Here is a 43,789-nt window from a genome sequence, read left to right as displayed (position 1 = left end):
TTGCATCCGTTTACAAACGGTCGTTTATTGGAGATATCTTAAATTGCAAACGGCCGGATTTCATGCCCCTGATTGGCTATGCGCGCGTATCGACAGAGGATCAGACACCCCTGCCCCAGTCTGAGGCCCTGCAAATCGCGGGATGCGTCGAAATCTTCGAAGAACACGCCTCAGGCGGCAATCGCGCGCGGCCAGTGCTTGCGCGCGTTCTCGAACGCGTTCAGATCGGCGACACGCTGGTCGTCGTGCGGATCGACCGGCTTGCGCGGTCCTTGTCGCATCTTCTCGAGGTGATCGAGAGTCTGGAGGCGAAGGGTGCCTTCTTCCGCTCCCTGCAAGACCCGATCGACACGTCCTCACCGCAGGGCAAGTTTACGCTGCAGGTTCTGGGCGCCGCAGCCGAGTTCGAACGCGCTCTGATCCGCGAACGCACAAAGGCCGGGCTTGCCTCTGCGCGCGCCAAGGGTCGCGTTGGTGGCAATCCTGGGCTAAGCGCCAAGGATCCCGTCGCGCTGCGCAAGGTGCGGCTGGCGCGACAGGACGGCTACATGGAGCGCCTGAACGAGACCGCGCAGGATTGGGTACCCCATGTGCGCCGCTTGCGCCCCGATATGGCTTGGGAAGACGTCTTGCAGATTATCAATGGCCCCCTGCCCCATGATCGACGCTGGACGCAAAGCCGCTTGCTTCGCGCCGTAAAGGCATATGTGCGCGACGGGTTTCTGCCCGATGAAGTGCTTGGCCGCGCCGGACGCCGCGAAACCGACGATCGCCTGCCTGCCATCGTGGCGGCCATCAAAGGTTCGGACCCCGATATCACGCTACAGGCGATCTGCGACCGATTGGAATCCATGCGTGAGCGGACACCACGGGGACGTACAAGCTGGCAACCGTCCTCCGTCAGGATGCTGTTGGAACGGGCGGAGCGACTTGGGTTGCTGATCAGGCAAATGGATTGACGACGCGCAGCCGATCTTCGACCAGCAATCCGTCGTGCATGTCCTCAGTCCATAACGTCGTGCACCCAGCGATCAGCGCGGCAGACACGATCATCGAGTCATAGACCGATAACTGGTACTTCGCTGCCAACGCGCGACCCACTTGATGGGTTTGAATCGTGAGGTCCTCGACAGGGCATAAGGACTTAATACCCTCAAGAAACGCTCCGGTATCTTCCCAACTGAGACCAGCTTTCCGTCGGCAATTTACCATCGCTTCGTTCAGGACCTGAACGCTGATCCGGGGTCCCTGCCCCAGAATTTCCTCCGCCCTCTCAGCCTTTGGACCATCGTCGAGCAGGTAGAGCACAACATTCGTGTCTGCGAATTCAGCGCTCATGCGCGGCGTCGCGGCTTAGACGCGCGTCCTTGGGCAGTTTTCCGCGAAACCGCCTTAGCCCTTGTAGAACTTCATCGGCGCGAGGTTGGCGTCTCACAAGAATGGTTCCATCGTCCTTTACCAGGTCGACCTGATCGCCTTCCTTTAAGCCGAGTTCTCTCACAAGATCCGCGGGTAGCCGGACGGCAAGGGAGTTTCCCCATTTGGCAACTTGCATCTTGTCCTCTCATGCATGGATAAACATCCAATAATGTATATCCAGAACTGCCAAAAGGCAAGCTCTGGTGCGCTCAAAGCCATGCTGGAGCCCTCCGACAAGAGTTCTCCCCTGTCCCTTTTCGTGAGATGCGGTGCGTTACACCATGCAGCAGGAAGCCTAACAGCCTTGTGTTCGGTGACGACCCGCCCACTAGATGTGGAAAAACCTTGCGCGAATCCGACTCTTGCGCCAATAGTCACGGAAACGAGGCAAAAAACGTCAATTTCCGTGAACACGCCAAAGACGCGATGTCTCGGAAGCGAGAGGGCAGATGGATAATACCTTTGTGCATGAGGATCTCAACGCGGTGATCCGCCAGCATTCGGAATGGCTGGCGAACCAGTTGCATTCGCAACGTGAGAGCCTGTTTCCACCCGATGCCGAGAAGACCATGCGCAAATTCACCTCTGGTGAGGCTGCGGCGCTGCTCGGCGTAAACGATTCCTATCTTCGCAAACTCAACTTGGATGGCAAAGGGCCTTCTCCCGAGCTGACCGCCGGCAACCGTCGTCTTTACTCGGCGCAGGATATCCAAGCGCTGCGTGTGCTCCTTGAAAAAACCGCTCGCAAGCCGGGCGATTACGTTCCCGGACGACGAGAGGGTGATCATCTTCAGGTCATCGGCGTGATGAATTTCAAGGGCGGGTCCGGAAAAACAACAACCTCTGCCCATCTCGCCCAACGGCTTGCCCTGCGCGGATATCGTGTGCTGGGCATTGATCTTGACCCACAAGCTTCCTTCACCGCGCTGCACGGCGTTCAGCCGGAATTGGACCTCGAAGATGGCGGCACTCTCTACGATGCGATCCGCTATGAGGACCCGGAGCCGATCCGGTCGGTCATCCGCAAGACCTATATCCCCAATTTGGACTTGATCCCCGGCAACCTCGAATTGATGGAGTTCGAGCACGACACCCCGCGCGCGCTGGCGCAGGGCAATGCCGGACTTTTCTTCTTCCGCGTGAAGGAGGCGCTGGCCCAGGTCGATGAGGACTACGACGTGGTCGTCATAGATTGCCCGCCGCAGCTTGGCTTTCTGACCATGTCCGCCCTGTCCGCGGCCACGGGCGTTCTGGTGACCATCCATCCAGAGATGCTCGATGTGATGTCCATGTCGCAATTCCTCCGCATGACAGCCGACCTCATGGACGTGATTGCCGAGAGCGGCGCTGACATGTCTCATGACTGGATGCGCTATGTTTTGACCCGCTACGAGCCGCAGGATGCGCCGCAGAACCGCATCGTGGCTTTCCTGCGAACAATGTACGGCGAAGCCGTGCTGAATTCGCCCATGTTGAAGTCTACAGCCATCTCAGATGCGGGCCTGACCAAGCAGACACTTTATGAAGTGGAACGCAGCGCGTTCACGCGTTCCACCTATGATCGCGCGATTGAGAGCCTGAATACGCTAAATGACGAGATCGCCGACCTAATCCAGAAAACCTGGGGGCGCACATGACCAGTGGCAAGAAGAAGCGCATGTCAATGCTGGACAGTCTCGCGGCAGCTGGGGCCCCCTCCCCTGCCCCTCAGACAGGTGCTGTGACACCGATGATGACCTCGAATCGCGCCCTTCGGTCCGCCCGCGACGCGGTCGATTCCCATCATGTTTGGGAACTGGACCCGGCGAGCATCGAAGACGGGCGTATGGCGGACCGGCTTGACCCGGCCGATGTAATGGATTTGCGCGATGCGATTGAGGCGAACGGTCAGACTGTTCCGATCCTCGTGCGACGTGCGCCGGGTGAAGATGATCGCTACCTTTTGGTCTATGGGCGACGCAGGCTGGAGGCGATCCGTCAGTCCGATAAGGTTACCAAGGTTCGCGCGTTAGTCACCAACCTGGATGACGACAGCGCTCTGCGTGCTCAGATTTCGGAGAACATGGGTCGGCGCGATTTGTCTTTTATTGAAAAGGCCCTGTTCGCAAAGGACCTTGTGTCGTCCGGCTTCGGAAATCAATCTCAGGTTGCAGAAATTCTTACCGTCACGAAGTCGTCCATATCTATGGCGATCGCGATCGCGGACATGGTCGGGCCGGATCTGGTACGCGCCATTGGCGCCGCCCATGGCATTGGCCGACCCCGATGGGAATCCCTTGGTCGGGCCATCGACGAGAATGGTCTGGACCGCGAGGACCTTATCGGGATCGCGAAAGAGGCACGTGAAAATGCCGAGACCTCCATGGTGGTGGATGACATTGCCTCTACCAATGACCCGTCCATCCAAACGTTCCTGGCCGTAGAAAAGGCTGTGACCAAGGCGATTAAACCGGCCAAGTCGCCCTCCCCTGCCCCACCTTCCAGCGTCCCGCTGAAGATCGGCGGCAAACGCGGCGGCACGGTCAAACGCACTGCCAAGGGCCTATCGATCGAGTTGGCGGATGGAGACTTCGCCGATTGGGTCGAGACGCAAGTGCATGACATGATTGAAGACCTTCACGAACGCTGGAAGCAGCGGTCGGAAGACTGAGGAAGAGCAGAAATCAAAGAAGGAGGCACGAAAAGGCAAAAGAAAAGGTCCCGCAAAGCGACCACTCCACGAGACCCTAACTTGTTTCTAGCACCTTCAAGGTAGTGTCCGGAGCTATTTTCCGCAAGTCCAAAGTGATTCGCGGACCGGGATATTTTTGTCTTCGTGAATGACAAAATGGACTACACGCCCGTAACGCCGTTCCGGCGAACGATAGATGCTGCCATCCTGAAACATCAGGCAGCGACCCAGGAAGACCTGCCCCCAGTCGGCGCCAACAAGTGGGAGGTCCTGAGGGAGCTCGCTGCCGCTCGAGTCGCGTTCGGCTTGTCCGATCGGGATTTGACGGTGCTTCAGGCGCTGGTCAGCTTTCACCAAGCGACAATTCTCGGAGGCAATGACAGCGAATTGATTGTACATCCGTCCAACAAGGCGATTTGCGAGCGCCTGAACGGCATGCCCTGCTCGACGATGCGGCGCCACCTCTCCAACCTTGTGCAGACTGGCTTTGTTGTCCGGCGCGATAGCCCCAATGGGAAGCGCTATGCCCGCCGCTACGGCGACGAAAAGGTTGCGTTTGGGTTCGACCTCTCTCCGCTCGTTCGACGCTTCCAGGAGGTTTGTGAGGCCGCTGAGACCGTCCGGGCCGCAGAAGAGCGGTACAAGCGCCTACGTGCCACTGTGAGCCTCATGCGGCGTGACCTCGCAGGGCTGGCCGAGTACGGGCGCTCACTTCGTCCGGATCAGGGCGTCTGGGACCAATTCTCTGATCTTGCGGTCCTAATGGCCCGAGATCTTCGCAGAAAACTCGAAATGGAAGACCTTAGGCGCATCGAAGACTCTTTGGGGTCAGCCTTAGATCACGCCAGAAACCTTCTGGATGGCTGTGAAACCGAAAATATGAGCACCAATGATGCTGTTTCTGAGCAGCACTATCAGAATTCAAATAAAGACTCTTATGATCTTGAACCTCGCTTAGAAAAAGCGCGGGGCGGAGGCGTTGCGCGCGATATTCCAGAAGTTGCCGATAGCCCTCTGTGTTCTGAAGATGAGGCGAACCCAACGGCAATTACTGACGATCAACTGATGCCGAATATACCGCTTGGTCTCGTCCTCGCCTCCTGTCAGGAATTCAAAGCTTATTCCGAGCAGCCTGTTCGCCACTGGCACGATCTGGTCCGTGTAGCTGATGTGGTCAGGCCCATGATGGGTATTTCCCCGTCCGCGTGGGACGAGGCGAAACGCTATATGGGTCCCGAAGAAGCGTCTGTTGTGATCGTTGCAATGCTTGAACGGTTTGCGGATATCCGATCACCTGGAGGCTACTTGAGAACCCTATCTTCAAAGGCAGCAATTGGGGAGTTCTCCTGCGGTCCGATGATCATGGCCTTGATGCGGCGGGATGCTGCATGATGAGTTCACAGCTGTGAACTCGGCTGACAAGTAGGATAGCTCGGGATAGTTCACAGCTGTGAACTTCTTTCCAACACGGTCAGAGGCAGCGCTCGCGGACTTGGCCAGAAACAGGGTGCTTCGGTTGCCAGTCACACGGGCATGTCACCGTCTCCAAAGAGGTTTGGAAAGAGCCGCTCTCGATAATCCAACGGAAACGCCAACCGAACCGGCGTCTTCGGCGAGACGGACGTCATGTATCCGGCGGCGGTCAGTTTACTCAGCGTGTTGCGAGCAGTACGCTCGGACGTCTTGAGCACAATCTGCGCATCGCCTCGTTCCAGTGCCCCATGACGAAGAACCGCCGAGATTAGTTCCGGCGCTCGCTTGTCATCGATGGTATCTGCAACAAGACGACGATACCGTTGGTCCAATCCGCCGAGATCGAACAATCTTGCTGAGAAGCTGATCTGGTCGAGCGTCACCTTTAGGAACCATTCACTAAACGTCTTCAGTGCCGCTTCTGACAGGTTCCCCCGTCCGTCGCGGTCTCCGCGGCGTGGACTGTCGGCCAGATCCATCATCCGTTTGTACTCGCCCCGATCGGTTAGCCCGCGGGCCAGCCCACGTGATACGGACCAGAGCCCTTGGCCACCAATCCCCGCTGTGAGGGCCATGGCATGAGACATCAGTCTGCTGACACGGCCGTTACCATCCGGGAAAGGGTGGATGTAGTTGAGCCGGTGATGCGCAGAGGCGATCGCAATGATCCGTCCGCTCGAAGACCGCGCCGCAATCTGAAATCGTTTGTCGAAGTGGTCCATGAATGCCGCGACACGCGACGATGAAGGAGGTAGGTGGCGCCCGACCACAACTTCCCGATCATCATCCTGGCGCATGCGTCCCGGAACGATGGGCTCTTGTGTGCCGTCGGGATGTTCGATGACCCGAAACTCATTCGGCATCTCGTCGTAGAAGCTCTTATGGACCCAAGTCAGGAATTCGACGGATGTGGGGCGGGGCAGGGTGCCCTTGCGATGCATCTCGTCGATGGCCCGTTGAACGATGACGTGCGCCCGGGCCTCAAGGGCGAGGGGACGGGTTTCTTCCTCAAGCTCGGCACCAGCCAGCGCCCTTTCGATATCGCGGGGGCGCGTGTTGTGTCCTTCGATCAGGTTGGAGTAATAGCAGTTCATCACACGGACGAGATCGGCAAGCTCAGCTGCGCTGTCAGGATGCAACCCTTGTCCCAGCCCGGTGGCTTCCCTCTGGATGTCGACCGAAAGGTCTGCCAGTTCTGTAGGAATATGCTCCTCGAAGAAGCAGGGTTCGATCCTGGCGGGTGTTTCCAGCATTTTGCCGATCTTCCATGTTTGCAAAGTATTTGAAAAATAAACACATTTCGTACTTTCAAGCAAGGTTTTGCCGATATGCGTTGCCGATCTTGCCTGCCGATCTGGAATTGCTGCATGAAATCAATGGCTTCGGCAGAAGGGCCGGGCTTTTCGGTTTTGTTGTGTGCCCAAAGGGGCCGGAAAAAGAGAAAGTGTTCTTCGGGTTTTGTGACTGACGGATGAGGGCCTTTGGGGTCCCTCAGATGGGTCCGGGCCGGGTTCCGGTCTGCCGTTCCGGATGAAGGGCATTCCTATGCAATCAGGTGTCTTGCGCGTGCTCCGCGCAACCGCCGCCTCCTGGTGGCGGCATAGAGAGCTGCGCCGAACTGGCCAGAGGGCGCTGGCACAGCGGCTCGAACGCCAGACCGTCCTGCGTGATCTCGGCTATCTGAAGCAGGCGGCGTCATTGCCAAACGCGCATGTGATCTGCGGGGAGGGTGGGACATTCCTCCATCTCGGTTGGACCACCGTGTCGACCTTCGCGCCGATCGAGCGCTTTCCCTTGGCCACTCTTGCGGTCGCACGTGGCACGCCGTTCATCGATATCCGACTCGTCACTGATGTCATCGCCTTCGCGAACCTGCCGCGGGTGACGCGGGACGGATCGGTCGACCCTGACTCTTCGGGTCCCGGCAAGTCCGTGTCGCTGACCACCTACATCGACATGGTCGAAGCCCTCGGTGGCAGGATCGCCAACGATCCGCGCCCCTGTCGGTCAACCTAGTCACCACTCCCTCTCACCAAAACTCGAAAAGGAGGCCAGCCATGGCCCGATCCCGTACGCCCAAATTCGATGCCTCAGAGGTCATCACAAACGAAATCATCCGCATCATCGAGCGCGGCGTCCTGCCATGGCGCAAGCCCTGGACCGCAGGCGGCAGCTCACGCCCCCTGCGCGTGGGCGGTGAGCCCTACCAGGGGGTGAACAACTTCCTGCTGACCATGCGGACCGTGATGGCGGGCCACAGCTCTCCCTTCTGGATGACGCTGCCGCAGGCCAATGCCTTGGACGCAAAGGTTCGCAAGGGCGAGAAGTCCTCTGTCGTCGTCTATTACGGCCAAAGCCAGAAAGGCGCCGACGGCGAGAACGACGGCAGCGACGGGGATGTTCGCTCCGAGCAAGCCCGCATCTTCCGCTTTCAGAAATCCTACCGCGTGTTCAATGCCTGCCAGATCGAGGGCTTGCCCGACAGCTTCTTCCCCGACCCGGAGCCCGTGCCCGAGCATCCGCCGTCCGAGCCCATCCCGCATATGCAGGCGTTTTTCGACGCCATCGACATCACGACCGTCTTTACCGGCAGGGAAGCCTACTACCTGCCGCCCGTGGACAAGGTCTACATGCCGTCCATCACGCGGTTTCAGGACCCGCGCAATTTCTACGGGGTCTGGGCCCATGAGCTGGCCCATGCCACAAAAGCCCCCCATCGGCTGAACCGCGATTTCGGGTTCTCGAAGTTTGGCAACACGTCCTATGCTCGCGAGGAGATCGTCGCGGAATTGACCTCGGTGTTCCTGGGTCAGACGCTGGGCTTTACCGCGCATACGCTCGAGATGAATGCCGCCTACCTCCACAACTGGTTGCGCGTTCTTCGGTCGGACAAGGGCGCAATCTTCCGGCACGCCGCGGACGCGCAGCGGGCCTGCGACTATCTGATCGCCAGATCGGAGGCGTGCAGGGCAGGGGAGGGCGCTGAGGCAGCATGACCTATGCTCTTCCGCAACGCAGAAAATGGCAGCTTCGAGCCCACTTTGACCGATGCTGCGTAAAGGATGTATCGCTGCTTTCGAGGGCGGTAGAAAACCTGCTTGATCGCAGCCGCGATGCGGAGGGAAAGCAGCGCCGAGTTGTCGGAACGCGTGAACCAAAAGGCGATCTAATCGAACGATTCAGCGCTTCACCCCGTCTGCGGCTGCCTCTCAAATACTGCGCGGTGCCCAGAGAATAATACCCGCACCGACAAGGCAAATGACCGCTCCAACTACATCCCATTGATCCGGGCGATGCCCTTCTACGCCCCATAGCCACAGCAGGGACGATACGATGTAAACGCCACCGTAGACTGCATAGGCGCGGCCCGCCTGATCGGCGGGGCTGAGCGCCAGTAGCCAGGCGAAAGCGGCAAGGGACAGCATGCCCGGTGCCAACCAAAACACGCTCTTGTCCAGCCGGAACCAGGCCCAGAAAGCAAAGCATCCGGCAATTTCGGCCAGCGCAGCGGCGAAGTAGATAAGAACCGTCTTCATCGGGCCAGACATACGTTCCGAGGAGGATCGGGTCTATTGCGAAAAATCTTTCAAATTCAGAGAAGCGAGCCCAAATCCGATCCAACACTTGGATAGGCCGCCGTCATCGACTTAAGTTGCTTGGCCGCCAGGCCCAGCTTGATTGCCAGCCCGAAGAAATTGATCAGTTCGCCGTATTCCGGGCCGAACAGGTGCGCGCCGAGGATCTTGCCGTTCGACTTGTCCACGAGGACCTTCGCGGCAGCAGAGGTCTCGCCGATCCGGTAGTTCGAATACCAATCGCCAGTGTCGGTGAACCGAACATCGACATCATACCCGGCGTCCCTTGCCTCACTTTCCAACATGCCGACACGCGCCACTTCCGGGACTGTGAAAACGGCTGTAGGAATACCGGCATAATCCGGTGCGGTCTGAGTGTCTTTGAGCATGTTGGAGGCCGCGACCTTCCCTTCGATCACTGCGACTGGCGTCAGCGGCATGCCATCGGTGTCGGCGGAATCTCCGGCGGCAAAGACCGCGCTGTTTGTCGTGCTTTGCAGATGCGGGGCTACAACGATGCCCTTGTCGCTGTAATCAACACCAGCCGCCTCAAGATTCAGATCGGCCAGGGCTGCCACACGGCCCGCGCCATGCACGACCAGATCGGTTTCGATTGTTCGGGTTTCATCGCCCGACTTCACCTCGACAGTGAATGCTCTACTGGCTTCCGAGACCGATACGATTTCGGTTTCGCGCATCAGGTCCACGCCGATACCGCCGCTGCGGTCGATCAGCATTTCGACCAGATCGGGATCGAAGCCGCGTAAGGGCCGGGCGCCACGATCCACGATGATCGGGTTGGCTCCGGCCCGTGCGGCGATATGCGCAAACTCGAAGGACACGAAGCCGCCACCGATAAAAAGAACCCGATTGGGAAGGGCCTCCAGGTTGAGGAAATCCGTGCTGTCGATCACGAGATCGGCCCCTGTGAAGCTCAGCGGCCTGGGCATGGCACCGGCGGCCACGAGGAACCGTTCCGACTGATATGCCGTTCCATCGACCTCCAGCGTGTTGCTTCCCGTGAACCGCGCGGCTCCATGCAGGGTTTCGACGCCGTTGCCCGACAGGCCCTTTTCCATCTTGTCCGGCACGGGATCGGTGAAGCCACGCTTGTGTGCCATCAGATCGGCCCAGTTGATCGACAGATCACCGGGATCGATCCCCTTGCCCTGCATGAGCCGTGCCGCGTCCATGATTTCCGCACCGCGCCGCAGGATTTTCTTTGGATCGCAGCCGCGCAATGCGCAGGTGCCGCCGTAGGGCAGCGCATCGACAATGGCGACACGCCATCCTGCCGCGCCACATTTGTTGGCCGCGGCCACGCCCGCCATGCCCGCCCCGATGACGATCAGGTCGTAGTCTTCATTCATTCTCCGGTCCTTGTCCTGATCTTCATCCGGCGCAGCAGCTCAACTTTGCCACGTCCATATCGAAGGTTTGCGCCGCCAGCTTCAGCCCTTCCACGGTCGTCAGATAGGGGAAGATCGTCTCCCCGAGCGCCTTTGTGGTCATGCCAAACTTCAGCGCCATAACGAGGGTCTGGATCGTATCGGACCCCTCGGGCGCGATGATCTGGCCGCCAAGCAGCCGGTCGGACTTTCTGTCCGCCACCAGCTTGATCAATCCGCGCGTGTCGCGTGCGGCCAGTGCGCGCGGCACCTGATCGAGCGGTACGATGGACGTCTTGACGTCGAGGCCCGCGTCCCGCGCCTGGGCTTCACCGAGACCGACGCCCGCGACCTGCGGGTCGGAAAACACCACCCAGGGCATCGCGGCGTTGTCGTAGCGATGGTCTTCGCCGAGAACCGCATTTTTGGCCGCGAGCTTTGCACCATAGGCCGCCATATAGACGAACTGGTCGCGGTCGGTCACATCGCCTGCGGCATAGATGCCGCGCACCGATGTCTGCATGTCCTCGCCGACGACGATGGACCCACGCGCGTCGGTTTCCACGCCGATTGCGTCCAGGCCCATATCTTTGGTATTGGCCCGCCTGCCAGCGGTCGAAACGAGGTGATCCGCCGTCACTTCGACAGGCTTTCCGTTCTGGATCACGCGCAGTGTCACGCCCGCGTCGTCGCGGCGCACAGTGTCGTAGCTTAACCCGGTCAGAAGGGTGATGCCTTCGGCCTCGAACGCCGCCGCCAATGCCTCCGAGACCTCTGGTTCCGCGCCGGGCAACAGATGCGAACGGGCGACAAGCGTGACCTTCACGCCCATGCGGCTCATCATCTGGGCCAGCTCCGCGCCGATGTAGCCCGCGCCGATGAAGATCAGGCTTTTCGGCAGTACTTCGAGTTCCAGAAGACTGGTGCTGTTGAGCGCGCCGATTTCCTCGATGCCGTCGATGGTCGGCAGAACGGGACGCCCGCCCGTGGCGATGATGGTCCTCGGTGCTTTCAGGGTTCGCTCACCGACTGTCACGCCACCTTCGATCAGCCGCGCGGGACCGGCGTCGATGTAATCGACATCCTCATATTCCGGCAGAAGGTCCGCGTATTTCTTCTGGCGCAGGGTCGTGACCAGATCGTCCTTGGACTGAACGAGCGTCTGCCAATCATCCACTTGTGCCCGTCCCGACAGGCCGGGGAACCGCTTGGCAGCCCCCGCACAGTGCACGGCCTCTGCCGCACGGATCATCGCCTTGGAGGGCACGCATCCCACGTTGACGCAAGTTCCGCCGATGGTGCCATGTCCTACGAGGGCGACACGCTTTCCGGCATCCGCGCCGGTAATTGCGGCGGAGAACCCCGCCGATCCGGCCCCAAGAACGATCAGGTCATAGCCGCCCTGTTCATCGTCGTTTTTGTTCAGGTCTTTCATCTCAGCGCGCCTCGCCATGTTCGGGGTCTTTTGGTCTGGCGGCGAGCAGATATATGACCGCGCCGATGGCGATCAGCGGTGTCAACATGCCGAGGAGGCCGAAGACCATGCCGGTGGCGGTGCAACATCCCATCATCATAAGAGCGATCCTTTCTTTTGCGCACGGTTCAGGAGAACCGCGTAGAGTGCTGTGGCGGCGAAAACGCCGATTGTGATCCGTATTGCGAACCTGAATTCGAGAAGAATGATCAGGATCGACAGGGCCACCGCGAGGCCGGTGGCCCAAAGTTTCGGGGCCGGTCCCGGTTTGCCAGCGCGCAGCCAAAGGGCCTGTGCCACCACGGCGAGGCTGAAAAACAGCAGCGGGAACAGGGCGTAATCGAGCCAGCCCGTGAGGGCCGACAATCCGACGCCAGCGACGATGACGACCAGAAGCGGTGTAAAGCAGCAGAGCGCGGCGAAGAGCGCACCGCCAAGCCCCCATTTCAGCAGACGGTCGGAATTTTCAGGTGTGTCAGTCAAGGAGCCGTCTTTCTTTGTGATGGGTCGGGGCCGGAGGCGCGTTTCATTTGCGAACGACGCAGTGCGCGGACGATCAGGTAGGTCAGACCCGCCAAAACCAGCACGGCAATGCCACTCATTCCAGAGAGCCAAGCCCCAACGCCGCCGAACAACGCTGCAAGCACGGCAGTTCCGCCGCCGCAGCAGACGACCACGACCGGAGCTGCTATTCCGAAGGCCAGCAGGCCACCCATCAGATTGTCACGCATTGCAGGAGATTGTCACGCATTGCAGGCGGCTCAGGAGGCTGTGTCGGGCAGCACCTGCGCCGGATAGCCATTGGCCGTCACCGCGCCGATGATGCTTTCGATGGAAGTTTCGGCGTCATCGTAGGTCACGCTGTAAACACCCTGCCCGTATTCGGGGCCGTCCTCGAATGCGGCGATCTCGACCGACGGAACACCGCGCATCGAGCTGGCAACAATGAACGAACAGGACGGGCATGTCAGTTCGCTGACGGCGATCTCGACCTGGCGCTCTTCAGCGAGGGCCGGGGTCGAGAGTGCGACGATGGCCAGGGCGGATAACAGGAGATGCTTCATGGTCATGGTCCTCGTTCAGAATTTCAGGATGAAGGGGGTGATGTAGGGAAAGATCATGGCGACAGCGACAATCGCGGAAGCGGCCCAGAGGGTTGCGCGCATGATGCGGCGGTCGATGGGGCGGGCGCAGGTGCCATCGGCACAGGCCTCGGCATCTACAGGCTTGTAAGCCTTGTAGAAGCCGTATCCCAAAAACGCGGCGCTCAGCGCGAAGGTGTACCATTTGTAGGCATAGAGCGCCCCGAGCTGCGCGATGAACACGCCTGTCACGCCAAAGCTGACCAGCACCAATGGAAGGATGCAGCAAGAAGTCATCGCCAGCGCACCGAGGACGCCGAGGCCGGTCACGCCCCATCCCTTGGTGGTTTCGTCGCCAATTTTCTGCGACTGAGATTGCGGAAGTTCCGCCAAATGTTGTTCCATCGAATCTTCCTTGAACAGATGTTTCCACCGTTCTAGGGTCTGTAGTTGATACAGGCTCAAGGGATTTTTCGGCACAATGAGTAACACAAGCGTGAGATCAATTCGGCGGGGCGATTTGGCCCGCGCAACGGGCTGCAACCTGGAAACCATTCGCTATTACGAGAAAATCGGGATCATGCCGGACCCGCCGCGCAGTACGAAGGGCTACCGAAGCTACGACGATGCCCACGTCAAGCGGCTGAAATTCGTCATGCGGTCCCGCGATCTAGGCTTTTCTCTCGAAGAGGTTCGCGGGCTGCTTGGGCTGGTCGATGACCGATCCCGGACATGCGCCGAGGTGCAGATCATCGCCGAAGATCATCTGACTGACGTTCAGGCCAAGATTGCCGATCTGCAGCGCATCGAGCGCGTCCTGTCGGACACTGTTGCGCGATGCACCGGCGATGCTGCCCCAGAATGCGCGGTGATCGATGCGTTACTCGATGCTTAGTCCACCCTAAAGAAGAGGGGGCAACGGACCTTCGTGAACGGCGCAGCGAAAGCCCGAAAAGTCCGCAGAGCGGACTATTGGAACTGTTTGGTTCGGGCAGGTTTGGACCGGGTTCCTCCGCCAAGCGGAAAAGGAAAAGTGGGCTTTGAGAAGGGTGTTTCAAACCTCTCAAAGGAGATCCCCATGTCCATGAATGTTCAACCCCAGCCAGACCGTCCGGATCCGACCGTGATCGCGGCGCAAAACGACGCGTTTCGCAAGCTCGCGTGCCTTGGGGTGCCGCCCGCGCAGCCCATCCAGGGCCGCATGCATGTCACCCGCGCGCTTATGGAGGCCGGTGACGGCTTCATGGCCGAGGCGGTGAAGGCGACCGGTGAGTTCGAGACATTCGAGCCTGAGAATGACCCGGAAGGCTGGCACGATTTCGGGGCGGTCGAGATCCGGGGAGAGACCGTGTTCTGGAAAATCGATCTCTATGAGGCAGATTCGGATTTCCGCTACGGGGCTGAGACCCCGGACAATCCCGCCACCACCATGCGCGTGCTGACCATCATGCTGGCGCGCGACTGGTAGGGCAGGGGACTCCTCCCCCCTGACATCTGAGACGATGAAGGCCCGCTGACCCCTCAAAGGGAAAGTGGGCCTTTTGTCGTAGTGATCCCTGAAGCCGGGGATTGGACACGCGCGTGAAGGCGCGGGCCCCACCTCACCCACCTGGAAGGATACCCCATGACCACGAACTTTGCCCCTCTCACCGTCGCCATCGGCGATCTGGTCCCGCATCCTGCCAATGTGCGCAGCAACGCGCCGGAAACCTATGACCCCGAGAACATCGCGCATCTGAAGGCCAGTATCGCTGTGCTGGGCCTGCTCCAGCCACTCCTCGTCCAGAAGATCGACGGCAAATACGCCGTGCTGGCCGGTGGCCGGCGGCATGCCGCGCTAAAGGAGCTGGTCGCTGACAAGGCCATCAAGGGCTTCACGGCGAAGACCAAGGTGGACTGCCGCCTCGTGCCGGAAGACTGCGACGTCACCACGGCGCTGTCGCTCGCCGAGAACGTCACCCAGGCGCCGATGAACGCCATTGACGAGTTCGAGGCTTTCGCTCGGATGATGGAGGTCGATGGCCAAACGCCCGAGACGATCGCAAAGACCTTCGGCACCACGGTGGCGGCCGTGAAAGGCCGGTTGCGTTATGGCCTGATCCACCCCGACATCCGCGCCGCGGCTCGGGGCAAGGTGATCACGCTCGACACGATGAAGGCCTTTGCTGAGCATCCAAGCCAGGAGGCGCAGCGCGAGGTCTTCGAGGCGCTCACGAAGGACGGCGGCTATCTGCAGGCCTATACCGTCCGTCAGGCCCTCAAATCCCGCGGCGTGCAGGTCAGCGACGATATCGGGGCTTTCGTGCGCGCGGACTACGAGGCGCGTGGCGGTGCCGTCGCAGCCGATCTGCTGGATGAGCATTCCGTGCTTGAGGATGCGGCTCTGGTCGAGACCATCCTGCTCGAGAAGCTCGGTGCCGCTGCCGAAGAGGCCCGTATGAGGCTGGGCTTTGCCTGGGCCGATGCGATGGTGCGCTATGATTACGCGACCATGGCCGACTACGGCCGCGTCTATCCCGGCCCGATCGAGCCGGATGAGGCTGCCCAGAAGCGCATCGATGAGATCACCGCCGAGCTTGAGAAATTGCAGCTCGAGATGGAGGATGAGGGGCTCGAGGACGGTGCCTACAACGCGCTTTACGATCGCGTGGATGCCTTGGAAGAGGAAGCCCGCGATCTGCAGGAGGCCTACAGCGCCGAGGACCTCGCGCGGTCTGGGGTGATCGCCTCGTGGCAGGGTGGGCAGATCACGCTCCATGTGGGCCTCGTCCGCCCGGAAGACACCGTCAAAGAGGAGGGCGCGCGCGGCTCCTCGGCTAGCCCAACCGGGGAGGAGGCCCCGGACCCGGGCGAAATCACCTACCCGGCCTCGCTGGCCGAGGACCTCAAGACCGAGCGGGCCATGGCCCTCGGCGCCGCGATGGCGCTGCATCCGGAGGCCACGCTCGATCTGACGCTCTTCAAGCTGGTCAGTGATGTTCTGGCCAGCGGCATGAGTGTCACGCAGGCGATCAAGATCGATGCCCGCAAGGAATACCGCAGCCATGCCAAGATGGACGAGATCGACGAGACCTCGCTCGAGCAGGTGGCGGCGGCGCATGATGCGCTTGATCTCTCGTGGCTCGATGACGCCCGCGCGCCCGCCGATCAGTTCGCGGCGTTTCGCGCGCTGGAGGCAGGGGAGAAGGCCAAGCTCGTCGCCTATGCGACCGCCAGCACGACGCAGTCCTGCTTCGCACGGGACCGCCAGCGCGACAGCCTGATGCATGACTTCGAGATCGAGATCATGCCCGACATCCGGGCGCATTGGACGCCGAATGCGGCGCTCTTCAACCGCTTCAAGAAGGCCTGGCTCCTGAAGATCCTCGGCGAGGATTTGGGCCTGGCCCAGGAGGCGGTGACGCTGGCCTCGTCGAGCAAGAAGGAGATCGTCGCCTTTTGCGACAAGCTCTTCGCCGAGCCTTTCGCCACGCTCACGGACGCGCAGCGCGCTGCCGTGGCCGCCTGGTGCCCGCCGATGATGCAGACCGCGGGTGGCGCCTGTGATGAGGCGGAGCCCACCGTGGAAACTCCGGAGCCTGCCAGCGAGGTCGCGCAAGCGGCCTGATGCATCAAGTGACCCGCGCGTGGGCCATGCCGCCCGCGCGGGTCGACCCCCCACACCCAACGGAAAGACACCCCCATGGCTATTCTCAAGTTCTCTGCCTCGGCGGTCGCGGCTCAAATCGCACATGCGCGCGCCTGCAAAACCTTCCTGCCCAACTGGAACGGCCCGGTGGACAGGCCCGCCCTGATCCTCATCGTCGGCAATGGTGTGCATCTGCGCTCAAATGGCATCGATGGCACGACCACCCGTATCGTCACCACCGAACAGGCCGATCCCTCCTTCGCCTTCGCGGACGGCATGAACCCGTTTCGCGACACCGACTGGATGGCGCAGCGCCGCATGGCGTTCCGCGACCTGACCGGCCAGTTCTACACCGACATCCTGGATGACGTGCAGGTGCTCATCGACCGGGGGCGGGGTGCGATCCGGCTCGCCACCGATGGCCACAGCATCCGCGTCTTCGTGCGCCGGGCCTCGGACTATCTCATCGGCGGAACCTACGAAGTGCCCTCGGGCCTCGGCGGCACCTTCCGGGTCATCCTCAAGGATGCCTGCGACACCTTCGCGATCGTGCAGAACTGTGGCAATTGCGAGGATTTCGACGCCATGCAGCCCTACCGCGTGCCGCTCGATGCGCTGATGGAAATCGATGACCGGAGGGCGGCGTAATGGGTTGGCTCTTCTACACCGACGGCCGCGTCCAGACCTACGCGGATGAGAAAGCGGAGATTGCTCGGCTGTGCACCTTCGAGGGCGAAAGGCGCAAGACGGAACTGGTCAAAGCCTGCAAGGTGGGTTCGACTTGGTATGCGGCGGCAAAGGTCACAAATATCGACGGCACCCCTGTCGAAGACACGACCTATGTCACCGATGCGGATGGTTCCATCACTTTCGCCGCCGTATTCCTTACCCGATACGATGAGGGCTGCTGGGGCTACAAGGACATGGAGGAAAGCGCTGGCCCGAACGAGTCGCGCGCTCCGCTCAGCCTTCTGGCGCTGCTCTCGGAATTGAGGGACCCAGAGAGCTATGCCCAGGACTGGCGCCAGCGCTGCCGGGACTGGGCGTCGATCCCGGATTACGACGAAGGTGACAAGATCAAGCTCGCAAAACCGGTGACGCTCACCGACGGCAGCACCTGCCAGATCGTCACCGCGACCCACTACAGGCGCGGGCGGCAAAAACGCCGGTGCTACCGCATCGAGGAAACCGGTGGGCTCGTGCGCCTCTCGAAAGCCTCGCTTGCGGGCTCGGAGCTGCTCAGCTCCGCGAAGGGTGCGGCCAGCCCAGTGCTGGCGGAGTTTCTGGCGGGGCGATAATAGGTGCTGCGCCGGACGGTTTATCGGCCTGCCCGGCGACAGCAGATGCTGCGGCTTGTCTTGACAAGGCAATGCAAGTGCATTACCTATCGCAGGCAGCAAAGACCCCCTTTCTTTCAGGAGACGGCCATGACAGCGCTCGCACAAGATGTCTCGAAACTCACGGATCGGTATCAGACGACCGTGCCGGCGGGTGTGCGCAAGCAGCTCAAGCTGGGCAAGGGCGACCAGATTCGCTACTGCACCGAGCCGAGTGGCAGGGTCTATATCGAGCCCGTGCGCAGCGACGAGGAAGATCCCGTGCTCGGAGCCTTTCTCGATTTTGTCGAAGCCGATATCAAGGCGCATCCGGACCGCATTCGGGCGTTCGATGGGGCTTTGCATGACCGTCTTGCAGCACTGGTCGGAGACGTTGACGTCGATCTCGATGCGCCGCTTTCGCTTGAGGATGAATGAGCGGCGATAGCGTACCCGCCCAAGCGCCCCTTGTCGTAAACGGATGGTCGATTTATGCGCATCCGCTCTTTCTGGACCAGCTCGAAGGGCTGGTCGAGGAGGTAGAGGCGCGTAAGGCACGCGATCCTAAGACCTGGCGCAAGAAAAACCCGACGAAACGGCTGGCCGCCATCTTCAAGCTGGTCACCGAGGCCATACCGGCAGATCCGGGTGCCGCCGCCTTCCGGCAAGGCGGCACACTCGGCGATCACCGCAAGCACTGGTTCCGGGCGAAATTCTTCCAGCAGTATCGGCTGTTCTATCGGTTCAACAGCGATGCGAAGGTCATCGTGGTGGCCTGGGTGAACGACGACAAGACCCTGCGCGCCTATGGCAGCAAGACGGATGCCTATGCGACGTTCAAAGGGATGTTGGAAGATGGCAATCCACCTGACAATTTCGACGCGCTCTTGAAAGAAGCTGCAGCGGCGGGCAAGCGGTTCGAAACTTCCCTTGAAGCGGTGCCCGATCGGTAAGTGGGCCAGCTTGCTGTGACCCTTTGGCATTATCGTTTACGACGCCCCGCTGGAAGATGTAGCATCGGCTGATAATACGGTCGGAGAAAGCAAAATGGACGAAACGGAAAAGGATAGGCAGCACCTCGGGCTAGAGGAGCAATGCGCGCCTGACCTGACGGGGCACCGTTTCCCAATTGCTGTGCACGTTGCAGACATGCCCGATGACCTCGGCAAGCTGCTGGATATCGGCTCGAGGAGCATTTCCGTGGCGGCTGATGTCAATTCGTATGACGCGTGGTTTCGCGCGAAGGTGCAGGCCGCGCTGGAGGAGGAATGCACGGGAACATCTCAAGTTCAGGTGATGCAGGCCGCACAGGCATTGATTGATGCGAAACGGGAGGTCGAACCCAAGTCCTGACCAAGCCTTGGAGGTCAGCGCGGTCTGACCCCCGTCACCCTGAAAAGCGAAAGCGGGCTTTTTGTCCTTTGGAACTCAGACCCTGATCCAAAGGAAACCCCCATGTCCAAGCCCAAACCGGCAAACCCGGCTCTCTCGATCTCCTACCCTGACCTCGCCTCTGCCCTCGCGCAGATCGGCGCGGAGGTCGACAACCAGCCCCTGCGCAGTTCAGCGCTCGCGCGTATCATGCGCGAGACGTTCCATGGCAACGATGCCGGCGGTGCCTGGGACTGGCGCATGGCATATGACCTGATGCAGGCCGCGGCTGTCCAGGTGCTGCTGCGTGGGGAAGGTGCTTCAGGTGACATCGCCGCTGCAAGGCTGCTTGCCTCACGGCTTCTGACGGAAACGCGCCGGTCAGAGCAGCAGATCCGGCTGCAGCAGTTTTCCACACCGCTGGCATTCGCGACCATGGCGGTGCGGGCCGCAGCGATCCGCAAGGGCGAGACCGTGCTGGAGCCCTCGGCTGGCACCGGTGCCTTGGCTGCTTTCGCCGCCCGGGCCGGTGCCACGCTTGTGCTCAATGAAATCGAACCCTTTCGCCAGCGCCTCCTGCGCGCGGTTTTCGCTGGCGAGGTCACAGGCCATGACGGCGAGCATATCGACGATCTGCTTCAGTCGCCGGTTCTACCCGACGTCGTGGTGATGAACCCGCCCTTCGCCTCCTCGGTCGACCGCTCCCGGGACAAACACATCGCCGCCAAACATCTCATCGCGGCTGCAAAGCGCCTGGCACCCGGCGGGCGGCTGGTGGCTATCATGCCGCCGGGATTCACACCCGAACGCGATGCCGCCCATTGGTCACGCGCCTGCGGTCTCCTGACGCCGCGCTTGGCGTTGACGATGCCGGGGCAGGTCTACCGCAAGCTTGGCACCTCTGTCGAAACACAGCTCATGGTCTTCGACAAGGTGCAGGAGGACGGCGAGATGATCCGCGCCATTGTGTGCGATCTGGACGAAGCCCTTCCTTTTGTCGACGCCGTGGCCGCAACCCGGCCCGAGCTGCGCCCGGCCCAACGGGCGGCAGCGATCCCTCATACTCGGTCGAGCGTTCCATCATCTGCCCCGCGCAAGACCGCCGCTGCGCCTGTCGCCGCCTCCAAACCCCGGGCCAATGCCGTTGTCCCGCTAGTTTTCACGAGCCTTGATATCCCGCGTGACAACACGCCGGTCTCGGACATCTATGCGCGCTACCGACCGCAGCGGATTGAGATGGCAGGCGCGCAGGAACATCCCACGCCGCTCGTCGAGAGCATCGCCATGGCCTCTGTCGCGCCGCCGGTGCCCTCAAACACGGGTAGTGATGACTTGCGCCTACCTGCGCGGTTGATCGAGGAGGGACATCTCTCCGAGGCGCAGCTGGAAACCATCATCATGGCGCATGATGCCCATGGGCGTGACCTGCCGGGGCGGTTTACCATCGACGAGGACCAGACCAAGCTGACGCGCGCCGATGATGACCCGGATGCACGTGCCTATCGCCTTGGCTATTTCCTCGGCGACGGCACCGGTTGCGGCAAGGGCCGCGAATGCGCGGGGCTCATTCTCGTGAACTGGCTTTCCGGGCGCAGGAAGGCGATCTGGGTCTCCAAATCCGCCACGCTTATCGAGGACGCGATCCGCGACTGGACCGATCTTGGCGGCTCGCCTGCCGACATCCAGCCGCTTTCCAAATGGAAACCGGACCAGCCCATCACCGTGACCTGTGGCATCCTCTTCGTCACCTACGCCACGCTGCGGTCCGCGGGCAAATGCGGCACCACGCGGCTCAGCCAGATCCTCGACTGGATGGGCGAGGGGTTCGACGGCGTGCTGGCTTTTGATGAGGCCCATGCCATGCAGAATGCGGCGGGGTCCGAGCAGGGCAGGGGGGCCAAACCCTCCCAGCAGGGCCTCGCGGGCCTGCGTCTGCAACTGGCCGCCCCGCGCGCTCGCGTCTTCTACATCTCGGCCACGGGCGCCACGAGCGTCCACAACCTGGCCTATGCCGCGCGGCTAGGGCTCTGGGGGCAAGGCCCCGAATACCCCTTCCCGAGCCGCGAGAGTTTCGTCTCGGCGATGGAAGCAGGCGGTGTCGCCGCCATGGAGGTGGTCGCGCGTGATCTCAAGACGCTCGGCCTCTACACGGCCCGCGCCCTCAGCTTCGATGGCGTGGAATATGACGTGCTCGAACACGCGCTCACCCCGGCCCAGATCGAGATCTACGACGCCTATGCAGGAGCCTTTCGCACGATCCACCACAATCTTGAGGCTGCGTTGACTGCGACCGGCGTCAATGATGCTTCGGGAGAGACCAATGCCTCGGCTGCTCGCGCCTCGGCCAAGTCCCGCTTCGAGAGCACGAAGCAGCGCTTCTTCAACCATCTCCTGATGGGTATGAAAGCCCCGACCATCATCCGCGCGGTCAAGGACGATCTGGCAGCGGGCAAGGCTTGCGTCATCCAGGTTGTCTCTACAGGCGAAAGCCTGTTGAAGCGTCGGCTTGAGACGATGGACCCGGAGGATGAACTCGTCGAGGGTGCCTTGACGCCGCGTGACTACGTGCTGGGCTACCTCGAACAGGCCTTCCCAATCCATGCTCAAAAGCTCGTGGAGATCGACGGCAATATGGTGGTGGAACCTTTACGGGATGAGACCGGGGCGCTCGTTGTCTCGCGCGAGGCGCTCGCCCTGCGCGATGCGGCCATGATGGAGTTGATGACGCTGGCCCCGATCCCTTCGGCGCTGGATCAGATCCTCTGGGCCTTTGGCGACGAGGCTGTAGCCGAGGTCACGGGGCGGTCCATCCGGCCCCTCAAGGCCGAGGACGGCCATCTCTTCATCGAGAAGCGCAGCGCCAGCAGCAATTCATCCGAAACCCAAGCCTTCATGGACGGCGAAAAGGATATCCTGATCTTCTCCGATGCAGGCGGCACGGGCCGGTCCTATCACGCGGCCCAAACGGCGAAGAACCAGAAACGGCGGCGGCACTACCTGTTGGAGCCCGGCTGGCGCGCGGATGCGGCCATCCAGGGGCTCGGGCGCACGCATCGCTCGGCTCAGGTCAGCGCGCCCTTCTTCCGGGTCTGCACCTCAGATGTGCATGGCGAGAAGCGTTTCACCTCGACGATTGCCAAACGCCTTGACCAGCTAGGGGCCTTGACCAAGGGTCAGCGCGAGACCGGCTCCCAAGGCATGTTCCGCGAGGAGGACAATCTCGAAAGCCCGATCGCACGGGCCGCACTACGTGGGTATTTCGCCGATCTTGCCGCCGGGCGCGCTGAGGCGATGAGCTACGAGAGCTTCACCGACTGGACGGCCCTGCGGCTGATCGACAAGGACGGGGTGCTCCTTGAGGAACTTCCCCCGATCCAGCGGTTTCTCAACCGGGTTCTGGCCCTTCCCATCCACATGCAGAACGCACTCTTTGCCGAGTTCATGCGCCGGATCGCTGATCAGACCGAACGGGCGCGCGCGGCGGGCACGCTCGATTTCGGCGTCGAAACCCTGCGTGGCGAAAAGATCGAACAGGTCTCCACGGAGGATCTCTGGACCTGCCCAAAATCCGGCGCCGTGACGCGGATCATCGGGCTGGAGGTCACCGACCCGGTCCACGTCCTTGGGGCCGAAGAGGCCATGTCGCGCAATCCCGACAAGCTGCCGATGGTCAATCGCGCCTCCGGTCGCGCGGCGCTCATCTCGGCGCGCCCTATGCAGATGTATGACGAGGACATTGTCACGCTGATGCGCAAGGCGGTGCGTCCAAACGGGTCCAGCTATCTTGAAGAGGCAAGGTTCGAGTCTTCGGCCTGGGAAGACATCGGAAGGCCCGAGTTTGCAAGGCTTTGGGATGCCGAGGCTGCGTCCCTGCCAAAAACCACCACGACCAAGCTCTACCTGCTGACTGGGCTCTTGTTGCCGATCTGGAAGGATATTCCGACCACGAATGAACGCATCTACAGGGTCACGCCGGACGGGGCGGCCGCCATGATCGGGCGCACGCTGAGCGAGGAAGGGGCGGCCGCGCTGCGCGCCCGCTTCCTCGTCTCCAATCCGCAAACGCCGCAGGAGATGTTAACCGCCGCCCTCGGCACCACCGCGCCGGTCGATCTGGGCCGGGGTCTGACCCTGACCCGTCGCCGCGTCGCAGGCGAGATGCGCCTCGAGCTGGGCGGTGCGGATCGGGGCATGATTGAAGGTCTCAAGGCCATGGGGTGTTTCACGGAGATCATCGCCTTCCAGTTGCGGGTGTTCCTGCCGCATGGGGACGGGATTGACACGGGAAGCATTCTGGCACGGATCGTGGGGCAGCGAGCCGCTAGAGCGGCAGAACAAGCCGCCTGAAAAGCCAAAGCGGGCTTTGGGCCGGGCGTCGCGGATCGGGGTTTGGCCGGTCCGCGCTTTCCGGGCGCGCGCTGACCAATGCCATACCCGGCCCCCCCAAATTCAGACAAGAGGACAGACCCATGACCAATCCCCAAATGGACTATGCCGCACTGGCGGCTCAGTGGCGCGCGGAGCGTGAAACCACCTTGAAGGCATCCAGAGTGGAGCTGCTCGCGCAACTACGTGCGCTTGGCATCAGCGAGGTCGCTGTCGAATACGAAGGCTATGGCGACTCCGGCAATGTCGAGGATGTGACGGTGCAGCCTGCAGAGGTCAAACTGCCGGAGCCACTTGCCACAGAGGTTGGCGACTTCGCCTGGTCGCTGGCCTATCACCATCACCCGGGGTTCGAGAACAATGAGGGCGGCTACGGCACGCTGACCTGGGACATAGCAGCCGACAGCATCACGCTCGATCATGCGGACCGCTATGTCGAATGCTCGCACAGCTATGACGAGGGGCTGTGAGATGGCCCATCCGCTTCATCATGCTGAAAGCTCTGCCCGGAAATTCGGTGGGGTGCCGTCTGACTATCAGGCTGTGCACGATTGGTTTGATGCCTCGAAAGAGCACCTCGCGCTCTTTACGCACCGAGCCATGCGTCACCATGCCCAAGGCCTGTTCGAGGCCGAACGTGTCTTCGGCGTGTCCCTGACCAATAGCGCAGGTCGGGACATTCCCGTGCGCTGGATCGGCGAGCAGCATATCCGTGAAGACTGCCAGGGCCGCATTCCGAGCATGGCGGACTGGCTGCTACGGATCCAGCCCGAGCCATGGATGGCCAATGGTCATATCGACCGCCATGTCGGCGATGAGCCCTGCGGCGACCCAAGGGTCGCTTGGGCCTCCGAGGTCGCCGCCGGACGAACGGTTCTTGGCCTGAAGGATTGGATGGCGGCGCGCGCGACGCAAGCCACGCAAAGCGCCTGACAGCTCTCGGCCGTTTGCCAAACGAATACTGCATGGAAGCCCGGTTGGAAGATCGGGCTTCTTGCGTCGTTTCCCCACCATTCTTCTTGAGGAGGATCGCATGACACTCGATGACATCAAGGCGGCCGTCGATGCCGGCCAGACCGTGCACTGGGCCAATACCGGCTACGTTGTCCACAAGGACCGGCTCGGTCAGTACCTCATCACCTATCAGCCGAACGGCAGCTGCATCGGCCTGACCGACCGGGAAGGGCACTGGTTGAACGGCAAAGAGGCGGAGTTCTTCATCGCGCGATCGGAGGACGGCGCGGAAAATTCAGGCAGCCAATCAAGACCAGACGGGCAGGGGAGGGGCGTAGCACCCGGAGGCGTGGGGGCATTCCCACTCGGACGGCAGCTCTGACCCGTGGGCGGGGCAGAAAGGGAAAGCAGGCTTTCTGATTTGTGATCCCTCAAGGGGTCGAGAAAGCAATCCCGGATGCGCTGGCAAGGACGTCAGACACCGGCCGATCCAAAAGGAACCATCCCATGTTCGCAGGAACCCTCACCCGCAATGTCGAGACCGCAGCCGCCGAGTACACCGGCATGATCCATTCGACGCGCTTTGACATCGCCATCCAGCTCGAGGCACGGGCCAAGATGTCCGCTCGCAGCCCGGATTACGACGTGACGGCGATCAACAAGTCGGGCCGTAAGGTGCGCATCGGCACGGCCTGGAACGAGACCGGCAATACCAGCGGCAACCCCTACATCTCGATGCAGATCGATGTCGGCTTGGGCCCGTTCCGGGTCAACGCGGTGCAGACGAAAGAGGCGCGCGCCGCCCAGAGCGGCGCATTCGAGATCATCCCGCTGGTCTCGAACGGTCTGATGAAATCCGGCTCGATCTCGGGCGAGCTCACCGCCATGGACGCCGACAACGCCTTCACCGGCTACATCGCCAACATGATGTTCGATCTGGAGTTCATGCTGATCGAGAACAGCTACAAATCCGAGGAGACCCACCCGGATTACCGGATCGAGGTCAGCTCGCCCCGGGGCACACCGATCCGCGTCGGCTCGGCGTGGATGGCGAAAAGCAGCCGCACGGGCAATGACTACCTGTCGCTGCTGATCAACACGCCCGATGGCGACCTGCGCGTCAACGCCGTGCAGAACGAAGAACAGCGCGGCGGCCAGACCTTCTCGATCATCCCGTTCATCGACAGCGGTGAGCAGCCGCAGGACGGAGGCGCGGGGCTGTCGCTGGTCGCGTGATCAGCGCGCGAGAGTAGACGATCTGAACCGAAAGGGGAGCCGTGGGACCACGGTTCCCCTTCTTGTTTACTTGGACGGTGCGAAAGCGAATAGCTGCAACACAAGAAGTGGACGGTTCGGAAGCCATTGCGGTTGTCTGTATCGTGCCTGACACGTCCAACTTAGCGTGCAAAATCGATCATAGTTCGCTTCCAATGATCAGCTTCAGTTTTGGCTTCGGGCGCTGGTCTGGCGGTTTCAGGCCGTGCATCTCCGCCAATTCTGTTGGGAAAGTTCTTAAAGCGTCAGCCAACTCGTCGAACGAGTATCCCAAATCCTCCGTGTGCAATTCCATGAGCTGAGATGATAAAGAACCCTGTTCATGTTCAATGCTGAACTCATCAGGCTCCCGCGTTCGATAGCCGTAGTAGCTCATCTTCTTGTACAAAGACGTTGCAGCTTGATCGGTTATCGCGTTCAGCGCTTTAGCTCGGTAGATCAATGCTGCCATTGCCACGCGCCATTTCAGCTTTAATTGCCCAAGTCTTGGAATGGTCAACGGTTTCTTTAGATCTGGTAGCACCCCTTTGGCAGGAGTGAGCAACTCAGCGGCAAATTCGTTGGCTTCCTTTTCCATCGCGTCGTAGGGGAAGGGATGCAAGATCACATGGCCGTATTCGTGGGCAAGGCTAAACCGCTTTCGATCAGCGGGCCGGTCTGCGTTTAGAACCACCACCGGTTTCATTCCTGGGGGTCTGATGGTTACACCGTCAATGTCGGCACCGCCAAAATCGCCCTGAACCACGAACACACCGGTGGCTTCAATGTACTTGACGAGATTCGGCAAAGGACCATCGTCCAACTGCCACGACTTTCGAACCTTTTGAGCCGCTTCGGCTGCAGAAGTAACGGCACGGGCGTGTTCGCTGACGCTCGACTTGTCATCCACAACCTCAAACTGAAGCAATGGAAACTGGGGCTCCAAGTCGACGGCTTCAAGCATTCTGCGCAAGTGCATTACAAGATGATTTGCCAGTGCGACGACCGCACCTTGATCTTTCGCAGAAACCGCCGACTTCTTGCGGAAAGCCGCGCCGTGGATACTGAGGGGTGTTTTGTAGAGCGGCTCCTGCTCAAAGAAAAAACTCACCGGGAATCCTAAAGAGCGCGCAATCGACTGAATCTCTTCATGCGACAGCACGTCCTTTGTACCGTTTTCGACTCTGGAGATCGCCGCCTGTGCGACCCCGGTCTCTGCGGCCAAGTCCTTTTGAGTTTTCCGTCGTCTCTTACGAGCTAGAAGCAGCATCCCCCCGTTTATCTGTTTTGATGCCATCTTCTTTCTTGTCTCCCTCGGGTCTTTTTACCTTCAATGTTGCGCCACGCGGACCCTGCTCTGGTCCGATATCTGCGGATGCCTTGGGCGCCCCTTCGGCAGGGCGGTGCATCTCAATCATTCGCTGATCTACACCGTCCGCAAATTTCAAGTACGCTCGCGACACCGATACGCCGGTGCCGCTGAGATGGCACGCTACAAAAAGTAGCAGTCTCTCGGGCGCGTCTACGTCAAATTCGATAAGCGACGGTTGACGTTCAATGTCGCATACGGCGGGTTCCGAGAATGCAAACTGGTGTTTCGATTTTGTCGTTCCGCCACGTGGACCCGACAGATGCAACTCTAGGCTGACGGGGAAGGTTTCGCCGCCCGACTTCACGTGCCCGGAAATCTTGTTGCACTGTCCATTTCGACAGTATTTAACTTCAAGCCCGTCTTTCTCGATCCCAGCCTCCTGAGCTGCTGCCGGAAGAGCTGAGTTCAAGACTGATCCTATAGCGCGAGGGCACTCAATATTCATGTGCGGTACGCTTGCGAGTGACGTCAGCGAATTTTCAAGCTCGCTCAAAAGGCCCCAAATCGATGTTTCCAACTGGTCGCGCGCTGCCTGCAGTGCGTTGTCTCGGTTCAAGTTTCTATGCCTTTTGCTGTTTGATTCTTTGCGCCTCGCACCTTACATCACACACCCCAAGCGCCCTGTCCAGAGAATATTCAAAAAATATTCAGATGACGAATATTTTCCAATGCGTCTCTGGATGGGTCGTTAGGATGGGAGTAGTTGAAATTTTACGCCACACATGCTATCTACATCTCAGACAGAAACCTGTCGGCGACCCGTCATGCTGTGTGCAGGGCGAGCGTCGCGGTGACCCGAACCGCAGATGGTTCGGTTGCAAGCCGCTCCTAAAAACCGCCCTCAGGGCGGTTTTTCTGATTCAAAGGACCCGGATTCCGTAGTTCTCATGTAGCCCCTTTGCATTCTCTTCGCCCTTGTGAATCCACGTGCGCGCATAGGCGATTACGTCAGCGAGTTGGAGAAGGCGCGATGCTGCGGAATCGATCTGGCTGATGCGATTCACCGCCTTGAATCGCCCGTCATGCTGGCACGCCTCCGAAATCATCCGCTGGCATTCGGGGTCCGTGTTGTGGTGGTTCAGATCGAGGATGAGTTCCACATTGCCGACACCCTGGCCGCGAATCCGGTTCAGCTTCCGGAATTGCCCGACGGCGACCTTTACGGTCTCGATGACATTTCCGGCGTAGATCGCTGGCGCAGTGCCCTCGGTGACCGTTCCCAGCCTATTCATCAGAATCATGCCCTCGGGCCGGTCAGTCTGTGCGAAGCGCGCCAGAAGACTTTGCAGGTATTCACGACTCAGATTCGCCGCATGCAGTTCGTTCGCATTCGGCTCCAGCAAATCGCTCAAGGATTTATCCGCGCGTCCGCACTCCCGCGCCCAAGCCATCACGCATCCGAGCGCGAAGCCGGGTTCGCCGGCGGTTCCGCATTCGTCGATGAAACAAAGGATGCGCTTATTCTGTGCCGCCATCGCCCTTGGCCTTTCTGGCGCGGGCGCTTGCCCTGGCACGCGGCGTCTCGGTCAGGGCCCGAGCTTCCTCCCGCTCCTTCCGTTCCTCCTCGAAATCCGGTTCGAGCTTCTTCAGCTTGTTGATCAGCCCGGTCAGGTGGTACCGGTTCGGCCCGTAGTCACCGGCGCTCGTCTTCCACTGTTCGCGCGTGACGAGCCCGGCTTCTTCGAGCGCCTTAATGTTGATCCTGATCGTCTGCTCGGTGATGCCGATGCGCTTTGCAAGATCGCGCTTCGTCGGGAAAGGCGGACGGAGCGGATCGTAGTAGTAACCGAGAAGCTGGACGATGATGGTCAGCTGGGTCGGGGTGATCCCCAGCCGGTTTTGCGCGCGCAGCAGGATATTTGGAACGCCGGTATACCCATGCGAATAGACCTTCGGTCCGAAGATGCGTTCGGTCGAGGATTTTTCCGGCGCCTTCTTGCGCGCCTTGCTTGTTCTGATTGTCTTTGCCATTGCGGGCCTCCTTGTCATTCGATTTACGGAGGCTTGGGCGTCTTCTCAATGGCTTGGCCGGGCCTTCGGATGGTGGAATTTCCACCCCACCCGAATATCGGTACTCCGCTACTCCCGGACTCGTGGTTATTGGAACACGGTGCTTAGGTGCACGATATCCCGCCACAGGTGGGTATGGAAAGCCACCCTACCCGTAGGGTGGAAAACCTGTCAACGTGAGGTGGCAGGTTTTGCGCTCTTCTCGCCCGTTGGATCCCGATCCCAAGGGTAGTTGCCCGGCCAATACGGGTCAACGTCCATTCCGGCGGGCGCGTCACCGTCAATGTAAATTCCGTTGTGCCCGCCGACCGTGTCCGAGATCGTCAATTTCATATCGGGAACCCAGAGTCTGTCTTTCACGGTCACGATGTAGGTCGCACCGGCTTTGGAGTCGCACCAGATGGTTTCTATGCGCCGCGACACAAGCTCGGGCATGGCATCGACAATGCGTTTCATATCCTCCAGCTCACGAAGGACCGCCCATCTGCTCTCAAGCTGCACTCCCTTGTAGGTGAAGCCAGACACTGGTGCCTTCTGCCCGGCCTCCGCCCGGTCTATCTCATTTTGCCGTTGAAGTGCTTCCGACAGTTCAGGGGGCATTTCGATGTCATCAACCATTGCTCGGTCTCCTGTTTGTTCCCATCTTGTTCCTTGTCGACGGATTGAGCAACTGAAACATTATGGGGCTTGCAGACTTACGAATTTCGCGGTTTTGAACATACCGCCCGATGCCTTGCGGCCTCCCCAGCTCGGCTTCGCGTGTCGCAGGGGAGAACGGCCCTTCGGTCCGTCGCGCATTCGGCCATGCGGCCTCACCGCGGCGTCGCACCCGGCCTCCCGGTTTGCCCGCCTCGCGAGCACGTCCCTCCCCGGCCGCTCCGCCGGATTACGCTCTGGTCAGTTTTGGCCCGAGGCCAAAACGATCCCGCCGCTTCATCCGTCTTCCGCGTCCGGTCAGGCCGTTTGCCTGCTCGGGTCGGGCAAACCTACCGTTAAAACACACACACATGAGTGCGGAAGCATATCCTCCGGATGGCCCCCAAATCAGCCCGCGTCAAGGATCACAAAACTTTTCGGCGAGGGCGGGGCGAGTGGCATGGGGTGGTCCTGTGCGTGAGCGCGCGCATGTGTCCCGTGCTGCGCGCGGAAAACTTTTGCGCCCGGCAAGCCGGCGGCTGCGCCGTCCCTGACCCGGGCAGATTCGGAAACCAGGCATTCGGCCATGCCCCCACACTCACGTGGTGGCCTTGGAACCGAACACTGGAGACCAGACATGGCTTACGACACTGCAAACACCTACGAGACCATCGAGCTTTTCGGACTGACCGAAAAGGAGGCGCAGCTGCCGATCCCCGAGGATCACATCCTGACCGACCACATCATCGGCGAGAGCTTCGAGGCTCTGCTCGGTCAGCTGCGCGGGACCGGGCTTGAAGCCGAAATCGAACCGCTGGCGCATGGGCTCGCGACGATCCTGCAGCGCCGGAAAGTGGCGCTTGGCAAAGAGGTCGACCGCACCGCCGACAAGATCGGCGCGCTTGCAAAATCTCACGACGGATCGGAGATCGCCGAGACCGCGCTCGAAGAGGCGCAGGCGCGCTTTCTGCAGCTGCGCGAGATCGTCAGCGCCATCGAGGTGATGAGCGAGGCAGCGGCGGAATGCTACGAGATCGAGACGGGCCACGCCTTCATCCCGGCAGCCGGGTCGCGCTCAAGCGTCCGGGCGCAAGAGACCGGGGCGGTCTTCGAGGCGCGGCAGCTCCTGGAGCAGCACGACCGCGAAACCGCCGAGAAGTCGAAAGTCGAGGGGGTGCCCCTGATCGTCTCAGGCGCCACCGACTGGACCGATGTCGATGTGATCTTCAACACGCTTGACAAGGTTCGCGAACGGATCAAGCAGAACCGCAACCAGGAGATCTTCCTCTGCCACAAGGGTGGCAAGCACGGGGCGGAGATGATCGCGGCCCGGTGGGCCCGAGCACGCGGCGTTGCGCAGGCGCGCTTCGATCCGCGCTGGTCCGCACACGGGCGGGCGGCACCGTTCAAGTGCAACGACGAAATGCTGGACGACAAGTTCGCGGCGACGGGGGTTGTACTCTTCGGCGGCAACGGGGTCGCGCTGAACCTCGGGCAGAAGGCGGAAGCGAAAGGCCTGACGGTCATGCGGGTTGCGGACCCGGCGAAGAAGACCGCGGAGGTGTGAATTGATAGGGTCGCCTTTGGGCGGCCCTTTTTCCTTTTCTCATCGGCGTGACGGTGCCCCAAAAACCTTATGCCTAGCAATTTTGTGTTTTGATAGGTATATGCGTGCCAAGCAAAACTAGGAAATGATTGGCATGACCCCACTCAGCAGCATCGCGATGAGCGCCTATATCGATCTGGTACGGCTCCTGAAGGACGACGCCTTGTCCGGCGTTGACGGCAAGCCGACGCTCAAGGAGCGCGGCGATAAGGCGTATTGGTACGCGGCCCGCCGTGTCGGCACCGAGATGCGCTTCATCTATATCGGCGAAGACAGCGACGAGACGCGCGCGCGCATCGACCGGATCGAGGAACTGCGGGCGACTGCCAAGGATCGGCAGGCGGAACGGTCTCGGCTTGTCCGGCTCCTGCGCGCCGAAGGCATGACGCCCACTGACCGCGCAACGGGATCCATCCTGTCGGCCATGGCCGCAGCCGGGACCTTCCGGTTGGGTGGCACCATCGTCGGGACGAACGCGTTCCGGCTCTATGAGGGTGAGCTAGGTATCCGTCTTCCCTTGGGGGGCATGGCCAATACCGGCGACATCGACATCGCCCAGTTCGAAAAGCTCAGCGTGGCGCTGCAGGATCAGGTCGATCCGGGTCTTGCCGAGACCTTCTCGGCGCTCAAATTTGATCCCTTACCAGCCCTTGACCAAGGCCGGACCTGGCGATGGGCCCAAGGTGGCAGTGGCCAGTTGGTCGAGTTCCTGACACCGGCGTTCGGGGATGAGACCATCCGCGATTTGCCTGCCTTGGGCGTGAACGCCCAAGGATTGAACTATCTCAACTTCCTGATCGCTGAGCCGATCCATGCGGCGGCGATCTATCGATCCGGGATTCTCGTGCAGGTCCCTCGTCCAGAGCGCTATGCGATCCACAAACTGATCGTTGCTGATCGGCGGCGTGACGGGGCGGGGAGCCTCAAGTCGGCCAAGGATCGAGAGCAAGCGGCCTTCCTGATCGAAGCGATGGCCGAGGACCGCCCTGATGATCTGGCCCGCGCCTATGCCGTTGCTCTGGAGGTTGGCCGACGCTGGCGGGAGCATATTGGCAACTCACTGCAACGGATGCCTGAGACCAAGGTGATGCTCGACAGCTTGGGCGCGTGATCGCGGCAACGGTGTCGCGCTGAACCTCGGGCAGAAGGCGGACGTGAAAGGTCTGACCGTCATGCGCGTCGCTGATCTGGCGACGAAGGCGTTACGGGATTGAAGAGAGAGCCACGCTTGGCGCGGCCCTTTCGTCATGTCTCATGGCGTATGCGGCCGGCCATGCATGATCGGCAGCTCGCGGCGGCCAGAACCGGCATTCCTTCTACCCGGTCCGTCAGAGTGCGGCCCATCCGCATCGGTACGGGCTGGGGATGGTGCGCACCTCACGCACATCCTTAGCAGCGCAAGGCGCGAGGGGTCGAGACGTCGCACATGAGGCTGAAGACCTGCACGTCCCTCGGGGCGTGTTTCGGAACATCGCATCCACGCGGGCGGGCTCCGTCAGCACCCCGGCCAGGCTCGGCGGGACGCGGACGCGGATGGTGGCGGCTGCGTGATGGCAAGGGTCATCCGGATCACTCCTTTTTGCTCATAGATGTGGATCGCACGGGGTCGGCCCGTCCGTGCCCTCAGCTCACGCTTCGGCAAGCACAAATACGGCTTCCACGGCTGGCCGCGGACCCTCCGCATTTGCGCTTGCGACCGGGCCTCTTGCCCCCGTGTCGGGTGATCCCCATCGCAACAAGGAGTAACCCAAATGACCAACCACTACGTCGCCACCGTCCCCGTCAAGTTCACCGACACCGATGGCCAGGAGCGCACCCGCTTCCAACGCGTCGGCGCGATGTTCCGCAACACCCGCAACGGGGATGGATCGGAGTTCTTCAGCCTCAAGCTCGACTTCCCGGTCGCGGTCTCGGAGCTGGTGATGTTCCCGCCGAGCGCGAAAGATCCCCAGGACTAAATCCTCTGACGAGGATGGGCCGCCCCAGGACGATCTTGGGGCGGCCCTGTCCCTGTTCCAGGGATGCCGGTTGCTGCGCGTTCAACGGACGCACTCCCCCCGGAATGATCAGGCCGCGACAGACCGGCCAGTCAGCCTCAAGGGGGCCATCCACAAAAACCTATCGGCCAGGGCCTCCCGGTTTTTGCGGCAGAGATTTGGCAAGCCAAATCTGGCCCTCCTTGACCCTGCCTGTCCGCCCTGTCGGTGGGGTTTGCGCCCGCCCGCGTTTCCGTCCGAACACGTGGCGTTCGGCCAGACCCTCGGGCGGGGCTGGGGAAGGGGCCCAATGTGACAAGAGGGGTTCTTGATGGCGAGGGGACAGGCCCGCGTCCCTACGGGCCGCGGGGGAAGCGGACACCAAGGCTGCCTGAGACTGAACGCGACGTAAGTATATAATTGACAGTTGGGTATATTATCGTAAGGTGGGGGCAGCCTTGGTGGAAGGTGGCAGGAAATAGGGGGTCTTTCTTCCGCATGTCCCGAACGAAACGCCTAACAGAGATGGAGAAGATGCAGATCGTCCGCGAGGCCGCGGAGGGTGTGTCGACCTCTGAACTGGCGACGCAGTTCGGGGTCACGTCGCGCGCCGTGCGCTACGTCTTGAAAGCCGATGCCGAGCGCCAGACCGATACCGCTATTCCGGTCTCAGCGGTCAGTGTGAAGGTCACGGCCGCGGAGCTTGCGGCGCTCGACGCGGTGTTGGAGAAGGCGGGGATCGAGAGCCGGGCAGAGGGTCTGCGGCGGCTCATCCAGGCGGCGGGCGGGGTGTTCGTTCCGGACGCGCAGATGGCAGCAGAGGTGGCGCGCTATCGCGCCTCTCTGCACGAGGTCGGCAATGGGGTCGGGCAGATCGCCAAGCAGATGACGCGGGCCAACCGGATGGGGCAGGGGGCTGATGGTGGCACGAGTGCGGAGTTCACCGAACTGCGTCTTGCGCAGATGCGCGGGCTGGCGCGGTTCATCCTGGATTCCGCTGATGAGATCGACCTACTGCTACGGCGTCGTCGCGATGCGATGCAGCTCGAGGCCACGGCCGCGCTGAGGGAGTTTGCCCATGCGGCTGAATGATGCTGTCGACGCGGTTACTGGCGAGGTCTTCCGAGACGGCTGGAGCCGGATCCGGGGTTCGATGCAGGGGCTACATGTCGCCAAGCAGAGCCAGCTTGTGCGCGCGGCAGCAGGGCATCGGCCGGCGGTTTTCAAGGCGATCCGGGGCGGGGGTACACATACGAAATCGCAGCTCGCAAACCAGCTCGATTACCTCACCACCAAGTCCACCCAAATCGTGGACTCGAGCGGGTTCCTCGATGGCAAGGCGAAGCTCGAGGCGAAGGACATCAAGGACCTGACCGAGCGCTTTGCCAAGCGGTGGGATGCGGGCTTCAAGCCCAAGCTGGGACAGACCACCCACATGCTCATGTCCTTTCCCATTGGCACGCGGGGCGAGGACGTGCGCGACATCGCGACGGACGTGGCCGAGCGGTTCTTTCAGACCGATGCGGGGCATTTCGACTACATCATCGCGGTGCATGAGGACCGCGATCACCCCCATGCGCATCTGGTGCTGAACCGCCGTTCGCAGGAAGGCGAGTTCTTCTTTCTGGGGCGCAACCACCGCTTCAACTATGACGATTTCCGCCTCGCGATGGTCGAGGAGGCTGAGAAGTATGGCGTGCGCCTGGAAGCCACGCGCCGGGTCGATCGCGGGGTTGTGCATTACCCCGCCCGCATCAGCGAGGTTTATGCGGCGAAGGAAGAGGGTCGCGCGCCCCGCGAGCGCGAACGCGTGGGGCAGGACCTGACCCGGACGCTGGCGGAGATCGCCAACACCAAAACCGTCTACCATTCGCTTGCCGCGGAGGCCTCCCGGGAGGCCCGCGAGGATATTGCCGCGGCACTCTTCCGCGCGGGCGAGGTGCTGGCGCGCGGCGGGCAGGTGGACCGAACAGGAGATGTGTATATGGCCGAGGATCAAAGCTTCGAGGATCTCAGAAGCCTCTATGCGGAAAAGCTCGCGCGGGTGCAGGGCATGATCGCCGAGAAGTCTGACGCGGAACGTCCCGTGCTGGAAAAACGCCTCATCGAGATCCAGACGCAGGTCCAACACATGCAGCCTCTCGGTTTGCGATCATCCACGCTGTCAGAGACCCCCTCGGAGGGCGGGATCTATTCCGAAGCCAATATTGACGCCAGCCAGCGCGAGCGACTGGCCGAGCCCGATCTGAGATCGCGCATTGACGCGGCACTACGGGGCACCGGGATCAGCACATCGGAAGTGGTGGCCCGGATCGAGACCGGGGCCTCGAGCGCCGCGCTCGAGCATCAATGGATCGCAGATGATCTCGCCAAGGTGGCTGAGGCGCGGGATCTGAACCTTGAACGCCGCGCCGATCTGGTACAGGCGCGCGACATTCTCAACGATGTGCATGTCGAACTTGGCACGCTCTTGGAGCGGGAGAACGTGCTGCGCCGGGATGGCGTCGTGGAAGCCGAAGCGGTCAACGAGCGGTTCCATTATCACCGGGACGCAGTCCGGGAGATGGAAGGGACAATCCGTCAGGAGATGCGCGCAGAGGGTCTGACAGCGCAGCAGATCGAGGACCGGGACTGGGAGGTTGTCTCGCGGGCGGAGCGCCGGATCGAGACGGAGCAGCGCGCCTATCTCGAGGCACACCCGGATCTGCTCGCACGCCCTGGCGATGTGATTGACCGGTCTGAGCCCTACAGGGAGACCATTACCGATGCGGCCCGCGCCAGCGAGATCACCCGCGAGGTCGACCGGATCATGGAGGCACGCGACCTCCGCACGCCCGTTGCCGATGCAGTTACGGATGACTTGCGCGCGCGCTATCCGGACATGCCGTCCCACCTCGTCCGCGGGCTTGGCGCGACCTATGCGGCCGTCGTCGAGATCCGGGACACGGAGGCCATCAATCAGGTCCGCCGCGAAACCGAGATGCGCGAGGGGCTTGGGGTTGGCACGCGCGACGCACTCCTCGCAGCCCGCGGTGAAACTGCGCCGCAGTCTGACCGTGCCGACCGCCTTGCAGACGAGATTAAGCGTGTTCTGGACCATGAGCGGGCGGGGGAGTTGTCCGCGCCCTTCGAGACCGAGGCGGAGCGGGACGCATTTCGCGACGAGATCGCGCGGGTGCTGGACGTTCGCCAACTCGACCGGCTCACATCTGGCGATGCCGACGCGCTGGAGAAGGTTCTCGAGGACCGCCTCGACCGGCTCTATGTCGCCAAGGTCTATCTGCAATCGGATGCAGCGACGGCCAACACGGAGGCCTTGCGCCAGGTGGTCGATGATCTTGCCGACACCGAATACGAAAAGCACCGCACTGGCGATGTGGATGGCGAGACTGAGCGGGGACAGGTCCATTGAGCGCCTCCATGGGAAAAGCGCGGATCGCAACAGGGGTCTTGCTGGTAACGCTGGTGACTGGGGCCATGGGCTATACGATCGCCTCGGCGGTGCTGACCTACCAGGATCTCGGGTTTGGGGCCGAGATCGACTTTGCCTATATCGCGCAGAACTATCTGGCGATCCTCGATCGCCGCCCGGAGGACGCGCAACTTATTCACCTGATCATCGGCAGCTTCGCCGCCGCCGGCCTGATGCTGAGCCTCGCCCTTTCAGGCTCGGCCCTCACACGCTTTGGCCAGACCCATTGGCAGAATGCGCGCGAGATGAAGGCCAATGGCTTCTTCGGGGCGCCCGGGACCGGGTTCATCCTCGGCAAGCTGGGGGCGCCGGGCTCCCGCGCCAATTACATTTGCTCCAAGGTTTTCCCGCATGCGCTGATCGTGGCGCCCACGGGCCGCGGCAAGACCACGGGCTTTGTCATCCCGAACCTGCTGACCTGGCAAGGCTCCGCCGTGACGCTCGATGTGAAGGGCGAGTGCTTTGAGGCCACGGCCCGGCACCGTGCAGCCCAAGGCGACAAGGTCTATCGCTTTGCCCCCACCGATTGGGAGGGCAAGCGCACGCATCGCTACAACCCGCTCTTGCGCATCTATCAACTGAAAGATCCCGCGCGCCAGCAGATGGAACTGCAGCTCCTGGCGACGCTGTTCCTGCAGAGCGACAACGACCGGGTGCAGGGCCTCCTCAAAGGCGGGATCGATCTCTTTGTGGCAGCAGGCCTGTTGGCGTTCCAGCGCAAACGTCCGACTCTTGGCGAGATCTACCGCATCGCGGCCTCGGGCGCGAACAAGCAGAAGGAATATTTCGCGCGGGGGCACGAGGTGGATAACAGGGCCGCCAAGCTGATCTTCACGCGGTTGGCTTCGACCAACAACGACACGCTGACGTCTTACGTCTCGCTCCTGATGACCTCGGGGCTCGATCAATGGCAGAACCCGGCCATCGACGAGGCGACGGCGGTGTCGGACTTTGATTTCCGCACGATCCGCAAGAAGCCTTTTTCGGTCTATCTCGTGGTCCAGCCGCTGATGGTCAAACCCCTCGCGCCGCTGATCCGGCTCTTTTTCTCCGATCTCCTCTCCGCCATGCAGGAAAAGGATCCCGGGCCAGATGAGCCCTGGCCCGTAATGATCATGCTCGACGAGTTCAATCGCTTGGGCAAAATGCCGATCGTGGTCGAGAGCATCGAGACCCTGCGCACCTATCGTGGTCACCTGGCCGTGGTCACGCAAACCATTCCCGCCCTCGATGAAATCTATGGCGAAAACACCCGCCGCGCCCTGCAGGGCAACGCGGGTGTCAAGCTCTACTTAACGCCCTCGGATGAGAAAACGGTCGAGGAATTGAGCAAGGCCGTCGGCAAGACGACGAAGACTGTCATCACGCGGTCCCAATCCATCGGAAAGAACCCCTTCGAGGGCCGTAGCCAGTCGACAAGGACTGAAGAAAGCTCCTTGCTCCCCGAAGATGAGGCCCGCCGCCTGCCGCTCGATGAGATCGTCATGGTGATCGATGCCCAGATGCCGGTCCGGGCCAAACGGATCCAGTACTTTGACGATCGGCTGTTCAAGGCGATCCATGCAGCGCAGACGGGCGAATTGCCGTTTCCGGAGCCAGGGGGAGGAGGATTGCAGGGTACGCTGCCGCTGAGTGCGCGCGCCATGCCGATGACACCGCCAGCGAACGGGTCAGGGAGATCCGAGGCTGACGTTGAGGCCGCACGCCAGGCTGCTGATGGCCAATCGTCGGGACAAATCGATGTCGCCCCAAAGAAGACTGCGCCTGTCGTTCAAGCCGTGATCGCCGACGAACAGCGACAGATGGAAATGGATTTTGGGAGCCAGGTCGCGAATGCCGAGACGGTGGGCGTAGGCGACGAGGCGCAGATGCGCTCTGCCGTTGATGGTTTGGATGACATGGAAGCGATGCTGCGGGAGGATGGTGGTCAAAAGCTGGTTGCACGATAGGGTAGCGAAGATGTTATGTCGGTCGAGCGCGGGACGGAATCCGGACATTCGCTGCGACCGTGTTAAGAACAAATGAAATTTGAAATAGCTGACATCGCCGATCTGAAACTTTGTTCCCCGTTTGCAAGATCTCTTGCGCGTTGGATATTCCGACGCTATGTTGTCTCAAGGAATGATTTTCGGACACATGCCATGGTTGTTGCGACAGATACGAAAGAAAAGTCCAAGTTCGTAGGTTTTCCAGCTCAAGCGCTAGAAGCCATCTTGCGTGAGGAGTTAATGGCTGTCGCTGAAGCAGAAGCCGACATGAATGGTTTCGCACTTCCAAAGGAACCGGGCGTTGCGGCGGTGGCGCCAGTGCCGATGGATTCTCTCGTTGTGGTGGAGATATTGTGCTCGGTTGAAGATGTACTTGGCTTTCAGCCAAAAGACGCCACGGTCCGCACTGGTGGTTACACCTCAGTTCAGGATGCGTTGGATCACATGATGCCGCGGCTAGAGAACCAATGGCTTAAGAAGCAAGGGGAATCTAAATGAGCGTTGCAAAGCGAGCGGGTGACACTGGTTCCGAAGAGCGTCGGATCTTGGGTGAGCGGCTTCGAGAAGCGCGGCTTTATCTTGGTCTGAAGCAGGAGGAAGTGGCCCAATATCTCAAGATACAGCGAAGCGCTTTGTCAGAAATTGAAGCCGGTAATCGGCGTGTTGAAGCACTCGAACTTAATCGATTGGCCAAGCTCTATCGTCAACCGGTATCGTACTTCATGGGAGAGGACGATGCAGATGCAGCACTGCCTGTTGATGTTGCTCATCTTGCGCGGCGTGCTGCCGATTTATCCCGTCAAGACCGTGATGAGTTAGGCCGGTTCGCCGAGTATCTTCGCTCACGCTCGGCGGTCGTCGAGGAGTAAAAAATGGCCACGAACTACGCTCAGGCTGTGCGCAGGGGCGCACAATCAGCCGGTCGATTGTTGCGACAGCTCGGAGTCAAAGATCAGATTGAACAATCTGGCGGTGCCATCAATGTGTTTTCAGCGATTTCGAACCTGGACGTGCCCTTGCTGTTCCGACCTCTCGACGGCTTGCTTGGGGCCTTCCTGAACTTTCCGACACGAGGCATCCTCGTTACGACACAGCGCCCGCTAAGCATCCAGCGGTTCACGGCGGCGCATGAACTTGGCCATTGCATGTTGGAACACCAGCCAAGCCTTGATGACGAAAACATCCTACGGCGTATGACGATGAATGAGCAGCCCGGACAAGACCTCCAAGAAGTCGAAGCGGATGGTTTTGCTACTGCTTTCCTGATGCCAAAGTGGCTGATAGCCAATCACATGAAACGGCAGAACATAACTGTACCTCATCTTCGGCGACCGAATGTCATCTATCAGCTCAGTCTCCGGCTTGGAGTGAGCTACGAAGCGTTCTGTTGGACCCTCGTGCGCTATCGTATGATCGATCCCAAACAAGTACGAGAACTACTGTCGATGCAGCGGCGCGCTCTCAAAGAGGCCCTGTTGGATGGTCACCGTCCAACGAATTACCGGGGCGATGTTTGGCTTTTGACCGAACGTGATGCCGGGACACGGATTGATGGTAGCCGGAATGATCTCTTCATCTTGAAGCTGACTGAGCATAGCAATGGTGGTTACCTTTGGAACATTGATGAGCTGCGCGATAGCGGCTTCGCTATTGTTCGGGATGAGGTTCTCGAGATTGAGACAGAAAGCGTTGGCGACCCTGGCGTTCGACGGGTGACGGCGCAACCACCAGAGGATTATCGTGGGCGCTTGGTACTCGACGAGGCCCGTCCGTGGGATCTTGCACAAGCACTAACGCGGTTAGAACTAGAACTTGATTTCACCGGCCCTGAAGAAGAAGGACTGTCGCGTGTTGAGCGTCGTGAGCGGCTGATGATGGAGGCCGCATAAGGTGTCAGTGGTAGTAGAGGTAGATTTACGTGGGCAATTTGGGCCTGTCCGGGACCAAGGAGCGCGTCCGACCTGCTTGGCTTTTGCAGCGAGCGACGCCCATGCTGGATTGCGGGACGGTTGGGACCCGCTGTCCTGTGAGTATGTGTTTTATCATGCGCAGCAGAGAGCGGGGCGGCCGCCGACCAAAGGTGCGTTCTTGAACGACATGCTGGCGACGCTAGCGAATGAAGGACAACCGGAGGAACAAGGTTGGCCCTATCTTCCAACATTACCAAATGATCTTTCTCTGTATCGCCCACCGATCGGCGTCGGCGCTTTATATGGTCGCGAAGGTGAACAGCCACTGCAAGATTTGGATTTGATCCGCAAGGCTTTAGACCAGAAGAGGCCCGCGATTGTCTTGTCGACGCTCACGCGACGGTTTTTTCATCCACCAAATGATGGAATGGTTGTACATGACGACCGGGATCAGGCTTTTCCCGCCCCGCGACACGCTGTTGTCGCGGTGGGTTACGGCGACCATTTGGGTCAATCTGTCATTCTCATCCGCAACAGTTGGGGAACCAAGTGGGGAATGGCGGGTCACATTTGGCTCGCTGAGGATTATCTGCGTCGGCACATGTATGGATTGGCGTTGTTGAAGGAGGCGTGCAATGTCCCCGATCGTGCTGTCGCAGCCTAGCTGCGTTGAAACTTGGAGGGAAGCCGTGCGTGCCGTCGATGCGGCACCTGGCCATGAAGCGCACAATGTCATTTTGACGATAGAGAGTCCAACTACTGGTGCGCTACTCAGCGACGACAGAGTGGCCGCCGTCGATCAGTTCTTACGCCGCCACGACAAGTCTGTGCGCACGATCTCGAACACTATTTTCCCACAAGCGCTTTACAACCGGCATGGTGCGCCTGAGTTTTTCGAAGCTTTTCACGAGCGTGTCCTGCCCACAGTGCGCAAGAAAGAGCGTTGGTCTGGATATTACTTCGAGCGCATGAGCCACTGGCCAGGAGCGCCAAACGACAACCCACTCTGGGATATCGTCACGCGCATGCGCACACTCACAACAAAGAACAAGTATGAACTGGCGTTGTTTGATCCTGCTCGCGACATCGATAACTCGCCCTATGGCGGGCAGTGCCTCAGTTTTCTGAGTTTCAAGCGCTTGCCGGGTCCGCGAAAGACCATCACCCTGACCGCCCTCTACCGGAACCACTACTACATTGAAAAGCTTCTCGGAAACTTGATCGGTTTAGGTCAGCTTATGGCCTTCGTTGCGCAAGAGACCGACCAGGATGTTGGTCCCCTCACGATCATTTCGTCACACGCCACAATTGATCTTCCGCGCACCTGCGCTGGTGGCGCGACAACCCGCAAAGACTTGCAGGCGCTTCTCGATGAGTATGACGCGCTGCCTCAGAAGGCTGATCAAGCAAACTCGGCGAATGGTAACGTTGCTTCAGTTGTGGCTGCCGTCGCTGGTGCTAAGTCATAGATTTCTCGAATACCGGCGATAAATTCTGCCTGACCGCCATAGCTCGGGTGGCGCACGACTGACACGTCTGTCGAAAGATCTGCAAGAGCCATTCCAGCATCGCGACCGATGGCCACCAGTTTGCGGGGTTTCAACAAGTCCAGTAGCGCCAGCATGAAAGGCCAGGTGGCTACACGTTCTGATTTCTTGTGGCAGCGGTTAGTCATCGCGTCGCCTGGCGCATGTGGATGGAGCGGGAACACGTTCCAGAGCATAACAGGCTTTCCTATGACGCGTAGTTGCCCCCAGGTAATAGTGGCGGTCCGCTCAGCAACCGGTGCCCCAATCGTCGCGCGGACAAGCGGCGCACCTGCAAACAGACATGAGGCGTCATTCAGATGCGCCTCGTCCGTAAGCGGAACTCCTGTGCGTCTGCCACCCCGATAGCCTAGGTCGCGGGCGACCCAGATTGTGTCTGCTTCGCCCTCAAGACAGGCTTCTAGACATCGCTGTAGGTTGGTTCGACGCCGCTTGGCTGCTTCGGGGACATCATGCACAGGGCAGTTGTCGCGGTAAGGATTGAACGTGTTGTCGAGGGTGATCTCGCTCAGCGCATCCACAAAATCTGCTGCTGTTTTCATGTAATCGGCTCGATGTCGAGGCGGCGGTTGGCCATGTCGATGATAATGGTACCGCGGCGGTTTTCTCTGAGGTATCTGAAAGCTGCGTAGCCTTGCAATATGGCTTGTTCCCACAACCATGCGGGGCATTCGGCCGACTCGTAACCGGACACGAATTGGCGGACTTGTTTGAGTAAGTCGAACGGAAGGTCACCGGGGGCGAGACCCTCAAAGAACTTCATGTTCATAGCTTGCCCGAAGATCCAAGTGGCAACGCCCTCTTCGATAAGCGTCGCGCGTGCTCCATCCTGCGCCTCGTCAATCTTCGGTTGGCTCTTCCGCTTGAGCCGGAACAATGAACGTGTGACTGGAGACCAGCCCAAAACAGCCACGTAGGCATAGTGAAAAACGTCATGGAAGCGGTAGTCATCTGGCGTCATGGCGTTGTCAGTCAGACGGTCACCTATGTTCAGACCATGGCACGTTTGGAAGACGTAATTTTTTCCTGAAACAGAGCGCTCAAAGATTTCGATCTTGAGGTGCCGAGGCAATTGCTCTTCTCGAGGAGCGTCTTCGTCAAACAGTTGAGGGTAATTCTTCTCGACCGGCCAGCGATCGAGCGTCTTGTGGCGATTTTTGACTGCGGCCGCTTCTAGACTGACACCTGCCTCATTCGCGGCTCTAATGAGTGTCTCCAAGATTGAAGCAAGGCGGGGTCCAAGGCGGCGACGATCATGACTTAGGTCACTTGCGGCATGTT

General features: G+C 60.6%; 48 protein-coding genes and 1 pseudogene (1 of these 49 running past the window's edge). 31 read left to right on the top strand and 18 right to left on the bottom strand.

Features of this window, described 5'->3' with window-relative positions:
• The first annotated feature begins 62 nt into the window (after positions 1–62).
• Positions 63–959 (top strand): recombinase family protein, encoded by an 897-nt coding sequence (locus tag XM53_RS20325; RefSeq protein ID WP_057796634.1) that lies wholly within the window; start codon positions 63–65, stop codon positions 957–959.
• Here the strand turns inward: XM53_RS20325 and XM53_RS20320 are convergent.
• Both XM53_RS20320 and XM53_RS22780 read right to left on the bottom strand, forming a co-directional pair.
• Positions 943–1,338, bottom strand: coding sequence for a PIN domain-containing protein (locus XM53_RS20320; protein WP_017467198.1), 396 nt, complete (start codon positions 1,336–1,338; stop codon positions 943–945). The genes XM53_RS20325 and XM53_RS20320 overlap by 17 nt on opposite strands.
• Positions 1,328–1,555 (bottom strand): AbrB/MazE/SpoVT family DNA-binding domain-containing protein, encoded by a 228-nt coding sequence (locus tag XM53_RS22780; protein ID WP_009815510.1) that lies wholly within the window; start codon positions 1,553–1,555, stop codon positions 1,328–1,330. Before XM53_RS22780 ends, XM53_RS20320 begins: the two co-directional genes overlap by 11 nt.
• A 313-nt stretch (positions 1,556–1,868) precedes the next feature.
• Here XM53_RS22780 and repA point away from each other — a divergent pair, with 313 nt between their 5' ends.
• The 3 genes from repA to repC all read left to right on the top strand — a co-directional run bounded on the left by repA (position 1,869) and on the right by repC (position 5,482).
• Complete coding sequence (gene repA, locus XM53_RS20315; RefSeq protein WP_027263652.1) at positions 1,869–3,056, top strand: plasmid partitioning protein RepA; 1,188 nt, start codon at positions 1,869–1,871, stop codon at positions 3,054–3,056.
• Positions 3,053–4,069: a plasmid partitioning protein RepB gene (repB, locus tag XM53_RS20310; protein WP_057796633.1), complete on the top strand. Its 1,017-nt coding sequence runs from the start codon at positions 3,053–3,055 to the stop codon at positions 4,067–4,069. The genes repA and repB overlap by 4 nt, the downstream gene beginning before the upstream one ends.
• A gap of 177 nt (positions 4,070–4,246) precedes the next feature.
• Positions 4,247–5,482 carry a plasmid replication protein RepC gene (gene repC / locus XM53_RS20305; RefSeq protein WP_057796632.1) on the top strand — a complete coding sequence of 412 codons (1,236 nt, stop codon included), beginning with the start codon at positions 4,247–4,249 and terminating at the stop codon, positions 5,480–5,482.
• A gap of 131 nt (positions 5,483–5,613) precedes the next feature.
• Here the strand turns inward: repC and XM53_RS20300 are convergent, their stop codons facing one another.
• Complete coding sequence (locus tag XM53_RS20300; RefSeq protein WP_057796631.1) at positions 5,614–6,816, bottom strand: Fic family protein; 1,203 nt, start codon at positions 6,814–6,816, stop codon at positions 5,614–5,616.
• 277 nt (positions 6,817–7,093) lie between these two features.
• Between XM53_RS20300 and XM53_RS20295 the strand changes: the two genes are divergently transcribed.
• Both XM53_RS20295 and XM53_RS20290 read left to right on the top strand, forming a co-directional pair.
• Positions 7,094–7,579 (top strand): hypothetical protein, encoded by a 486-nt coding sequence (locus XM53_RS20295; RefSeq protein WP_057796630.1) that lies wholly within the window; start codon positions 7,094–7,096, stop codon positions 7,577–7,579.
• Between the two features lie 41 nt (positions 7,580–7,620).
• Positions 7,621–8,559: an ArdC family protein gene (locus tag XM53_RS20290; protein ID WP_057796629.1), complete on the top strand. Its 939-nt coding sequence runs from the start codon at positions 7,621–7,623 to the stop codon at positions 8,557–8,559.
• 213 nt (positions 8,560–8,772) lie between these two features.
• Here the strand turns inward: XM53_RS20290 and XM53_RS20285 are convergent, their stop codons facing one another.
• From XM53_RS20285 to XM53_RS20260, 8 genes are read right to left on the bottom strand one after another with little or no spacing between them, the layout of a single operon-like run.
• On the bottom strand, positions 8,773–9,099 hold the full coding sequence (locus XM53_RS20285) for a YnfA family protein (protein WP_040546036.1): 327 nt from the start codon (positions 9,097–9,099) through the stop codon (positions 8,773–8,775).
• A 56-nt stretch (positions 9,100–9,155) separates the two neighbouring features.
• Positions 9,156–10,508: a dihydrolipoyl dehydrogenase family protein gene (locus XM53_RS20280; RefSeq protein ID WP_017467591.1), complete on the bottom strand. Its 1,353-nt coding sequence runs from the start codon at positions 10,506–10,508 to the stop codon at positions 9,156–9,158.
• Between the two features lie 22 nt (positions 10,509–10,530).
• Positions 10,531–11,961, bottom strand: coding sequence for a mercury(II) reductase (merA, locus tag XM53_RS20275; RefSeq protein WP_057796628.1), 1,431 nt, complete (start codon positions 11,959–11,961; stop codon positions 10,531–10,533).
• 1 nt (position 11,962) lies between these two features.
• Entirely contained in the window at positions 11,963–12,100 is a 138-nt protein-coding gene (locus XM53_RS23475; protein ID WP_007803572.1) for a hypothetical protein, read from the bottom strand.
• Positions 12,097–12,483 (bottom strand): mercury resistance system transport protein MerF, encoded by a 387-nt coding sequence (merF, locus tag XM53_RS20270; RefSeq protein WP_007803570.1) that lies wholly within the window; start codon positions 12,481–12,483, stop codon positions 12,097–12,099. Before merF ends, XM53_RS23475 begins: the two co-directional genes overlap by 4 nt.
• A complete protein-coding gene (locus XM53_RS23250; RefSeq protein ID WP_072629817.1) occupies positions 12,480–12,731 on the bottom strand; it encodes a hypothetical protein in 252 nt (83 codons plus the stop codon). Before XM53_RS23250 ends, merF begins: the two co-directional genes overlap by 4 nt.
• Before the next feature lie 30 nt (positions 12,732–12,761).
• Positions 12,762–13,064 carry a heavy-metal-associated domain-containing protein gene (locus XM53_RS20265; protein ID WP_040545980.1) on the bottom strand — a complete coding sequence of 101 codons (303 nt, stop codon included), beginning with the start codon at positions 13,062–13,064 and terminating at the stop codon, positions 12,762–12,764.
• 15 nt (positions 13,065–13,079) lie between these two features.
• Positions 13,080–13,487 (bottom strand): mercuric transporter MerT family protein, encoded by a 408-nt coding sequence (locus XM53_RS20260; RefSeq protein ID WP_007803565.1) that lies wholly within the window; start codon positions 13,485–13,487, stop codon positions 13,080–13,082.
• 76 nt (positions 13,488–13,563) lie between these two features.
• On the opposite strand from XM53_RS20260, the gene XM53_RS20255 reads away from it, so the two are divergent.
• From XM53_RS20255 to XM53_RS20195, 13 genes are all read left to right on the top strand, one after another.
• Positions 13,564–13,977 (top strand): MerR family transcriptional regulator, encoded by a 414-nt coding sequence (locus tag XM53_RS20255; protein WP_153218054.1) that lies wholly within the window; start codon positions 13,564–13,566, stop codon positions 13,975–13,977.
• Positions 13,978–14,160: 183 nt separating this feature from the next.
• Positions 14,161–14,550: a DUF3768 domain-containing protein gene (locus XM53_RS20250; protein WP_057796627.1), complete on the top strand. Its 390-nt coding sequence runs from the start codon at positions 14,161–14,163 to the stop codon at positions 14,548–14,550.
• Positions 14,551–14,706: 156 nt separating this feature from the next.
• Positions 14,707–16,689: a ParB/RepB/Spo0J family partition protein gene (locus XM53_RS20245; RefSeq protein ID WP_057796626.1), complete on the top strand. Its 1,983-nt coding sequence runs from the start codon at positions 14,707–14,709 to the stop codon at positions 16,687–16,689.
• A 75-nt stretch (positions 16,690–16,764) separates the two neighbouring features.
• Positions 16,765–17,358 carry a hypothetical protein gene (locus tag XM53_RS20240; protein ID WP_025042408.1) on the top strand — a complete coding sequence of 198 codons (594 nt, stop codon included), beginning with the start codon at positions 16,765–16,767 and terminating at the stop codon, positions 17,356–17,358.
• Positions 17,358–18,008, top strand: coding sequence for a DUF6927 domain-containing protein (locus XM53_RS20235; protein WP_057796625.1), 651 nt, complete (start codon positions 17,358–17,360; stop codon positions 18,006–18,008). Before XM53_RS20240 ends, XM53_RS20235 begins: the two co-directional genes overlap by 1 nt.
• Before the next feature lie 129 nt (positions 18,009–18,137).
• Entirely contained in the window at positions 18,138–18,464 is a 327-nt protein-coding gene (locus XM53_RS20230; protein WP_005668772.1) for a type II toxin-antitoxin system PrlF family antitoxin, read from the top strand.
• Positions 18,461–18,979 (top strand): type II toxin-antitoxin system YhaV family toxin, encoded by a 519-nt coding sequence (locus XM53_RS20225; protein WP_057796624.1) that lies wholly within the window; start codon positions 18,461–18,463, stop codon positions 18,977–18,979. Before XM53_RS20230 ends, XM53_RS20225 begins: the two co-directional genes overlap by 4 nt.
• A gap of 94 nt (positions 18,980–19,073) precedes the next feature.
• Positions 19,074–19,379, top strand: a complete 306-nt coding sequence (locus XM53_RS23810) for an antitoxin PaaA2 family protein (RefSeq protein WP_236544580.1) — start codon at positions 19,074–19,076, stop codon at positions 19,377–19,379.
• A 102-nt stretch (positions 19,380–19,481) separates the two neighbouring features.
• Positions 19,482–23,744 (top strand): strawberry notch family protein, encoded by a 4,263-nt coding sequence (locus tag XM53_RS20215; RefSeq protein ID WP_057796623.1) that lies wholly within the window; start codon positions 19,482–19,484, stop codon positions 23,742–23,744.
• Between the two features lie 122 nt (positions 23,745–23,866).
• On the top strand, positions 23,867–24,253 hold the full coding sequence (locus tag XM53_RS20210; protein ID WP_057796622.1) for a DUF6878 family protein: 387 nt from the start codon (positions 23,867–23,869) through the stop codon (positions 24,251–24,253).
• A 1-nt stretch (position 24,254) separates the two neighbouring features.
• The gene (locus XM53_RS20205) at positions 24,255–24,716 is read left to right on the top strand and encodes a DUF6915 family protein (protein ID WP_057796621.1); all 462 of its coding nucleotides are present in this window, start codon (positions 24,255–24,257) and stop codon (positions 24,714–24,716) included.
• A 100-nt stretch (positions 24,717–24,816) separates the two neighbouring features.
• On the top strand, positions 24,817–25,119 hold the full coding sequence (locus tag XM53_RS20200; protein ID WP_057796645.1) for a hypothetical protein: 303 nt from the start codon (positions 24,817–24,819) through the stop codon (positions 25,117–25,119).
• A gap of 125 nt (positions 25,120–25,244) precedes the next feature.
• Complete coding sequence (locus tag XM53_RS20195) at positions 25,245–25,973, top strand: DUF736 family protein (protein ID WP_057796620.1); 729 nt, start codon at positions 25,245–25,247, stop codon at positions 25,971–25,973.
• 178 nt (positions 25,974–26,151) lie between these two features.
• Here the strand turns inward: XM53_RS20195 and XM53_RS20190 are convergent, their stop codons facing one another.
• The 5 genes from XM53_RS20190 to XM53_RS20175 all read right to left on the bottom strand — a co-directional run bounded on the left by XM53_RS20190 (position 26,152) and on the right by XM53_RS20175 (position 29,991).
• Entirely contained in the window at positions 26,152–27,216 is a 1,065-nt protein-coding gene (locus tag XM53_RS20190; RefSeq protein WP_236544579.1) for a helix-turn-helix domain-containing protein, read from the bottom strand.
• A gap of 25 nt (positions 27,217–27,241) precedes the next feature.
• Positions 27,242–27,919, bottom strand: coding sequence for a hypothetical protein (locus tag XM53_RS23245; RefSeq protein ID WP_144435631.1), 678 nt, complete (start codon positions 27,917–27,919; stop codon positions 27,242–27,244).
• A gap of 304 nt (positions 27,920–28,223) precedes the next feature.
• The gene (locus tag XM53_RS20185) at positions 28,224–28,838 is read right to left on the bottom strand and encodes a DUF3800 domain-containing protein (RefSeq protein WP_057796618.1); all 615 of its coding nucleotides are present in this window, start codon (positions 28,836–28,838) and stop codon (positions 28,224–28,226) included.
• Positions 28,822–29,334 (bottom strand): helix-turn-helix domain-containing protein, encoded by a 513-nt coding sequence (locus XM53_RS20180; protein WP_144435630.1) that lies wholly within the window; start codon positions 29,332–29,334, stop codon positions 28,822–28,824. The genes XM53_RS20185 and XM53_RS20180 overlap by 17 nt, the downstream gene beginning before the upstream one ends.
• A gap of 210 nt (positions 29,335–29,544) precedes the next feature.
• Entirely contained in the window at positions 29,545–29,991 is a 447-nt protein-coding gene (locus XM53_RS20175) for a hypothetical protein (protein ID WP_057796616.1), read from the bottom strand.
• Positions 29,992–30,646: 655 nt separating this feature from the next.
• Between XM53_RS20175 and XM53_RS20170 the strand changes: the two genes are divergently transcribed.
• From XM53_RS20170 to XM53_RS20130, 12 genes and pseudogenes are all read left to right on the top strand, one after another.
• Entirely contained in the window at positions 30,647–31,576 is a 930-nt protein-coding gene (locus XM53_RS20170; RefSeq protein ID WP_057796615.1) for a DUF2493 domain-containing protein, read from the top strand.
• Between the two features lie 133 nt (positions 31,577–31,709).
• The gene (locus tag XM53_RS20165) at positions 31,710–32,726 is read left to right on the top strand and encodes a nucleotidyltransferase family protein (protein ID WP_268873934.1); all 1,017 of its coding nucleotides are present in this window, start codon (positions 31,710–31,712) and stop codon (positions 32,724–32,726) included.
• Between the two features lie 4 nt (positions 32,727–32,730).
• Positions 32,731–32,829, top strand: a pseudogene (locus XM53_RS24100) (DUF2493 domain-containing protein); the annotation flags it as partial.
• A 537-nt stretch (positions 32,830–33,366) separates the two neighbouring features.
• Complete coding sequence (locus XM53_RS20160) at positions 33,367–33,573, top strand: hypothetical protein (RefSeq protein ID WP_007120662.1); 207 nt, start codon at positions 33,367–33,369, stop codon at positions 33,571–33,573.
• 516 nt (positions 33,574–34,089) lie between these two features.
• A complete protein-coding gene (locus XM53_RS20155) occupies positions 34,090–34,683 on the top strand; it encodes a helix-turn-helix domain-containing protein (protein WP_057796613.1) in 594 nt (197 codons plus the stop codon).
• Positions 34,670–37,003: a relaxase/mobilization nuclease domain-containing protein gene (locus XM53_RS20150; RefSeq protein ID WP_057796612.1), complete on the top strand. Its 2,334-nt coding sequence runs from the start codon at positions 34,670–34,672 to the stop codon at positions 37,001–37,003. Before XM53_RS20155 ends, XM53_RS20150 begins: the two co-directional genes overlap by 14 nt.
• A gap of 8 nt (positions 37,004–37,011) precedes the next feature.
• The gene (locus tag XM53_RS20145) at positions 37,012–39,012 is read left to right on the top strand and encodes a type IV secretory system conjugative DNA transfer family protein (protein ID WP_057796611.1); all 2,001 of its coding nucleotides are present in this window, start codon (positions 37,012–37,014) and stop codon (positions 39,010–39,012) included.
• Between the two features lie 72 nt (positions 39,013–39,084).
• Complete coding sequence (locus XM53_RS20140; protein WP_236544578.1) at positions 39,085–39,549, top strand: hypothetical protein; 465 nt, start codon at positions 39,085–39,087, stop codon at positions 39,547–39,549.
• Positions 39,546–39,920, top strand: a complete 375-nt coding sequence (locus XM53_RS22775; RefSeq protein ID WP_082631152.1) for a helix-turn-helix domain-containing protein — start codon at positions 39,546–39,548, stop codon at positions 39,918–39,920. The genes XM53_RS20140 and XM53_RS22775 overlap by 4 nt, the downstream gene beginning before the upstream one ends.
• A 3-nt stretch (positions 39,921–39,923) precedes the next feature.
• On the top strand, positions 39,924–40,940 hold the full coding sequence (locus XM53_RS20135; RefSeq protein WP_082631151.1) for an ImmA/IrrE family metallo-endopeptidase: 1,017 nt from the start codon (positions 39,924–39,926) through the stop codon (positions 40,938–40,940).
• A 208-nt stretch (positions 40,941–41,148) separates the two neighbouring features.
• Positions 41,149–41,625 carry a C1 family peptidase gene (locus XM53_RS22770; RefSeq protein ID WP_236544582.1) on the top strand — a complete coding sequence of 159 codons (477 nt, stop codon included), beginning with the start codon at positions 41,149–41,151 and terminating at the stop codon, positions 41,623–41,625.
• Complete coding sequence (locus tag XM53_RS20130) at positions 41,597–42,430, top strand: thymidylate synthase family protein (protein ID WP_082631150.1); 834 nt, start codon at positions 41,597–41,599, stop codon at positions 42,428–42,430. Before XM53_RS22770 ends, XM53_RS20130 begins: the two co-directional genes overlap by 29 nt.
• Here XM53_RS20130 and XM53_RS22765 read toward each other — a convergent pair.
• Positions 42,364–43,050 (bottom strand): uracil-DNA glycosylase, encoded by a 687-nt coding sequence (locus XM53_RS22765; RefSeq protein ID WP_082631149.1) that lies wholly within the window; start codon positions 43,048–43,050, stop codon positions 42,364–42,366. The two genes, XM53_RS20130 and XM53_RS22765, sit on opposite strands and share 67 nt — an antisense overlap.
• A protein-coding gene (locus XM53_RS20125; RefSeq protein ID WP_057796609.1) for a nucleoside triphosphate pyrophosphohydrolase family protein crosses the window boundary here: on the bottom strand, positions 43,047–43,789 show its 3' portion. 433 nt of this gene lie beyond the right edge of the window; the window shows 743 of its 1,176 coding nt (coding positions 434–1,176); the start codon falls outside the window, past its right edge; it ends in the stop codon at positions 43,047–43,049. Before XM53_RS20125 ends, XM53_RS22765 begins: the two co-directional genes overlap by 4 nt.

The sequence above is a fragment of the Roseovarius atlanticus genome (genome assembly GCF_001441615.1).
In the GTDB taxonomy this organism is placed as follows: Bacteria; Pseudomonadota; Alphaproteobacteria; order Rhodobacterales; family Rhodobacteraceae; genus Roseovarius; species Roseovarius atlanticus.
Note: the sequence above shows the minus strand (reverse complement) of the source record. Positions and strands in the feature narration are given on the sequence as shown.

What these genes read in the sequence shown, in the direction of transcription:
- XM53_RS20325 (WP_057796634.1), top strand. Translation starts at nt 63, where the DNA reads ATGCCCCTGATTGGCTATGCGCGCGTATCGACAGAGGATCAGACACCC.
- XM53_RS20320 (WP_017467198.1), bottom strand. Translation starts at nt 1,338, where the DNA reads ATGAGCGCTGAATTCGCAGACACGAATGTTGTGCTCTACCTGCTCGAC.
- XM53_RS22780 (WP_009815510.1), bottom strand. Translation starts at nt 1,555, where the DNA reads ATGCAAGTTGCCAAATGGGGAAACTCCCTTGCCGTCCGGCTACCCGCG.
- repA (WP_027263652.1), top strand. Translation starts at nt 1,869, where the DNA reads ATGGATAATACCTTTGTGCATGAGGATCTCAACGCGGTGATCCGCCAG.
- repB (WP_057796633.1), top strand. Translation starts at nt 3,053, where the DNA reads ATGACCAGTGGCAAGAAGAAGCGCATGTCAATGCTGGACAGTCTCGCG.
- repC (WP_057796632.1), top strand. Translation starts at nt 4,247, where the DNA reads ATGGACTACACGCCCGTAACGCCGTTCCGGCGAACGATAGATGCTGCC.
- XM53_RS20300 (WP_057796631.1), bottom strand. Translation starts at nt 6,816, where the DNA reads ATGCTGGAAACACCCGCCAGGATCGAACCCTGCTTCTTCGAGGAGCAT.
- XM53_RS20295 (WP_057796630.1), top strand. Translation starts at nt 7,094, where the DNA reads ATGAAGGGCATTCCTATGCAATCAGGTGTCTTGCGCGTGCTCCGCGCA.
- XM53_RS20290 (WP_057796629.1), top strand. Translation starts at nt 7,621, where the DNA reads ATGGCCCGATCCCGTACGCCCAAATTCGATGCCTCAGAGGTCATCACA.
- XM53_RS20285 (WP_040546036.1), bottom strand. Translation starts at nt 9,099, where the DNA reads ATGAAGACGGTTCTTATCTACTTCGCCGCTGCGCTGGCCGAAATTGCC.
- XM53_RS20280 (WP_017467591.1), bottom strand. Translation starts at nt 10,508, where the DNA reads ATGAATGAAGACTACGACCTGATCGTCATCGGGGCGGGCATGGCGGGC.
- merA (WP_057796628.1), bottom strand. Translation starts at nt 11,961, where the DNA reads ATGAAAGACCTGAACAAAAACGACGATGAACAGGGCGGCTATGACCTG.
- XM53_RS23475 (WP_007803572.1), bottom strand. Translation starts at nt 12,100, where the DNA reads ATGATGATGGGATGTTGCACCGCCACCGGCATGGTCTTCGGCCTCCTC.
- XM53_RS23250 (WP_072629817.1), bottom strand. Translation starts at nt 12,731, where the DNA reads ATGCGTGACAATCTGATGGGTGGCCTGCTGGCCTTCGGAATAGCAGCT.
- XM53_RS20265 (WP_040545980.1), bottom strand. Translation starts at nt 13,064, where the DNA reads ATGAAGCATCTCCTGTTATCCGCCCTGGCCATCGTCGCACTCTCGACC.
- XM53_RS20260 (WP_007803565.1), bottom strand. Translation starts at nt 13,487, where the DNA reads ATGGAACAACATTTGGCGGAACTTCCGCAATCTCAGTCGCAGAAAATT.
- XM53_RS20255 (WP_153218054.1), top strand. Translation starts at nt 13,564, where the DNA reads ATGAGTAACACAAGCGTGAGATCAATTCGGCGGGGCGATTTGGCCCGC.
- XM53_RS20250 (WP_057796627.1), top strand. Translation starts at nt 14,161, where the DNA reads ATGTCCATGAATGTTCAACCCCAGCCAGACCGTCCGGATCCGACCGTG.
- XM53_RS20245 (WP_057796626.1), top strand. Translation starts at nt 14,707, where the DNA reads ATGACCACGAACTTTGCCCCTCTCACCGTCGCCATCGGCGATCTGGTC.
- XM53_RS20240 (WP_025042408.1), top strand. Translation starts at nt 16,765, where the DNA reads ATGGCTATTCTCAAGTTCTCTGCCTCGGCGGTCGCGGCTCAAATCGCA.
- XM53_RS20235 (WP_057796625.1), top strand. Translation starts at nt 17,358, where the DNA reads ATGGGTTGGCTCTTCTACACCGACGGCCGCGTCCAGACCTACGCGGAT.
- XM53_RS20230 (WP_005668772.1), top strand. Translation starts at nt 18,138, where the DNA reads ATGACAGCGCTCGCACAAGATGTCTCGAAACTCACGGATCGGTATCAG.
- XM53_RS20225 (WP_057796624.1), top strand. Translation starts at nt 18,461, where the DNA reads ATGAGCGGCGATAGCGTACCCGCCCAAGCGCCCCTTGTCGTAAACGGA.
- XM53_RS23810 (WP_236544580.1), top strand. Translation starts at nt 19,074, where the DNA reads ATGGACGAAACGGAAAAGGATAGGCAGCACCTCGGGCTAGAGGAGCAA.
- XM53_RS20215 (WP_057796623.1), top strand. Translation starts at nt 19,482, where the DNA reads ATGTCCAAGCCCAAACCGGCAAACCCGGCTCTCTCGATCTCCTACCCT.
- XM53_RS20210 (WP_057796622.1), top strand. Translation starts at nt 23,867, where the DNA reads ATGACCAATCCCCAAATGGACTATGCCGCACTGGCGGCTCAGTGGCGC.
- XM53_RS20205 (WP_057796621.1), top strand. Translation starts at nt 24,255, where the DNA reads ATGGCCCATCCGCTTCATCATGCTGAAAGCTCTGCCCGGAAATTCGGT.
- XM53_RS20200 (WP_057796645.1), top strand. Translation starts at nt 24,817, where the DNA reads ATGACACTCGATGACATCAAGGCGGCCGTCGATGCCGGCCAGACCGTG.
- XM53_RS20195 (WP_057796620.1), top strand. Translation starts at nt 25,245, where the DNA reads ATGTTCGCAGGAACCCTCACCCGCAATGTCGAGACCGCAGCCGCCGAG.
- XM53_RS20185 (WP_057796618.1), bottom strand. Translation starts at nt 28,838, where the DNA reads ATGGCGGCACAGAATAAGCGCATCCTTTGTTTCATCGACGAATGCGGA.
- XM53_RS20180 (WP_144435630.1), bottom strand. Translation starts at nt 29,334, where the DNA reads ATGGCAAAGACAATCAGAACAAGCAAGGCGCGCAAGAAGGCGCCGGAA.
- XM53_RS20175 (WP_057796616.1), bottom strand. Translation starts at nt 29,991, where the DNA reads ATGGTTGATGACATCGAAATGCCCCCTGAACTGTCGGAAGCACTTCAA.
- XM53_RS20170 (WP_057796615.1), top strand. Translation starts at nt 30,647, where the DNA reads ATGGCTTACGACACTGCAAACACCTACGAGACCATCGAGCTTTTCGGA.
- XM53_RS20165 (WP_268873934.1), top strand. Translation starts at nt 31,710, where the DNA reads ATGACCCCACTCAGCAGCATCGCGATGAGCGCCTATATCGATCTGGTA.
- XM53_RS20160 (WP_007120662.1), top strand. Translation starts at nt 33,367, where the DNA reads ATGACCAACCACTACGTCGCCACCGTCCCCGTCAAGTTCACCGACACC.
- XM53_RS20155 (WP_057796613.1), top strand. Translation starts at nt 34,090, where the DNA reads ATGTCCCGAACGAAACGCCTAACAGAGATGGAGAAGATGCAGATCGTC.
- XM53_RS20150 (WP_057796612.1), top strand. Translation starts at nt 34,670, where the DNA reads ATGCGGCTGAATGATGCTGTCGACGCGGTTACTGGCGAGGTCTTCCGA.
- XM53_RS20145 (WP_057796611.1), top strand. Translation starts at nt 37,012, where the DNA reads ATGGGAAAAGCGCGGATCGCAACAGGGGTCTTGCTGGTAACGCTGGTG.
- XM53_RS20140 (WP_236544578.1), top strand. Translation starts at nt 39,085, where the DNA reads ATGAAATTTGAAATAGCTGACATCGCCGATCTGAAACTTTGTTCCCCG.
- XM53_RS22775 (WP_082631152.1), top strand. Translation starts at nt 39,546, where the DNA reads ATGAGCGTTGCAAAGCGAGCGGGTGACACTGGTTCCGAAGAGCGTCGG.
- XM53_RS20135 (WP_082631151.1), top strand. Translation starts at nt 39,924, where the DNA reads ATGGCCACGAACTACGCTCAGGCTGTGCGCAGGGGCGCACAATCAGCC.
- XM53_RS22770 (WP_236544582.1), top strand. Translation starts at nt 41,149, where the DNA reads ATGCTGGCGACGCTAGCGAATGAAGGACAACCGGAGGAACAAGGTTGG.
- XM53_RS20130 (WP_082631150.1), top strand. Translation starts at nt 41,597, where the DNA reads ATGTCCCCGATCGTGCTGTCGCAGCCTAGCTGCGTTGAAACTTGGAGG.
- XM53_RS22765 (WP_082631149.1), bottom strand. Translation starts at nt 43,050, where the DNA reads ATGAAAACAGCAGCAGATTTTGTGGATGCGCTGAGCGAGATCACCCTC.